59 protein-coding genes and 1 pseudogene (1 of these 60 running past the window's edge) are annotated in these 57,113 nt (G+C 53.6%); 45 read left to right on the top strand and 15 right to left on the bottom strand.

Annotated features, from left to right (window positions below):
- The 5 genes in view from ACZRN6_RS32430 to merT are tightly spaced (at most 32 nt apart) and all read right to left on the bottom strand, a layout consistent with a single transcriptional unit that may run on beyond the window.
- Positions 1–19 carry the 5' portion of a hypothetical protein gene (locus tag ACZRN6_RS32430; RefSeq protein WP_017849615.1) on the bottom strand. 401 nt of this gene lie to the left of the window's left edge, so 19 of the gene's 420 nt are visible here — the first part of the coding sequence; the start codon lies at positions 17–19; its stop codon lies beyond the left edge, outside the window.
- 20 nt (positions 20–39) lie between these two features.
- Positions 40–1,719 carry a mercury(II) reductase gene (merA, locus tag ACZRN6_RS32425; RefSeq protein WP_031633059.1) on the bottom strand — a complete coding sequence of 560 codons (1,680 nt, stop codon included), beginning with the start codon at positions 1,717–1,719 and terminating at the stop codon, positions 40–42.
- A 32-nt stretch (positions 1,720–1,751) separates the two neighbouring features.
- Complete coding sequence (gene merC, locus ACZRN6_RS32420; RefSeq protein ID WP_003131881.1) at positions 1,752–2,186, bottom strand: organomercurial transporter MerC; 435 nt, start codon at positions 2,184–2,186, stop codon at positions 1,752–1,754.
- 12 nt (positions 2,187–2,198) lie between these two features.
- Entirely contained in the window at positions 2,199–2,477 is a 279-nt protein-coding gene (gene merP / locus ACZRN6_RS32415; RefSeq protein WP_003131880.1) for a mercury resistance system periplasmic binding protein MerP, read from the bottom strand.
- 13 nt (positions 2,478–2,490) lie between these two features.
- On the bottom strand, positions 2,491–2,841 hold the full coding sequence (gene merT, locus ACZRN6_RS32410) for a mercuric ion transporter MerT (RefSeq protein ID WP_017849617.1): 351 nt from the start codon (positions 2,839–2,841) through the stop codon (positions 2,491–2,493).
- 71 nt (positions 2,842–2,912) lie between these two features.
- On the opposite strand from merT, the gene merR reads away from it, so the two are divergent.
- Complete coding sequence (gene merR, locus ACZRN6_RS32405; RefSeq protein ID WP_003131870.1) at positions 2,913–3,353, top strand: Hg(II)-responsive transcriptional regulator; 441 nt, start codon at positions 2,913–2,915, stop codon at positions 3,351–3,353.
- 162 nt (positions 3,354–3,515) lie between these two features.
- Here merR and ACZRN6_RS32400 read toward each other — a convergent pair whose 3' ends face one another.
- The 5 genes and pseudogenes from ACZRN6_RS32400 to ACZRN6_RS32380 form a co-directional block, all read right to left on the bottom strand.
- A complete protein-coding gene (locus tag ACZRN6_RS32400) occupies positions 3,516–3,731 on the bottom strand; it encodes a co-regulatory protein PtrA N-terminal domain-containing protein (RefSeq protein ID WP_017849619.1) in 216 nt (71 codons plus the stop codon).
- Between the two features lie 195 nt (positions 3,732–3,926).
- A pseudogene (locus ACZRN6_RS32395) lies at positions 3,927–4,043 on the bottom strand (type II toxin-antitoxin system RelE/ParE family toxin); the annotation flags it as partial.
- A gap of 215 nt (positions 4,044–4,258) precedes the next feature.
- Positions 4,259–4,864, bottom strand: a complete 606-nt coding sequence (locus ACZRN6_RS32390) for a hypothetical protein (RefSeq protein WP_464009724.1) — start codon at positions 4,862–4,864, stop codon at positions 4,259–4,261.
- 688 nt (positions 4,865–5,552) lie between these two features.
- Positions 5,553–6,041: a hypothetical protein gene (locus ACZRN6_RS32385; RefSeq protein ID WP_078466126.1), complete on the bottom strand. Its 489-nt coding sequence runs from the start codon at positions 6,039–6,041 to the stop codon at positions 5,553–5,555.
- A 177-nt stretch (positions 6,042–6,218) separates the two neighbouring features.
- Positions 6,219–6,635: a TraR/DksA family transcriptional regulator gene (locus tag ACZRN6_RS32380; RefSeq protein ID WP_078466125.1), complete on the bottom strand. Its 417-nt coding sequence runs from the start codon at positions 6,633–6,635 to the stop codon at positions 6,219–6,221.
- A gap of 148 nt (positions 6,636–6,783) precedes the next feature.
- Here ACZRN6_RS32380 and ACZRN6_RS32375 point away from each other — a divergent pair, with 148 nt between their 5' ends.
- From ACZRN6_RS32375 to ACZRN6_RS32250, 26 genes are all read left to right on the top strand, one after another.
- The gene (locus ACZRN6_RS32375) at positions 6,784–7,140 is read left to right on the top strand and encodes a hypothetical protein (RefSeq protein ID WP_078466124.1); all 357 of its coding nucleotides are present in this window, start codon (positions 6,784–6,786) and stop codon (positions 7,138–7,140) included.
- Between the two features lie 33 nt (positions 7,141–7,173).
- Complete coding sequence (locus ACZRN6_RS32370; protein ID WP_011922985.1) at positions 7,174–7,503, top strand: hypothetical protein; 330 nt, start codon at positions 7,174–7,176, stop codon at positions 7,501–7,503.
- A gap of 86 nt (positions 7,504–7,589) precedes the next feature.
- A complete protein-coding gene (locus ACZRN6_RS32365) occupies positions 7,590–7,862 on the top strand; it encodes an HU family DNA-binding protein (RefSeq protein ID WP_078466164.1) in 273 nt (90 codons plus the stop codon).
- Between the two features lie 1,003 nt (positions 7,863–8,865).
- Entirely contained in the window at positions 8,866–9,360 is a 495-nt protein-coding gene (locus ACZRN6_RS32360) for a hypothetical protein (protein WP_078466122.1), read from the top strand.
- 2 nt (positions 9,361–9,362) lie between these two features.
- Positions 9,363–11,579, top strand: coding sequence for a helix-hairpin-helix domain-containing protein (locus ACZRN6_RS32355; protein WP_228759038.1), 2,217 nt, complete (start codon positions 9,363–9,365; stop codon positions 11,577–11,579).
- 100 nt (positions 11,580–11,679) lie between these two features.
- Positions 11,680–13,482 (top strand): type IV secretory system conjugative DNA transfer family protein, encoded by a 1,803-nt coding sequence (locus ACZRN6_RS32350; RefSeq protein WP_078466120.1) that lies wholly within the window; start codon positions 11,680–11,682, stop codon positions 13,480–13,482.
- A gap of 39 nt (positions 13,483–13,521) precedes the next feature.
- Positions 13,522–13,863 (top strand): hypothetical protein, encoded by a 342-nt coding sequence (locus ACZRN6_RS32345; protein ID WP_011922991.1) that lies wholly within the window; start codon positions 13,522–13,524, stop codon positions 13,861–13,863.
- A 91-nt stretch (positions 13,864–13,954) separates the two neighbouring features.
- Positions 13,955–14,305, top strand: a complete 351-nt coding sequence (locus ACZRN6_RS32340; RefSeq protein ID WP_078466119.1) for a hypothetical protein — start codon at positions 13,955–13,957, stop codon at positions 14,303–14,305.
- A gap of 58 nt (positions 14,306–14,363) precedes the next feature.
- Complete coding sequence (locus ACZRN6_RS32335) at positions 14,364–14,693, top strand: hypothetical protein (protein ID WP_153045996.1); 330 nt, start codon at positions 14,364–14,366, stop codon at positions 14,691–14,693.
- 401 nt (positions 14,694–15,094) lie between these two features.
- The gene (locus ACZRN6_RS32330) at positions 15,095–15,727 is read left to right on the top strand and encodes a hypothetical protein (protein WP_011922994.1); all 633 of its coding nucleotides are present in this window, start codon (positions 15,095–15,097) and stop codon (positions 15,725–15,727) included.
- On the top strand, positions 15,724–16,518 hold the full coding sequence (locus ACZRN6_RS32325; RefSeq protein ID WP_078466116.1) for a hypothetical protein: 795 nt from the start codon (positions 15,724–15,726) through the stop codon (positions 16,516–16,518). Before ACZRN6_RS32330 ends, ACZRN6_RS32325 begins: the two co-directional genes overlap by 4 nt.
- Positions 16,515–18,095, top strand: a complete 1,581-nt coding sequence (locus ACZRN6_RS32320; protein WP_078466115.1) for a conjugal transfer protein TraB — start codon at positions 16,515–16,517, stop codon at positions 18,093–18,095. Before ACZRN6_RS32325 ends, ACZRN6_RS32320 begins: the two co-directional genes overlap by 4 nt.
- An 88-nt stretch (positions 18,096–18,183) precedes the next feature.
- Positions 18,184–18,507, top strand: a complete 324-nt coding sequence (locus tag ACZRN6_RS32315) for a TraV family lipoprotein (protein WP_078466163.1) — start codon at positions 18,184–18,186, stop codon at positions 18,505–18,507.
- Positions 18,495–18,971, top strand: a complete 477-nt coding sequence (locus ACZRN6_RS32310) for a hypothetical protein (RefSeq protein ID WP_078466114.1) — start codon at positions 18,495–18,497, stop codon at positions 18,969–18,971. Before ACZRN6_RS32315 ends, ACZRN6_RS32310 begins: the two co-directional genes overlap by 13 nt.
- The gene (locus tag ACZRN6_RS32305) at positions 18,964–21,846 is read left to right on the top strand and encodes a VirB4 family type IV secretion system protein (RefSeq protein WP_078466113.1); all 2,883 of its coding nucleotides are present in this window, start codon (positions 18,964–18,966) and stop codon (positions 21,844–21,846) included. Before ACZRN6_RS32310 ends, ACZRN6_RS32305 begins: the two co-directional genes overlap by 8 nt.
- The gene (locus tag ACZRN6_RS32300; protein WP_078466112.1) at positions 21,830–22,207 is read left to right on the top strand and encodes a hypothetical protein; all 378 of its coding nucleotides are present in this window, start codon (positions 21,830–21,832) and stop codon (positions 22,205–22,207) included. Before ACZRN6_RS32305 ends, ACZRN6_RS32300 begins: the two co-directional genes overlap by 17 nt.
- Complete coding sequence (locus ACZRN6_RS32295; protein WP_153045995.1) at positions 22,204–23,526, top strand: hypothetical protein; 1,323 nt, start codon at positions 22,204–22,206, stop codon at positions 23,524–23,526. The genes ACZRN6_RS32300 and ACZRN6_RS32295 overlap by 4 nt, the downstream gene beginning before the upstream one ends.
- A complete protein-coding gene (locus ACZRN6_RS32290) occupies positions 23,507–24,166 on the top strand; it encodes a hypothetical protein (RefSeq protein WP_011923001.1) in 660 nt (219 codons plus the stop codon). Before ACZRN6_RS32295 ends, ACZRN6_RS32290 begins: the two co-directional genes overlap by 20 nt.
- A complete protein-coding gene (locus ACZRN6_RS32285; RefSeq protein WP_078466110.1) occupies positions 24,163–24,852 on the top strand; it encodes a transglycosylase SLT domain-containing protein in 690 nt (229 codons plus the stop codon). Before ACZRN6_RS32290 ends, ACZRN6_RS32285 begins: the two co-directional genes overlap by 4 nt.
- The gene (locus ACZRN6_RS32280; protein WP_284184519.1) at positions 24,821–25,618 is read left to right on the top strand and encodes an SEL1-like repeat protein; all 798 of its coding nucleotides are present in this window, start codon (positions 24,821–24,823) and stop codon (positions 25,616–25,618) included. Before ACZRN6_RS32285 ends, ACZRN6_RS32280 begins: the two co-directional genes overlap by 32 nt.
- A gap of 7 nt (positions 25,619–25,625) precedes the next feature.
- The gene (gene traF, locus ACZRN6_RS32275) at positions 25,626–26,507 is read left to right on the top strand and encodes a conjugal transfer protein TraF (RefSeq protein WP_078466108.1); all 882 of its coding nucleotides are present in this window, start codon (positions 25,626–25,628) and stop codon (positions 26,505–26,507) included.
- A 2-nt stretch (positions 26,508–26,509) separates the two neighbouring features.
- Entirely contained in the window at positions 26,510–27,907 is a 1,398-nt protein-coding gene (locus tag ACZRN6_RS32270; RefSeq protein WP_078466107.1) for a hypothetical protein, read from the top strand.
- Complete coding sequence (locus ACZRN6_RS32265; RefSeq protein ID WP_078466106.1) at positions 27,907–29,937, top strand: hypothetical protein; 2,031 nt, start codon at positions 27,907–27,909, stop codon at positions 29,935–29,937. Before ACZRN6_RS32270 ends, ACZRN6_RS32265 begins: the two co-directional genes overlap by 1 nt.
- A 160-nt stretch (positions 29,938–30,097) precedes the next feature.
- Complete coding sequence (locus ACZRN6_RS32260) at positions 30,098–31,048, top strand: hypothetical protein (RefSeq protein ID WP_078466105.1); 951 nt, start codon at positions 30,098–30,100, stop codon at positions 31,046–31,048.
- A gap of 8 nt (positions 31,049–31,056) precedes the next feature.
- Positions 31,057–31,593: a hypothetical protein gene (locus ACZRN6_RS32255; protein ID WP_153045994.1), complete on the top strand. Its 537-nt coding sequence runs from the start codon at positions 31,057–31,059 to the stop codon at positions 31,591–31,593.
- Between the two features lie 42 nt (positions 31,594–31,635).
- A complete protein-coding gene (locus ACZRN6_RS32250; RefSeq protein ID WP_078466103.1) occupies positions 31,636–32,079 on the top strand; it encodes a hypothetical protein in 444 nt (147 codons plus the stop codon).
- A 256-nt stretch (positions 32,080–32,335) separates the two neighbouring features.
- On the opposite strand, the gene ACZRN6_RS32245 is transcribed toward ACZRN6_RS32250, so the two are convergent.
- Together ACZRN6_RS32245 and ACZRN6_RS32240 are read right to left on the bottom strand one after the other, a co-directional pair.
- Positions 32,336–32,944 (bottom strand): hypothetical protein, encoded by a 609-nt coding sequence (locus tag ACZRN6_RS32245; protein ID WP_078466101.1) that lies wholly within the window; start codon positions 32,942–32,944, stop codon positions 32,336–32,338.
- Positions 32,937–34,007, bottom strand: a complete 1,071-nt coding sequence (locus ACZRN6_RS32240) for a ParM/StbA family protein (protein WP_011923011.1) — start codon at positions 34,005–34,007, stop codon at positions 32,937–32,939. The genes ACZRN6_RS32245 and ACZRN6_RS32240 overlap by 8 nt, the downstream gene beginning before the upstream one ends.
- A 1,536-nt stretch (positions 34,008–35,543) precedes the next feature.
- On the opposite strand from ACZRN6_RS32240, the gene ACZRN6_RS32235 reads away from it, so the two are divergent.
- Positions 35,544–36,026, top strand: coding sequence for a helix-turn-helix domain-containing protein (locus ACZRN6_RS32235; protein ID WP_352231495.1), 483 nt, complete (start codon positions 35,544–35,546; stop codon positions 36,024–36,026).
- A gap of 1,022 nt (positions 36,027–37,048) precedes the next feature.
- On the opposite strand, the gene ACZRN6_RS32230 is transcribed toward ACZRN6_RS32235, so the two are convergent.
- Positions 37,049–37,381, bottom strand: a complete 333-nt coding sequence (locus ACZRN6_RS32230; RefSeq protein ID WP_078466099.1) for a hypothetical protein — start codon at positions 37,379–37,381, stop codon at positions 37,049–37,051.
- A gap of 465 nt (positions 37,382–37,846) precedes the next feature.
- On the opposite strand from ACZRN6_RS32230, the gene ACZRN6_RS32225 reads away from it, so the two are divergent.
- From ACZRN6_RS32225 to ACZRN6_RS32210, 4 genes are all read left to right on the top strand, one after another.
- Positions 37,847–38,578 carry a helix-turn-helix domain-containing protein gene (locus tag ACZRN6_RS32225; RefSeq protein ID WP_011923016.1) on the top strand — a complete coding sequence of 244 codons (732 nt, stop codon included), beginning with the start codon at positions 37,847–37,849 and terminating at the stop codon, positions 38,576–38,578.
- Positions 38,575–39,963, top strand: a complete 1,389-nt coding sequence (locus ACZRN6_RS32220; RefSeq protein ID WP_078466098.1) for a hypothetical protein — start codon at positions 38,575–38,577, stop codon at positions 39,961–39,963. Before ACZRN6_RS32225 ends, ACZRN6_RS32220 begins: the two co-directional genes overlap by 4 nt.
- 313 nt (positions 39,964–40,276) lie before the next feature.
- On the top strand, positions 40,277–40,876 hold the full coding sequence (locus tag ACZRN6_RS32215) for a hypothetical protein (RefSeq protein ID WP_078466097.1): 600 nt from the start codon (positions 40,277–40,279) through the stop codon (positions 40,874–40,876).
- 12 nt (positions 40,877–40,888) lie between these two features.
- Complete coding sequence (locus ACZRN6_RS32210) at positions 40,889–42,121, top strand: hypothetical protein (protein WP_078466096.1); 1,233 nt, start codon at positions 40,889–40,891, stop codon at positions 42,119–42,121.
- Between the two features lie 60 nt (positions 42,122–42,181).
- Here the strand turns inward: ACZRN6_RS32210 and ACZRN6_RS32205 are convergent, their stop codons facing one another.
- Positions 42,182–43,735: a GGDEF domain-containing response regulator gene (locus ACZRN6_RS32205; protein ID WP_078466095.1), complete on the bottom strand. Its 1,554-nt coding sequence runs from the start codon at positions 43,733–43,735 to the stop codon at positions 42,182–42,184.
- Positions 43,736–43,948: 213 nt separating this feature from the next.
- On the opposite strand from ACZRN6_RS32205, the gene ACZRN6_RS32200 reads away from it, so the two are divergent.
- From ACZRN6_RS32200 to ACZRN6_RS32160, 9 genes are all read left to right on the top strand, one after another.
- Positions 43,949–45,088 (top strand): hypothetical protein, encoded by a 1,140-nt coding sequence (locus ACZRN6_RS32200; RefSeq protein WP_078466094.1) that lies wholly within the window; start codon positions 43,949–43,951, stop codon positions 45,086–45,088.
- Between the two features lie 222 nt (positions 45,089–45,310).
- Positions 45,311–45,862 (top strand): hypothetical protein, encoded by a 552-nt coding sequence (locus ACZRN6_RS32195; protein ID WP_181087214.1) that lies wholly within the window; start codon positions 45,311–45,313, stop codon positions 45,860–45,862.
- 93 nt (positions 45,863–45,955) lie between these two features.
- A complete protein-coding gene (locus ACZRN6_RS32190) occupies positions 45,956–46,489 on the top strand; it encodes a hypothetical protein (protein WP_284184520.1) in 534 nt (177 codons plus the stop codon).
- A 102-nt stretch (positions 46,490–46,591) separates the two neighbouring features.
- Complete coding sequence (locus ACZRN6_RS32185; RefSeq protein ID WP_181087059.1) at positions 46,592–46,966, top strand: hypothetical protein; 375 nt, start codon at positions 46,592–46,594, stop codon at positions 46,964–46,966.
- Positions 46,967–47,057: 91 nt separating this feature from the next.
- Positions 47,058–47,615, top strand: a complete 558-nt coding sequence (locus tag ACZRN6_RS32180) for a hypothetical protein (protein WP_284184521.1) — start codon at positions 47,058–47,060, stop codon at positions 47,613–47,615.
- Positions 47,616–47,826: 211 nt separating this feature from the next.
- Positions 47,827–48,183, top strand: coding sequence for a hypothetical protein (locus ACZRN6_RS32175; protein ID WP_284184522.1), 357 nt, complete (start codon positions 47,827–47,829; stop codon positions 48,181–48,183).
- Between the two features lie 115 nt (positions 48,184–48,298).
- Complete coding sequence (locus ACZRN6_RS32170; RefSeq protein ID WP_284184523.1) at positions 48,299–49,009, top strand: hypothetical protein; 711 nt, start codon at positions 48,299–48,301, stop codon at positions 49,007–49,009.
- A 1,251-nt stretch (positions 49,010–50,260) separates the two neighbouring features.
- A complete protein-coding gene (locus ACZRN6_RS32165; RefSeq protein ID WP_284184524.1) occupies positions 50,261–51,817 on the top strand; it encodes a hypothetical protein in 1,557 nt (518 codons plus the stop codon).
- Positions 51,818–51,864: 47 nt separating this feature from the next.
- Complete coding sequence (locus ACZRN6_RS32160) at positions 51,865–52,365, top strand: hypothetical protein (protein WP_181087053.1); 501 nt, start codon at positions 51,865–51,867, stop codon at positions 52,363–52,365.
- A gap of 477 nt (positions 52,366–52,842) precedes the next feature.
- Here the strand turns inward: ACZRN6_RS32160 and ACZRN6_RS32155 are convergent, their stop codons facing one another.
- Positions 52,843–53,286, bottom strand: coding sequence for a hypothetical protein (locus ACZRN6_RS32155; RefSeq protein WP_181087052.1), 444 nt, complete (start codon positions 53,284–53,286; stop codon positions 52,843–52,845).
- Positions 53,287–53,515: 229 nt separating this feature from the next.
- On the opposite strand from ACZRN6_RS32155, the gene ACZRN6_RS32150 reads away from it, so the two are divergent.
- The 4 genes from ACZRN6_RS32150 (at position 53,516) to ACZRN6_RS32135 (ending at position 57,036) form a co-directional block, all read left to right on the top strand.
- Positions 53,516–54,013 carry a hypothetical protein gene (locus ACZRN6_RS32150; RefSeq protein WP_181087051.1) on the top strand — a complete coding sequence of 166 codons (498 nt, stop codon included), beginning with the start codon at positions 53,516–53,518 and terminating at the stop codon, positions 54,011–54,013.
- A gap of 406 nt (positions 54,014–54,419) precedes the next feature.
- On the top strand, positions 54,420–54,797 hold the full coding sequence (locus tag ACZRN6_RS32145; protein WP_284184525.1) for a hypothetical protein: 378 nt from the start codon (positions 54,420–54,422) through the stop codon (positions 54,795–54,797).
- 145 nt (positions 54,798–54,942) lie between these two features.
- Complete coding sequence (locus ACZRN6_RS32140) at positions 54,943–56,109, top strand: ATP-binding protein (RefSeq protein WP_181087061.1); 1,167 nt, start codon at positions 54,943–54,945, stop codon at positions 56,107–56,109.
- Between the two features lie 150 nt (positions 56,110–56,259).
- A complete protein-coding gene (locus ACZRN6_RS32135; protein WP_284184526.1) occupies positions 56,260–57,036 on the top strand; it encodes a hypothetical protein in 777 nt (258 codons plus the stop codon).
- The last annotated feature ends 77 nt before the right edge of the window (positions 57,037–57,113 follow it).

Genomic DNA, 57,113 nt, shown 5'->3' with positions numbered 1-57,113 from the left:
CGTCTGCCGTGTTGCTCATGTTTCAACCTCCCTCTCTCATTACCCTGCGCAGCAGGACAATTGTTTGACGTCTTTGTTAAAGGTCTGTGCGGCGAGTTTCAGTCCCTCGACCATCGTCAGGTAGGGGAACAACTGGTCAGCCAATTCCTGCACGGTCATACGGTTGCGGATGGCGAGTACCGCCGTCTGGATCAGTTCTCCTGCTTCCGGGGCCACAGCCTGCACTCCCAGCAGTCGGCCGGAGCCCGCTTCGGCAACCAACTTGATGAAACCCCGCGTGTCGAAGTTGGCCAACGCGCGCGGCACGTTGTCCAGGGTCAAGGTGCGGCTGTCGGTTTCGATCCCGGCGTGCTGCGCTTCGGCTTCGCTGTAGCCGACGGTGGCCACTTGCGGATCGGTGAACACCACGGCCGGCATGACGTCGAGATTGAGCTTGGCCTCGCCGCCGGTCATGTTGATTGCCGCGCGGGTGCCAGCCGCTGCCGCGACGTAGACGAACTGCGGTTGGTCGGTGCAGTCGCCGGCCGCATAGATATCCGCTGCGCTGGTGCGCATGCGCTCGTCGATCTGGATGCCGCCGCGCTCGTCCAGCTGCACGTCGGCCGCTTCCAGGTTCAGGCCCTGGGTATTGGGCGTGCGGCCGGTGGCGACGAGCAGTTGGTCGGCACGTAACTCACCATGGTTGGTGGCCAGTACGAACTCGCCGTTGGCGTGGGACACCTGGCTGGCTTGCGTTTGCTCCAGCACTTCGATGCCCTCCATACGGAAGGCCTCCGTCACCGCCGCGCCGATGGCCGGGTCTTCGTGGAAGAACATCGCACTGCGTGCCAGGATCGTGACCTCGCTACCCAGCCGGGCGAAGGCCTGCGCCAGTTCCACTGCCACTACGGAGGCGCCGATCACGGCGAGCCGCTTAGGGATTGTATCGCTCGCCAGTGCCTGGTCTGAGGTCCAGTACGGCGTGTCTTTCAGTCCTGGAATCGGTGGAACGGCCGCGCTTGCGCCGGTGGCGACCAGGCAGCGGTCGAAGGCTACGATGTGCTCGCCACCCTCGGCCAGTTTCACGCTGAGCGTGTGGCCGTCCTGGAAACGGGCGGTGCCGCGCAGCACGCTGATCGCCGGCGTGCTCTCCAGGATGCTTTCGTACTTGGCGTGGCGCAGTTCGGCGACACGGTCTTGTTGCTGCGCGAGCAGACGTTCGCGTAGGACGGTCGGCGTCATGGCGGAAAGCCCGGCGTCGAACGGGCTCTCGCGGCGCAGATGGGCCACATGCGCGGCACGAATCATGATCTTGGAGGGCACGCAGCCCACGTTGACGCAGGTGCCGCCGATGATGCCGCGCTCGATCAGGGTGACGCGGGCACCGCCTTCCACCGCCTTGAGCGCGGCCGCCATGGCGGCGCCACCACTGCCGATGACCGCGACGTGGAGCTTGTCGCCCTCTTTCCCGGCGTCAGTGCTGCTCAACCAACCCCGTGCCTTATCGAGCAGGCCAGGACGGGCTTGTACCATGGCGTCTTCGAACGCCGCTCGATACCCCAGGGCCTCGACAGCGGCCTGCATCTGCTCACGGCTTGCGCCCTCGTCGACCTTCAGTTCGGCCTTCCCGCTGGCGTAGGAAACATCCGCCCGATGCACGCCCGGAATCTTCTCCAAGGCCTCTTTCACATGCACGACACAGGAGGCGCAGGTCATACCAATGATTTTCAGTTCGGTCATTTCGTTACTCATTAGATCGTCTCTTGTCAGGTTCACTGGTTTGGCGGCGTCGGACAGGCATCCGGCCCACAACGGCGATGAGCGGGCGACACGAGATCCCATATCGACACCCCAAACATGAGGGCCAGGCCGATATAGAGCAGCCAACCGCTCCGCCAGCCATAAGCCCGCATAAAAAATACCGCTGCCAGTACCAGGGTAGGACCGATCAGGCCGAGCGCAGTCCGTCGCCACTGCCGATGATTGAGCCAGCCGAGGGCATTGACGAGCAGAGCCAGTCCAGCAAACAGAGGCAGCAGCGTGGTGATGAACAGGCCTTCCCACTGGCTCAAAAAGCCCAGACCGAACGCGGCCCCCAGACTAGCAAGGGCGGGAAAGCACATGGCGCAGCCTATGGCAGAAATCAGCACGCCGACGGAGCCGGCTTTGTCACCGATCCGCGTGAACAGATTGAGAGGATTTGCCATCGGAAGTCCCTCCTATTGCTTGACGCTGGACGGATAGCCAGCGTCCTCGGTCGCCTTAGTCAGCGCCAGGGCATTGGTCTTGGTATCGTCGAAGGTGACGATGGCCTCGCGGTTCTCGAAACTCACCTCAGCCTTGGTCACGCCATCGACCTTGGTCAACGCCGTCTTCACCGTAATCGGGCAGGCGGCGCAGGTCATGCCCGGCACCGCCAGGGTGACGGTCTGCGTGGCCGCCCAGACGGGTGTGGCGACCAGGCTGGCGAGGGCTAAGGATGCGAGCAGTTTTCTCATGGTGAACTCCTGATCAGTAGAACAAGGGAAGGATGTAGGGGAAGCCGAGCGCGACCAGCACCAAGGCCGCCACCAGCCAGTACAGCAGCTTGTAGGAGGTACGTACCTGAGGGATGGCGCAGACCTCGCCCGGTGCGCAGGCTTGAGCGGGGCGGAAAATGCGCCGGTAGGCGAAGAACAGCGCCACCAGTGCCGCGCCGATGAAGAGCGGGCGGTACGGTTCCAGCACGGTCAGGTTACCGATCCAGGCCCCGCTGAATCCCAGTGCGATCAGAATCAGCGGCCCGAGACAGCAAGCCGAGGCGAGAATCGCCGCAAGCCCCCCGGCGACAAGAGGGGCGCGCCCGTTTGATGGTTCAGACATGCATTTCTCCTTTCGAGCATTTGATCGATGGTTTAAGGTTAGTCCCGTAGTCATGTACGGAATCAAGCGGTATGAAAAACAATTTGGAAAGCCTGACCATTGGCGCTTTCGCCAAGGCGGCCGGGGTCAACGTGGAAACCATCCGGTTCTATCAACGCAAGGCGCTGTTACCCGAACCGGACAAGCCCTACGGCAGCATTCGCCGTTACGGTGAGGCGGATGTCGCCCGGGTGAAATTCGTTAAATCCGCGCAACGGCTGGGCTTTAGCCTCGATGAAGTGGCCGGGCTGTTGAGGCTGGATGACGGTGCTCACTGCGATGAAGCGCGTGTGCTCGCCGAGCAGAAGCTTGGGGATGTGCGTGGCAAGCTCGCGGATCTGCGACGGATCGAGTCAGTTTTGGAGCAACTGGTTCACGACTGTTGTGCGAGCCACGGGACTGTTTCCTGTCCGCTGATCGTTTCGCTGCATGGGGACAACTCGGGCGTTAACCGAGGATTTCCCGTTGCGTAAGGCGCCCCTGTTGGTCGGCTTGCGCTTAGAAAAAAGCGGCGCTCAATGAGCGCCGCTGAATGGCCAAAGGAGCACTTGCAAAGGGCACAGTTTGGTATTGCTATTTGCCCTCGCGCCTCAGCAGAGTGGGCTCACGTTGCATCTGGTCGAGTAGCACAGGCTCTACTTTGCAGGCGGACAGGCGGGCTGCGCTTCGCTACGGCCTGCCGCCGTGGGGCCCAGTTGCTTAATCTCCTTGACGGTTTCCGCCACCAGGGTCGCTTCAGCCCTCTCGCGTGCAGCAATTCGCTCAATCGCTCGGTCGCTCCCGCCCTCGGCCCATACGGTGGATGACAGCAGAGTCGCACCCACTACCAGCAGCAGTCTTAGGTGTTTCATAACGGCGATCTCCTCTCGGGTTTTCGATCCACGATTCAACTCTACCTCCGTAGTTAAGTACGGAATCAAGGAGAGAGGAGATGAAGGTCCTGGATTATGGCGCTGAGAGGAAATGGCAGGGCTCCGCCATGAAGACGGCGATTGCTTCAGGGCCGTCTAGGGCTGCTGCTGGGTCGTAGTCGTAAATTTTTTCGCTCATTCTGACCTCCACTCGCTGGCGAGTTTTTTAGCCGCTTCAATATCACGGCTTTGGCTGCTTTTGTCGCCGCCGCACAACAGCAAAACGAATTCATCACCTCGCTGCTGGAAATAGGGGTTGGGGGAGCAACGGAACAGAAAGTGCACTTAAGCTCAGTCGCTGCCCCGCAAACCCTTGCAACGTCTGGATAGTTTCGAAAAACGACCGTTTTATGAAACCGTTTCCGCTATCGCGAGGAAAGGTCACCAACACCCGAAAATCAGTGCAATAAACCTTTCTCACGAATCAAAGTTCGTTAATTCGCAGTCGCTGACGAGTAAAACGAACTCTAATTCGGCTTACGTTGGTTTTCAGTTCCATTGCTCCCCAACCCCCGCACTTCGAGCAAAGCGGATCTAGGGCCGGCACGGAATGGGCGGACCACTACATCGGCACTTAACAACCCCAAAAGAAGCTCTAGGTGTTCGGGCAGTAGGATGCGCTCCAAGAGACCTAGCTCGCTCTGCAGGCGCTCGCCCCCATCTGCACCAAAGCATCCAATTTCGGCAAGATTGGTGAACGCTCTTATGTATTCGCTCGCAATCCAGTGCGAAATTGATGGGTACTCAAGCTCTGAGGTCTCTTCATCGTGCTTTACTCGAGCGATGCCTTCGTCACCCTCTTCAAACAGGACGTAGCAATAAGCATCCACTCCGCATGACATCGCAAATGGGAGCAATGTGAATCCTGCACCACGCTGCTTGTCACGGCCAAGCCAGTCACCGAGCAGTCGCTCCACATCACCGCAGTCGATGAGTTCTATATCGTGAAGGCTGGCGAACAGCGTGGGTACTCCGCGCTTGAAAGGCTGGGCGCCTAGTTCGATCAGCTGTGCGAGCGCAGCGGGGATTGTCAGGCCAATCTCCTCTGCGATGTCCTCAAAATCCGCAAGCATTATTGCTTCCTGTATGTGTTCATCACTCAGACAGGTTACGGATTTATTGACCATCACCAAGTGAAAAGCAGGGTGGCAAATTCTGGCGTAGGATTCGCAAAATTCCGCATGCGAAAACAACCAGCCCCCACCCTAGGTTCCGAGAAGAAGGATTTAGCGACCCCGTTTCGGGGTGCGCGCGGATGAGATCTCAGTAAAATTATCGGCAACATAGGTGAAGAAATTCCTAACCGCCATAACGCCGGGCATGGCATCTCTTAGCTGTGATCATATTTAAGAAGGTACGAACATGAAGGTACTTCGTTGGGCAGCATTAACCGCTGCTGTGATGATTGCGTCAGGAACTGTGAGCGCCAGCGAGCCACAAGAACATCGCCCTCCTCCGAAGCTGCCGCCGGATGTGGCGTATCAGGCCTGTGACGGCCTTCAGCCTGGCGAAATCGTAGAGTTTTCCCAAGAAGGTGGAAAAGAGTTCGTCGGGGTTTGCCAGCTACTCGATGGGCGCTTAGTAGCAATCCCCGGCCACCCCCAGGGCCGGCCTGGCGGCGAGGGTGCGCCTCCGCCACGTCCAGATGCACCACGAAGCTAACCGAGCCTTTTGAATCGAAAATGCCGCCCTTCGAGGCCGCGGCATTTCTTTTCAGAAGTTGGAGTCGGTTTGGTTAAGCGCTGCGTTCAGCACGGTTAATTAGCCAGCCCGGAGAGCGGTGATCTGAGCTTCAGCAATCAATGCTTGAACTGCGTTCCGCTGCTGGTGGACATACTGATCCACAAGGTGAGTATCAGAGAGGCAAGAAGCTCCACTACGGCTAGTCCAGAGACCTTCTGGAACTTCTACCTCGACGGATGCCAATCGCCTGAGAGCCTGCCAAGCGGTATCACGCTCAATGGAAGATTTGGATTCTGCTACCGCTCGCATATCAGCTTCTGCGAAGTGGAACCAGGCGCCCTCCTCACTCTCGGCCTTTTGGAAGTAACTCCCAACAGGAAAGGCATCCAAGGGTGTTGGACAGGCGACAACTGGTATATTGAGGATCGACACAGCCACACGAACAATCAGGCTCGAATCAGCACTGACTTCGTAGACCTCGCACTCATGCTTTGCAGACTCGATGGCGCTGTAGAGGGATGAAAGGTAATCGCCACAATCTACGTAAGAAGCACCGGTCTCCAACACACGGCCACCGTGCTCAAAAACAACTTGAGCGGTAGCCTCGCGTAGCCAGACAACAGGCTGTTCAAAGCGTATCCATTGAGATGGGCCAACACCAGATAGACTTCCTAGCCTAGCTAGATCGAGGACCTGTCTACGCACAATCGGAAGAGAGCTGCAAAACGGCGCCGGCCTCATAGCTCACACTGCCTCTGCTCGGACATGCTTGCCCAGACGCTCGAAACGAGTCTGAGCTTCAGTGGTACGAGATGCGGTCGGGTTGTTGAGTAGGCGTTTAAGCCCGATAGGCTCTCCAGAGTCATCGCACCAACCGTAAGCATCTTCTTCGATGCGAACCAGCGCAGCCTTGATAGCCATAGCTTCGGCGCGCTCCCCCTTCAGGATGCGCATCAGAAGCCCGCGGTTCTCTTCGATAGTGCCCGCATCTGATGAGTCAGCGACTTTTTCAGTTACAGAAACCGCTTCCTCATGCCCTACGATCCGCGCGGTCAGCTCGCTTTGTTTCGAAAGCAAAAGCTGCTTGAAGAACTGAAGCTGGACAGCGTCCATGTAGTTGTCGGTGGGCTGGGCTAGCAATGCAGCTGCGTCTATAACCATAAGAGGACTCCAATTGTATCGAATTAAAGGAATATCTCAGGGTAACGCCGGGCAACCGGTTTGCAACCCGGAACGCTAGCAGGAAATTCCTCCCTTGTTAGAACCCTCATCAACGTTATGTTGGCATCCACTACCACAGGAGATCACCATGGCAATTGAATCCCGCAAATCCGGATCGGACCACTTCGATGCCACATACGGAGCTGCTTCACACAACCTCAAAGACAAGATGAGCTTCCTGCTCCAGAGCCGGAGTGGTGCTCAAGTCCAAGGCTGGGATACCACTGTTCACGTTGATGGCTTGGTAAGCCTGCTGCCGATAGCAGCGTCGTGCGATGAGCAAGCGATGCTGGACTTGGTTGATTCGATCAGTGCATTCGCCTCGGCCGCGGAACAGGCTTTTGAGGCATTCTCGGTAGATTGCGACCTGGAGGACGCTGGCGCCCTACCAGCACTCCTTCTCAAGTCAGCTGAGTCAGCCCGCCAGTTGGCAGGATCAATGTAATCTGCTTATCTATGCTGAATCTGGAGGTTTTCCATGGCAAACAACACCAAGAATCCAACCGGCGACATTCAGCTTGGACGATTCAGCTACACACACAATCGGTTCTTGCTCACGCTTGCCAGCCTGGCGCTTGCTGCCTTTATTTTTGCAGACATCATCGGCTCGAATGTAGCCCAGGGCTCCAACTGGCTTGAAAAAATGGCTTCCCCTCAGATGTTATGGGCGCTGTTGCTACTGCCGATTGCAACTTTCGGCAGCCTCATGCTTAAGCGCTCAGGCCACCCTGATACGGCCCTGAAGTGCCTGATAGTTGCTGCAGGATTTATCACTGGAGCAGTCGCCAAGATTATTTTCACCCCATGATTTTGGGATGGTGCTTTTGAATTCGTCATGTGCAAGCCCCTCGTTATACTCGTGCTTTCACTGACAACCCACGCTGGAGAATGAAATTGAATAAAAGTGAATTTGTAGACGCCGTCGCTGAGAAGTCGGGTCTTACCAAAGCTGACACTCAGCGCGCCGTTGACGCAGTCCTGGAAACCATCACTGACACGTTGCGCAAGGGTGACGCCGTATCGTTCGTGGGCTTTGGCAATTTCAGCGTCAAACAGACTGCTGAACGTCAAGGTCGTAACCCGTCGACTGGTGCTCCCATTACAATCGCGGCCGCAAAAAAACCTCACTTCGCTGCCGGCAAATCGCTGAAAGACGCGATTGCCTAAATCGAACCCGATGTGAGCAAACGCCCCGTACCCCACGGGGCGTTTTGCTTTCTCAGCCCCGAAATGTGAAGCGATGAAATGTACACAATAGACACCCTTCGAAATGGGTCTATCGATCCGAACTCGCATCTTGCTGACACCAGCCCTGAGGGCAAAGACTGGATGTTAGGGCAGGCAGCTCTTGCAGCGGAATACATGGAGCAGCAGGGTCTAAAAAGCATCGACTATATAGGGCCTTTCCTTCGGCACCCGGTACCCATACTGGAGAAAGAGGGCCCACTTAGCCTGCTTGTCCTACCTAAGGGATCAATCATCCATCGGGTTGACCTGCGCCCAGTTCGGGGATTTCCAGCGGTACCATTTGCAATGTTCATGGTCACATCAGTTGGTCAAACATTCGAGCTTCAAGCTGATCTCCTGGTCCAGTGCAATGACGTAAGGCCTGGGCGAATCTTTAAGGACGGTTCACCACGTCTGTCTTTGGTCGAGACACGAATTGCAATCGTGAACCCGTCACATGACTACGCCTTCTACGTGTCCCTGGACAGCTGGGCCGAACTCAACGGCGCAGAGCTCAGTGCGCGGCTCCAGGCTGCATGGCGCCGATCAGAAGGCAAGTCCTCATCGCGCAAGATGTCTGTAACAGATGTCATCCTCTCCGCCGGCGTAGACACTGCTGGCTTGGATTACGACGAGAAGGTAGAGGACGCATGTCGCCACCCATTTTTCGGGCCGCCTGATTCCTATAGTCGAGTGGTACACATCAGCGACAAAATCCTAAATGAGTTCCCTGACGAAACCGACCCGACACAGTTTCGAGCGTGCAGCTGTTCGATTACTCGACCTTGCGTGTGCGGGAAGCGAAGTGGGAATTAGCCATAGGAAGAGCTAGTTCAGGCCTCGGAATCGTATGCGTGGCGATTAGATTTAAGATTTTTTGCATTGAAAGGCCGAAAATGGAGCACTCCATTGCCACTATTGGTTTAAGACCTTGAGGCCTTCAATGCAACCAATTCATACCCAAGAAGCTAAATCCCTGATTTCCGAGACGTACCCGGTTGTATACGGCACTCTCAAGCGGGGAACGCTCCGCAAATTTCTCCACGACGGATCGAGCACTGTTTTCTCGTGCAAATCGATTCGACAACGTAAGTCGGCAGCCACACTGTTCACCAGTGGTGTCGATGCCGCCCTCAAGAAAGTACAGGCGATCGCTGATAAATACGCCGGCTTGCCCACTGACGGGCTTTTTGACGGGTATGAACCTGAGCCCGCTTACCCGGACGGGATGATCTACTGGGACGACTTATTGCGAGCAGTCGATCTTGTTGCCCTCTATGACCATCTGGTCGCCCTCACCTATAAATATCCAAGCCATCTCGACGAGTCGCCAAAAGCCATCCGAAAGGCAGCAATGATTGTGACCATGCGGCCCTTATGTCGTGTCCGTCGCGCCTCTCGCATCGCTAACAGCGGCCGGGCTTTCGAACAGGGATGAATATGGAACGTGTACCCGAAGCAGTCGAAGGGCTGGTGCGTGAGCAAGCAATTCTAAGTTCAATTCAATATCGTGACCCACACGGCCCTTGGGGGATCGGTACCTTCCGCAGAGAGGACGGGACGACCTTCCAGGCGACAGGAAGCTTCGGGCAACCCATCCTGTATGAGGAGTTCATCCTCTACGGGAAATGGAGCCCAGACATTCCGGGCGGGGATTTCGATACTGCATCGTTTTCGTCTATGCCACCGAAAGCTCTAGAAACCCTTCCGCGGTACTTGACGAGCCTGACTCAGAACAGGGTTGCTATTGCTGCAACTAACAAGGCTGTTCAGCACTTCGGCGAGAATCTCATCGACATTCTCGAGCGAGCACCCTCTCGGCTGACGGAAGCGGGCGTTTCAGAAAGCGATGCTGAGCTTCTCGGGACGACGTGGGCAACAGAGCGTTCCCATCAGTTAGCTTTGGCGCAGATAGACCTTGAAGGCATTCCTCCAGAGAAGCTGGCCACCCTGCAGCGCCGCCTGGGGTACATGACTGACTTGAACCTTGTGCTGCGTGAAGACCCATACCTCCTGTATGTCCACTTTGACGACATGCTGTTCTCGACAGCCCAATCTCTCGCTAAGCGCTTCCGAGTCACTAACGACACTGTGTCCGCAGTCAAGGGCGCAATCGTTGCCGTGCTTCGCAAGGAAGCTTGGTTGGGCCATAGCTACATCGAGGGCGTCCCCCTAGTCGACGCCGTGTCCAAATTACTCAAGCTCGACCGCGCAGTGCTCTATCCACTAATCAAAGAGGGTGTGACCGAATTGAGGCGGGCAAAGGTAGCTCGCGCAGAAGAACGCAGACTACAGCTGTACAACCTATATGAGATCGAAAAGTCTCTAGTTGAAAAGGCGATCGGCTGGACAAGGCTGACCGCGGCCGAGCTAGAGGATCTGGTTCCGAGCGAGGAAATGGGCATCAAACTGCTCCGCCCTCTGAAACTTGGTGCCCCCGCCACGAAGACTCTTTCAATGGGTCTATGCCACTTGATGGCTGAGCGCTTAGCTCTTGTCCAGTGCGAGACCCTTCACGATCAATTGACCATCGTCCAGGGCATACAGCTATTCCTGAATGCTTTCGGAACAGACGCACTCATCACTGCATCTTCCAAGGAAATGGTGACCGAGCTTCAACTGACTCTGGGGGATGAGGCCCCGGTAGTCAGCTATGCGGAGTTGATTGGGCTCGACCCGGTGACAGGTGTCCCACAACAGAACCGGGCCAGCCCTATACCAACCGACGTGGTCGTAGTGGTTGGCACTGATTCTATGGGGGTAGAAGAAATTCACTATCTGCTCGAAGCCATGCCTGAAGCTGGCCGAGTTTTCATGCTTGGGGCCCCCAAGGATCTCCCGTCGCAAACAATCGGCCAACCCTTTGATGAGATGGCCAAAGTGCCAGAAATTCGAACATTCATCGCCAGTTTCTGGCTGCCGGCCCGTACTGAACAGCGAAAAGCAGCAAAGGACGTGTGGTCGGGATCGATTAAGCCTGATGACAGTTTTGATCCTAGCAAGCCCATCAGTTGGCTCAATACGCCACGAGAGAGCATTCCTGATGTGGTGAATGTGCTGCTCCGTGAGCTGTCTGGCTCATGCCAAATATCCCCATTGCACGACATCAAACCTGTCGTGGCGCGCCAGCACGCAGAGGTCCCAGGTACTGATGCAGTTTCCTGGCTTACTCGTTCGATCGCCCATGAATTCGTTGGTAAGGATGACCCGGTCGACTTTCATGGACGAGCATTGTTTAAGGGCATGCCTGTGTTAGTGCACCAGGCTCTCTCTTTGGAACACCCTGCCTTCTCTATTTTCGAGGCCACTGAACTTTCTGGCGAAAGAATGCTTGCCACGCCCCGCTCGGGAAACTCAGCGGTGATCGACCTCAAGCGGAATCTCAACATCTTTCACGGCGGTGTACTGACACCAAAATTTGCGCGCGGTCGAGTTTACGAGTTTGTAATCCTGATCGTGCTCAAGGAGCACATGGGGCTGTTCAATGCCGAACTTCTCTCGACCCTCCTGAACAGTGCAAAAAGATCATTGATTTTGGTAGGCGAGCTAGACGGTATTGCAGATTCATTTCCTGGCGATGAGCCCACACGGGTGAGGTCATCACTCTCGAAATGGATGGCCACCGATGGCGATCAAATTGACCCGCCGCAGAAGTAATGCGACCTCCTACTGGCCGGGTCCCCTCATGCATGGGGTGAGTACAACTCAGCCTGAGCTCATTCCACAATTCACACTCCAGCACGCGGGATAACAGTACATGGCGATCAGATCTGCACGACTCGAGGCACAGGAACGGGCGAAGCTGAAAACACAGCAGGCCCGCAATGTTGCGTTGAGTCTCCCGCTTGTAGGAGCTGCAATCCCTTTTGTGCCTCTGCCACTCGCAATCGGCATTGCTGTGGGCTGTGCTGTATGGACTCTGTACCTTGATCGGAAGGACAAGGAGGCAGTGACTCCGTTGGTTTGGGACCGTAGCTACACACAGACTGACATACCCGATTGCGACTTCCAGCGCTCAACCTTCTTAGGCAAAACCATGCCATGGGTGGAATGGAAGGAACGTGTAGATGCGGTCTCAAACGCGAAGGGTATCGCAAGCGCCGACGATGTGCGTCAGTCGCTAATCGAGGCATACCCCGGAATGATCCCCTTCATGCTGTCAGACGACATCATGACAAGGCATATGGCGCTGCTCGCCGCGACCGGGACCGGGAAGACCGAACTCATCCTCGCAATCGCCCAACAACAAATCAAAAAAGGGGCAGGCCTACTGCTGGTCGAGGCCAAGGCTGATTCTGATTTGTCGGGTGCAATCTACGCAATGATGGAAGCCGCTGGCAGGCTGGACCAGTTCAAGCTCATATCCTTCGAGTTCCCAGAGATCAGCCACACTTACAACCCATTCTTCGCCGGCGGCGTTCGCGCCACCCTATCGACAGCGATGAAGATGCAAGCCGCGTCAAAAGAGGAGTTCTGGACTGACGTAAACCGCTACTCACTGTCTGCAGCAATCCTATGCATGAAGCTTCAACCTGGTGAGCCTGCATTCCACATTAAGGATCTAATCGCAGTCCTCTCTGATTTCAATATCCTCCTGCGATACGTGAAATCGATTCGAGAGTCTGACTCAGATGCTCACAAGGACGGGAAAGAGTTCCTATTTTCCTACCTCCGCTACTGGTACGACGAAGAAAAACAGGAGTGGAATCGTAAAAGCTTCAAGACCATGCTGCAGGGCGCTATCTCAAAACTTTCTGCCTTCGCGCATTCAGAATACTCACGCATTGTTAACACCTATAGCCCTGATGTTGACCTGAAAGACGCCATCCTCAATGGCGAGGTGGTTGTGCTGTCCATGTCGGCTCTCGCCGACAAAGACGGTGTTGAGCTGATGGGCAAGCTATTCATCTCCGACCTGGCCCGTGCTATCGGTGAGATCCAGCTTCTTAAGCTGAAACCTTTAATGATCTGCCCAGCGATCTTTGACGAATATGGTTCGTTCGCGGAGGAAGGTCAGATCACCCTTTTCCAGCTTGCTCGAAGTGCAAACGTACCAATCATCATTGCTTTCCAGGGTGTCGGCTTCCTTCAGCAAAAATCTGCACCATTCGTGGAGATGGTGCTGGGTAACTGTTGGACTCACGTCTACTGCGACATCAGGGATGCTGAAACAAGAGCCTTCGCTTGCAAACTTGCCGGCACAACCCTCAGGAAATTTGAGCAGGAGACTTCCGCCACTAGCTCCGGTGCCAGCCATAGCACAGAGCAGTCAGGCCTCATCTCAAATGAAAACACGGGAGCGAGTTCCAGTGTAGGTGCTAAGGCGACCCGTGAAGACCTACTTCAGCCTGATGACTTCCAAACCCTCGACCAGGGCGACGGAATTATCATCGCAAAATCTGGTACCTACAGGGTTCGAATGCCAATGGTCCGCAGCAGTTTCCCGAACGTACATTTCCGAGATATGAAACTGACGCGACGACATTCCCGCGGGCGGGCAGGCATCAATGCCTGGAAAGACTTTACCGATTTCAACCGCAGGCTTCTGGGCGACGTCTGACAAAACATTTCGCATGCAGAATCTTTTAAGGGGGTTTCTATGACATGGCTTGAACGGATCAAGAACTGGGACTACAGCCTGGAGGGGATTGTAGAGTGGGTCTTGAACCTTATGGAATTCCACATCCAGCGCGCAGGGATCTGGGGCTACATCGGAATTGTGCTGTTCATTATCGGGCTGGGTCTTGCCTTCCCGGCGACACGAGGAGTGACAAGCCTGGTTGTGAGTGGTGTTTTCCGCATGGTGTTCACCTTTGTACAGAACGTCCTGACGTTGCTCACAGCCGACCTCTTCAAATTCTTCGGCAGACTCCTGCTAGCGATGTTTCACCGTTCTCGCCGCTGGATCATTGCCCTTGCCGGCCGTACACGTCGCGACTGATTGAAAAAACCCGGGCAATCCGGGTTTTTTTTTGGAAAACATCCCGAAATGGGGCACTCCCTTTCCACTATTTAGTGAAAGGAGAACCCTCATGAAAGCCGTCTTTCTAGCCATCTGCATTTCAGTCTCTGCGTTTAACGCTGTGGCTTCTGAGTATGCGAGCGATTCATACGTCATCGACCAGCGCGATCCGAAGTATCAGATCGCAATTGAGCACCTCGCGAGCGCTGCTCAGGCACTGCGCCTTGCTCAAGATGAACTGAAAAAAGCCGAGGCCTCCCACCCCCTTCCTGGACTGGATCTGGTTCGAATGTTGAGCCAGGTCAGGCCCGTGGAAGAAACCATCAACGTTGTCCTGCGCCCGGAGAAGAAACGCCTTCGGTATCAGGAGCTAACACCTGATGGGCAGTTCTTTACTACCCCACCTCGACTCGGAGATTGAGACGATGACCGTCACTGGAATCACCCATAACGTACGCATGGAGGAAATGAGGCGGTTCATGGCCAGCTTGTTTCTGCTGCTCGCTGTTGCTGCTCTATTTCTGATACCTGAGATGGCTCATGCAGCCGACGGTACAGCCTGGAACGGTCAATTTGGCCCAGATGCGTCCCTGACAAAAAACACGAACACCAGCCTTCAAGGCTGGTGGAAATCCGCAGCAGGGTGGGGGCTGTGGCTCTCAATCGGCTGCCTATTGTTCTCCATCTTTTTCCTTGGTGGTAAGTGGTGGTGGATCCCTGTCTGCGTGTTCCTCATTTGCCTATTCGGCGAAAAAGCGATCACCCAAGTAGCTACATGGGCTGGTTTCACCAACTTCGCTACGACCTAGGTAACGAGATAAGCCATGCACCTTAGAACCACAACAGAAAGCGACACTTACGCGTACGCAACTTCCCCGCTGAATTTTGGCGGAGTAGAGAAAGAGGACCTCTTGTTTTGGATGATCCCGATGGCGATCGCGAACAACATCATGGACGACCCCTTTTATGCGTTTGCTGTGGGTTGCTTCTGTTTGTGGCTCTACAAACGGCTTACTGCAAATACACCTCCAGGTCACATGGTTTTGCGACTGAGCATTGTTATGGGTCAACTTGAAAGCGGCGACCTGGCGACGATGTACCCAGCTGTCAGAAAGGTTGCTCGGGCACTCAACAGATTCCTAACCAACCTTTGGTTAGAGGTTGGCCTGCTCCCCTCCCCTACCTATTGCAACCGATACGAGCCTTAAGAATGAGCGACAAATACGGCGTACCGCTTGGATACTTCAACCTGCTCGGTCGGGGTGAGTTGAGGGCAAGCAGAATCAACGTTGCATTCATTGCAGTCACTGTGATCCTGACAGGGGTCATTGTGTACCTTATTAACTGGAACAATCATCTTCAGGATGTGAACGTTGAACTACAGGGCCAGCGGGTCATGTACGGATACCCGAACGCAGAGGGTGTATTCGTAAGCGAAAATGAAGTTCCTGAGCGGCACATCATCGCTTTTACTTCTGTCTTTCTTGACAATTTTTATAACTTCACGCCGGACTCTTCGTTTAGCAATGCAAATGAAGCCTTGCGTCTAATGTCGCCTCGGTTCCGCGCTGTTCAGGAAGAGACTCTTAAGTTGGTTGCAAAGCAATCATCTGAGCAACAGATTACCCAGGTTTTTGTTCGAACTTCGCCGTATAAAATTGAAACTACACCCCAAGGTTATATTGTGACCTTCCAGGCGCTGCGCTACCGCGCGACGCTAAATACTGTCTTCGGCAAGGCCAAGTTCAACGTCCGAATTCTGATGAAACCTGTCAAACAGTCGAAATACTTCGAGTGGGCCATCGTCGCTGACGATCTGCAAACTCAGGAGATTGCTCAGTGAAAAAAACAATTCTGGCTGCGATGGTTGCCGTAGCCTTTGCTTCACCCGTTTTTGCTGATGAGGAATGCAACCGTTCCCCACGTTCAGTTATTTATGAAAATTCACCAATTGATGTTTATATTTCGAACGACAACCAACGGGCCGAGGTAGTTTTTCCCGAAACATATCTTTTGGGTGTGAACCGTGAACAACCTGTTGGCCTTGAGCTGTTCCCAACGCCGATAAAAAACAAATTAGCCTTCAATACTACAGACGGGCAATACGTTGGCCTAGTAACTGTAGATGGTCCTTCTGGTCAATCCTATCAAGTCAATTTGATAGCCCGCCCTGGCTGCGCAGATAGCTTGGTGACGATTTCGCATCAAGCACCAGTTGATCGCTCCCAGCTGGCAAAGGATGGTAAAGGTCGCGTCAAGGGACTAATGAACTACCTGTTCGATGGAACAGTTCCAAATGGGTACCGTAAAAATAACTTTTCAAAGCTCACTAAAGAGCAACGTGTTGTTTTCCGCCAGGGTTCTGTCGAGTTTTCACTCCAATCCCAAGTTATCGGACCAACATATGTCGGCACCACCTACGAGGTGGTTAATCGTGGCCGCACTGCATTCAAGCTTGCAATCGACCAGATCGACTACTCAAACAAGGCAGTGGTGGACTCAATCGGAACGGCTCGCCAGGTAGCGATGCTACCGACTTCTCACATTTTAGGTCCATCCCCCGAATATATATCTGAAGTCTACGGTGATTCACATCGTGGATTGCTCTTCATCGTATCGGAGAAGAGCAAATGAGTGATTCGAATCCGAGACCATCAGGACCTAACAAAAAGCTTCTTTGGATCTTCGCTGCCGTTGGTGGCGCCATGTTCCTCTTCGGCAAGTGGTCGGACAGTTCAAGCACTGCGCCTGTTACTGGTAAGTCGACGCCGGTAGCAATTGAGGCGGGCCCTGCAGGCGTCAATCAAATCACTGCCCAAGACAAAGATGCGGCACTCACACAGTTCCGCAAGCAACTTGAGGCCATGCAAGCCGACGCTAATCGCGGGGAAGCTGAGCGGATCAAAGCGGATAAAGTCCGCGATCAGCAATTGCGTGAGATGCAACAGCAAAACAATGCCCAAACGAGGGCGTTGAGCGAGAAGATCGCCGACCTTCAAAAGAAAGGCGTTGACGACCTGTACGCCGCTATTAATGCAAAGGACAAAACCACAAATACGATTCCTGACATGCCGGGTGTTCAGGGTCTAAAAGTTCCATCGGGTGGCTTATCGTTCGACGGAGACCTTGATTTGGGTCCTGCCGCACTGCCGTCGACAATGACAACACCGGTAACAAGCCAATACGGTCCTAACTACATTCTGCTTGCCCCGCCAGTTCAAACTCAGGCGCAGACTCAATCGAGCTTCCAGGGTAAGAGTGGTGGTGGCCCAGGCACGCAGTCAGAAACATCCCTTTTCAATGACATGTCTGCGCCGACCCCAAGCAACCAAACAGGACAGACCAACAACGAAAACCTGAACGCTCAGTTCAATGACGTATATGGCAAACCCAACACTGCCCAGCAGAACAACCAAGCGTTTCAAAGCTCAGGCCAACCTGCTGCTCAGCCAGCCGGGTTAACTGCGGAAGAGGCTGCCGCGAAGAAGAAAGCTCAAGATACCTACACCGTCGAGGCTTTTTCCTTTGTTGAGGTCACAACTTTGCACGGCGTCAGCTGCCCTATCGGCGCTAACGCCCCGGGCGCTTCAGACTCTTCAAAGATCCCAGCCCGCCCAGTTGTTCTTCCAGTTCACGGGATATTTCACGGACCGAATGGCGTAGAGCGCGACATTGGTACTGCCCACCTTATGGGTCTTTGCTCGGGCCGGAGAACCTCTTCGTCTTCTACTGGCCGAGCACTTATCCGCATTGAGCAATTGAGCTACTGGGATGCTTCGGGCGGAGCGCAGATGGTAGCGGCAACTGGGTACGTCGTAGACATGCGGGACAACGAACAAGACGTGTATGGACGGCTCGACAAAGCTTCAGGTCGAACCCTGGCTCTGCAAGCCGCATCCGCAGCCGCAGCCGCTTATGCAACAACTTTGAGTTCAGCGGAATTCACCAACACCAGCTCTACACAAAACGGCACTTCGAGTGCTACGAGCCAACTGACAGGCGACGCAACAAAAGCAGCAGTTGCCCAGGGTATTGGTTCGATGTTCCAGAAGATCAGCGAGCGATTTGAAGCTGAAGCAGATGCTGCTGTCGACACCATTCAAGTCGAGCCGGGCATCAGACTGCGCTTTGTGACTGACCAGCCAATCCGTGTTGTGAAACCCCTCGAACCATTCGACATCGACGCCTCGATGTACGACACCCTGATCTAAGGCGGCCAGCACTATGACTTCAATCCAAATCCGCCTTCCAGCTACACGGCGTGCAAATCTCGTACGTGACAAGAGTGAGCCAAAGACCATGCAGAAGCTGATTCTTCTTTCCTTCTTGGCAATGGCCCTCACCGGCTGCGCAACTGATGAAGAACCGTTCCGGAACAGTGCAACCATGGATCAGATCTACGACACGGTTAACTCCTCTGGTGGCGCTGACACTGTCCGGTTGCTGCGTGAAGGGTTGCGCGCCAGGCCTGAACTTGGTTCAAGCGATCCCTACTATCCAATCCGAAATCCAGATGTCGTTGCACCTGTATGGGTAGTGCCATATGCCGACAAGCGCACAGGCGTGAAGCATGGCGGTCGCTGGGACTACGTGATCATGGAGGAAGCGGGATGGGCAAACTAATCCTGAGCCTACTGTTTTTACTTGCCCCAATTGCTCAAGCCGAAGGGATCACGCAATACCACAAAGATGCCATTCGTGAGTATTACGAGAAGCAGATCCTAGGGAGAGGCCAGGACCTCACCGTTCGCCAACCCGACGTTGATCTTTATCGAAGAATCTTTACGAAACCCAACGAAGTTGACACCCGGCCGCTACCCCCACCGGATCAAATTCCTTGGCCTCAGATCTTCAAAAAACAAAATCTGACTCTAGGTGAAATTCTTAACTTGGCCTCGGCCGCAAGTGGTTATGAAACGGAATTTGACCCGGCGATAAACCAGAACGAAATCGTGCTGATCAACACATCACCGAATTCGCTTCGTGACATTGCTGAATACGTTTCCCGGGTCAGTTCAGCACGCATCACTGTTTACCCCGAATCGCGACTGATTACTGCAACACAGAAGGTATCAACGAATGGCTAAAAAGTCTGATCTGCACCTATACGACTCTGAGCTAGCTGGCCTGGGTCGTCGCAACTATCAAGGCGGCATGCCAATTCAACTGCTGTCCGATGCCTTCCTATACGAGCAGCAAGGTCGCTATTTCCATACGCTGGATGGTCGGTTCGCAAAGATTTGGAAGATTTCCGGTGTGGATGCGTCCATGTTCAACAACGACATGTTGTTTGATGTGACCGGCAGTTTCTCGGACGTTCTGAACAAGTATCCAGCGGGAAGCACCGGGCAGTTTCTGCGACATACACATCGCGACATCCGCCAGATCATGGGGCTCTATCAAGATCAGATTGACCCTGAAGCCGGTGAGTTCGCCGCCGCAATCGCCCACTCCATAATGGACCGGCAGTTTTCGGCTGCGACATCGGCCAATGGATTCTTCGGCGATGCCACTGCGGCCACTCTGAAAAAGATGCAGGACGATGCTCTTGCGGATCTTGAGCAGGACGAGACTGATGAAGATGTCCGGGCAACTGCGTCTGAAGCAATCAAGCGCGAGGTACGGGAAGGCCGCTTCCCCTTCGTAAACGATTTCTACATCGTGTTCATGTGGCAGCCTGAATACATTTTCGGGAAGTTTTTTGACACTACCGTCAAAGCAGCGCTAGCTTCGGTAGGGCTAGCAGACGCAAACAAAATGGCTGAGCGTGCCTATAACGGGCACGCTAAGATTTTTGGTCAGTATTGCACTGAGATCGAACAAGCACTGGCTACCTATGGCTTCCAACCTGAGGTTTTGACTGGTCAAGGCTACATCAACCTTCACTATGGGCTGATGAACCCTGTCCGGAGCTTTGAAATCGAGCCACCGAAGTACAGGGCTGACATACCAATACTTGATGCGCTGGATAATCCAGACATCGTTGAAACCCGGGATAACCTTGCTGCGACAGCTACCTTTGCGCATGTAGAAACGGAGCCTAACGGCTGGACAATTCACGACCGCGGCGTCCCGTACTACATCCGTCCTGTGTCCGTTATGGGCAAGCCGATTCGCAGCGCACCTGGCATGCTCCAGGTAGCCATGGCTGGGATTGAATCCGAAAGTCTAATCACAATGAACTGGAGCGTTCCACGCGCTGTTGTCGTGACCAGCCGGCTAGCTATCCGCGGTCGAATGATCGCGGCTAAGGAGTCGATGCGCGTAGGGGACAAAGAAACCCGTGAACGGCAGCGTAGCGACCTTGATGCTGTAAGGAGCAAGGTGTCCTCAGAGAACGCGAGCAACCGGGAGCAGTTTTTCGACCTGTCTGTTCACATCAATCTGATGGGATTCAACAAAGAGATCATTGACGACCAAGCCATGTCGCTTGAGCGTCGGCTGTGGCGTATCGGTCACAAAGAAGTATTGCGTGGGGATGCTGTGGTCCGTAACAGCATGCCATTTAATTTCCGCCAGACCAGCATGAAACTGCTGAAGCGAAGCATTCCTCACCTGACGGAGAGCGTTTCGCACATGGCCCCAATGTTTGTTGAGTACCAAGGAGTACCCGACCCTGCGATCCTGATGAACAATCGTGCTGGTCAGCCGATCTTCTTGGACCTTTGGGGTAACAGCGTCAACACAGCTCACTCGTTGATCTGCGGGACCACAGGCTCAGGTAAGTCATTTACTTTCAACAATTTGTTGATGGCCCTGAGGGTGAAATACAGACCGAAGGTCTGGATCATTGACAAAGGTGATTCGTACGAAAGCCTTTGTCTGGTGTTGAATGGTAATTACGTCCGCCTCACGACCGAGCGGTTTGTTGAGCCCGTCTCCGGCCGCACAATTGACCCAATCTGTATTAATCCATTTGCCCTCAAGCGTGATGAGAATAATCGCAATGTGAAGCCCGAGCTTGACGAGATTTTCTTCGTCGCACGGATGCTGATCATGATGATGGAGGCCGGGGACGGCTCAGGGTCCACCAAGTCCAATCTAACCAAGGTGACTTCATCTCTCCTATACCAAGCACTTGAGGAGTTTTATCGTGACTGGGTTGAGACGCGGCCTATGGATGAGCCGCGCTTCAGGGACTTCATCCCTCACCTGATCAAGACAAATTTCCATGAGCAGAAAGGTGAGGTTCTCGCACAGAACCTGACGCTGTACTACGGCACTGGTCCGTTCGCCGCCATTTTCGATGGCTACTTGGATGTTGATTGGGAAAACGATTTTACGGTACTTGAAACACAGCGCATGTCGAAGTCCCCTGCGCTTGGCATTGTGACATTGGCTCTATTCCGCCAAATCGACTTGTACTGCAAGTTCAAGCTCGATCGCAGCCGTAAAAAGGTGGTTGCTGTCGATGAGGCCTGGGCAACACTGTCCGATCCGAACGCCGCAAAAGCCTTGTCCAGTTTTTATCGTGAGTTGCGCCGTTATGGTGCTGGTTGCTTGCTGATAAGCCAGACGGTTAAAGACTTTGTGAACCTGATCAAAGCAGAGACGAGCGGTGGTGGCGACTCGCAAGACGGAATTCTCGAGAACACAAGTCATTACTTTTTCCTTGCCTGCTCGGAGTCTGACTACAGAGTTGCCAAAGAAGAACTCGCATTCACCGACGAAGAAATCGATCTGTGGCGCTCTCTAGCCTCGCTGCCTCCGATGTATTCAGAGGTGTTCTACAGGATGCGGACCAGCCAGAGCCTCTATTACTCAGGTGTATTTAGACTCTTTTCAGCCCCGATGACTTTGTGGATTGCAAGCTCGCACCCTGATGATTACCGGATGCGAGAGCTTAGGACTGAAGCAATCGTAAACGAGCAAAGAATTGAATCGTCGGTCGCCCGCCAGCAAGCAATCATCGACCTATCAAAAACTCACCCATACGGAGCACGTTATGGCCAAGTTGTTTAAGGCTGCCGCCCTTCTATGCATCGCCGTCACGGCTGGGTGCACTGATAAATACGAACCTCGCGAAACGATCGTTGACACCGAAACCAAGCCAGTCAAAGAAATGTACGCACCGAATACTGAACTCGAGCGCCGCGCTTACTCCGAAGGAGTGAGCCAGGTACTAACGGACATGAAAGGAAAGATGCGGGCTCGCGAGCGCTTCACTTGGGATGCCCCACTAGTTCAATGCGGAGTGAAAATCCCCGCACGTGTCGTCAATGGGATGTTGTCACCCGAACACGAAGAATGCGTACAAATTGCCCCAGGCCGCTTCTCCGAAGAGGCGCCTACTTACCTTCCCCTGCTCGGATCAGAAAAATGAGTGAACAAAACAAACCAGGCGGTCTCGGCGATCTGATCGGCAAGATCAAAAGCGGTGCAGCAACTATTGCGGCAAGCACGAAGAAGCCTCGACGAGACGCAGGCACCGACGCAGACGCTGATAACGTTGAGGTCATTGAATCTCAGGACGCCCCACGCCCGCACATCGACGATTACAACGATCCGCTCCTCATTGACCCACAGGACCAGGCTGTACCAGCAAAGCCAGATCCAAAGAAGATGTCGTTAAAGAAAAAGCTCGTGCTTGGGGCCGTGGTTGTCGCCCTTGGTGTTATGGCTAAAAACGGTATTTTCACACCGGTTGCGATTCATCAATCACCTCCAGAAACACATCCGTCCACGGCCGATGCGAGTGCGCATGAAGACAAGCCATCGCTGCCACAAATGCATGATGGTGGTTTGACTGCCGGGTTACCTACCGCACTTGGCGAGCAAGCAGTTGTTGATCCGGCGATTGGAAAAACACTGGACGAATTGCAGCTGGACGGACAATTGCAGAAGCCGTTGGTTGCTAGCGGCAAGACTGTTTCAGCGCAAGATTCAGGGTCAATACCTGCTGACGGTTTTGGCTTTCCTGCCCAGCTAGCCAATGAGCCACCACCTCTTGAAATTGGAGCAACAGCCTCACAGCCGAAGGAACAGCTTCCTTTGCCAAGCGGAGCAAACAGCCCATTCGCCGCTGCTCCAGAGGTAGCGCCGGAACCAATCACTGCTGGTTCGGGCTCACCATTTGGTGAGATGCCTGTGGGGGGAGAAACACCCCCTAAACTAGCCTCACTTTCAGCTGAAAAACATGACCCTGTTTTGGGTAGCACTTCACTCCAAAACCCGGATAGTAGTCAGAAACCGAGTCTGCAGAAAGACGCGGCTGATGTGACGAAGATGAAAGCTCAGCTTGCTCAGAAGGACAATGAAATCAAGTCCCTCAAAGATCAATTGGCAAAGAAACCAGGTAGCAACATCAAGCCTGCCCAAGCCAAACCTGCTGTAGCTCACAACCCTAAGCACTCGGCCCGCGTTGCACAACGATCGCCCACCAAGGCTGTACCGCCAGTGGCGAAGGTTGTCTCGAGACCAAAACTCTGCGTGAAAGCAGTAGCACCACCAGCGCGTAATTGCACCACGTGCGTAGCTCATGCGTTCGTAGTCGATGCCGGCGCGGAGAATATGGTGGGCCAAGGCGATTTCCTCGATGGATATCGCGTTGCAATCACCGGTGATCGTCTCGATTTGCAGAACTCGGATGGCCAAGTAGTCCATAAGTTCTGGAGTTCTCCAAATGGGTGCCCGTCGATTTAACATTCATGAGCAGATCAGCAGCGCTGACGAGCTGTTTTTGGCGCGACTAGCTGCTGAGGTCTCAGAGTGTCATTTCCGTGCACCTAACCATGTCCCCGTGCGCTGGGGAATTCCCAGCGCAAGCGAGGCAGACGAACCCAAGCTACATCCAGGCGATCTAACTCAGGCCCAGCTATGTGCCCTGGAGGCCGCAGTAGTTCTGTTCGTAAAGCAGGACTATGTAGCTGCCAAGAGCGCGCTTGAGCCGTTCGTTGCTATAAATCATGAAGAAGCATCCAAGCTCTACATCAAGGTCCTTCAAAAGCTACGTGTAGCTGACTGGGACAAAATTGCCCGACGCATCAACCGCGTTAGCACCGACACTCTGTTCGTACCAGCCGGAAGTACGGAAGTGATTGATGGCCAGAAGGTCATCCTGATTCATCAAGGCTTGAGTAAGTCCTTAGGTCATGATGCCCCCAGGTGCGTTGTCAAATATGTGACCCATCACGAAATGCTCCACGAGCAATTGGGTACAAGCCCTGAAGACCCCCATCCTCCCCTTTTCAGGCGTCTTGATCGAAGCTTTCCGGAGCGCGCCAGAACCATCGCTTGGTTGCAGAAACACAGTTTCCATACCATCGACGGAGTACGGGTGTGATTCGATCCATTGTCGCGCTTGCACTGGCACTTAACGCTGCTAATGCAATCTGCTCACCTTATGACTCGATGATTGATCGTGCAGCTCGAAACCACGGCGTTGATCCAATCGTGCTGCGTGCGATAGCAGCGCATGAGTCAAACAAAAACCCATGGACTTTCAACGCTGATGGAGAACCTTTCCGCTACCAAGATAAAGAAACCGCAGTAAGAGTGCTCTGGTCACTAACCAAAGCACCTTGGATGGTCAAAGCCATCTCCTTGAAAGGAGAGCGGTTCCGCCGGTTCTTCACCTCTCAGGCTAGTGCGAATTCTTATGCGAAAAGCATTCGAGATTCAGGTCGACTGATTTTGCGGGTAGATGACAGCAAAGTGGTCAACAAAGGAGAGGTGCGGGTTCGAGCACTAAGACTAATAAATACAGATATAGGGATTGCTCAAGTTAATTACCGTTGGAACGGTCAAGGAATTGCGACTGTTCAGACATGGTTTGATCCGCATTACAACCTTGAATTCGCAGCGACTCGTATTGCAGAACTTAAAAAGAAGCACAAGAACGAGATCGAGGCCGTTGGCTATTACCACTCAGCAACCCCGGTTTACCGCAAGAAATATCTCGAATATTTCATACCAAAGTACAACGAGGAGAAACGACTTGCGACCGTATCTATGGCTGCTGCTCGCTAGCTTCATTTCAACCAATGTAATGGCCAGCGTTATTGAGCCCACTACCGACCAAAGAGTCGGCGAAGGCATCATGGCTATTCTAAAAGGCGAAAAACAGAAAGCATGGGACATCCTTTTTCCTGAGGCCAAGAAAGGCAACATTATTGCCATGTATCACCTTGGTGATCTAATGCTGAGATCTCCCGAATATCCGAATAATCTGGAGCGAGCAGCTACTTTTTTTAAAGCTGCAGCTGATCGAGGACATAAGGGTAGTGCTGCAATGCTATCTCAGGTCCAGGGAATGCTTGGCCAGCGTGGTCAAACACCAACAATTGGCGGTGCAAGCGGTGTTCCAGTACCGAAAGATATTGAGGGCGCAAAACAAGCATACGCGCGCATGCAGTCACAAATCGGTCGGTTTGTTGGCGACCAACGATTGGTTGAACCGGTTGCAACCATAAAGATGTTCATCACCGAAAATGCAAGCAATGTTGCAGAGTTAGTGAAGATATCAAACGATGCTAAAGCCCGATTTGGGGAAAAGGTTGACTTTCAATATTATGTATTAATTGATCAAGCTAACTGGAATCCTCGACGTGTTTTTACTCCAGCATCGGGAAATCTTCCGTTGACCGGATTCCGACCTGATATGAACGGCTCTGAAGCACTGAAATATGGTGTCCGCTCAACTCCAGCTATCGTGCTAGTCCCTCAAAAGGGACAACCAAAAATATTGAGCAATGCTCAGTCTGTAATCACCGAACTGTCTGCTGTTCTTAGGTAAGGAAAGTATGAAAACTTCAATTAAGATCTCTCTCGCCTTTCTGGTTGGATGTTTTGTCTCCAATGCACCTTTCGTACTTTCCGACGCATCAAGTCCAAATGAAGCGTTGTCAAACGCTATCGCAGTAGCGATGGCAAAAGTTGACAAGTACAACGATGATCGTCAGAACGCTGAAATCGACAAGCTTCCAAATATTCTCGACTGCCAGAATATGGACTGGATGAAAAATTGCTCTGAGTTGAACCGGAACGCGAAGAAGAACCCACAAGCGCCTATGCGAATGATTGGCAAAAATGGTGTGGAGTTTAACTTTCAACCGGGAACGCCAAGCGCCGTAATCAACCTTCAGCTCAACCAAACCCCTGAGGCGGCATCAGAGCTTGTCTCTTATATGGATAAAACCTGGGGTGAGTACCACAAGTCCGCCGAACTCTACAAAATGGCAATGTGGCAAAACGGAGACCTGAAAAACATTAAAGGACTTGATGCTGCTACTGAGAAGGCTAAGGAAGTAAAATACATAGATACCGACAACGTGAGTATGTCTGTGTTCGTAGAGTCAACCTGCCCTGTCTGTGAAAAACAGCTACAAATCCTTTCCACTGTCCAACAAAAATATCCAAAGCTTAAAATAAAGATATTTCAACTTGACGGTGATCGTGATGCCTTCACAAAGCATGTAACTCAACGAGGATTGTCTGGACGCGTACTTTCTCGCGAAGAACGTATTAGTTTGCAAAAGCTGGGAGTGACGTCATGGCCAATTTCATGGATCGACAACACTAAGGTCAACAGACGCAAAAGTATTGTCGGTAACAGAACACTTCGCCAGCTTGAAGATCACTTTCAGGCTATGACATATATCCAGCCAGAGAAGAAAGGCGCATGAAAATGAAATCACGCTATATCAAATCGATCCTCGCGCTGACAGTCTCTGCTGTGATGTCAACAAATACTTTCGCAGCGTCAATTGATTTTGGGGCTGACGGGTCGGACTCTCCCTGGACACGCCGCATGGACGACGTTACAGGCCTGTTTGGTGAATCCGTGAAAGGGAGCGCGGTGAACGACGCGAACAAAGGAGGCAGCTTTTCCTTCGATACCTTCACCCCATTCCAAGACCAGCGGACTTCAGTAGTAAATGGCTACGGCGCTACTGAAGTTGGCGTGGGTTGTAATGGGCTCAATCTTAGCACTGTACTAGATGGTCAACTGGGCCAGTACCAGGAGATGGTTGAACAGTTCATCCAAAATGCTCCGGCGCTTGCCATCATGTATTTAGCCTACAGCCAGCCGACCATCAAGTCTGTGATCGACCAGCTTAATAGCGTTGGTCAGTTTGGCTTGGACCTCTCAAACATGACCTGCTCGGGCGTACGGTCTCTGGCCGACAAGGCATATGACGAGAAAAAGCAAACCCTAGCTGAAGCCGACTGTACTGTGGACGAGGGCTATAAAAGCTCAAAATGCATGGCAGGTGAGGGTTTAACCGGATCTCTTCTCAACCAAATGGGGGAGTTCAAGCAGAAAACCTCCGATCGCGCCAACGCAATGATGGGAAAGGTGTCGAGCGCTACTGGCGGGCTGGTTGGTTGGAATTCCTCTGTCTCGGGCGGAACAAATAAAGGCGCTGGCACTGGGTCTGGAACAGGAACCGGCGGCACTGGCTCAGTTAAAGCTTCTGTTAGCGGTAAATCATGCAGCAATGACCCACAAGATGGTAGCGCCGGCCTGGTGCTCGCGGCATCGGAACTTGGTTGTGATGACATCAAGAAATATGGTGGCCTCGTACCTTCGTATGGTTTCAACAATGATGCTGCCTCGGTAACCCCGCGCACTGAAAACATTGAGAACCTTTCGAAAACCCTGACCACTGAATACATGGACCTGTACAAAGCTGTTTACTCTGCAGATGCCGCATCCTTCAAAAATACACAGGCATATAAAGATCTGATCTCTCGAGCTGACATCGTTGTCAGCGAGAACGAACATCAATACATGCGAAACCTTGCCAGATCGAGCCCGGCCATGTTCATTTCAACAGAGCGCCAATTATCAACGCTCGGAATGATGAAAGAGCTGGACGACGTAATTTCCAAGATTGAAATTGGCGTTTCAAGCGGTATCGCCAATCAACCTGATAACGTAATCCTGAGTGATGAGGTTATCAGCCGCACTAAAACCTCTGTTGCGGGCCTTCGCCAACAATACATCGCCCTTCAGGCACGAATCAAACACGATCAAGAACGCAACAAAGTATTCGCGAGTGTCCAACAGGTAACGAACTAATGTCAGACTCGACTGATATTGAAAATTTTGACTACCTACAGATCGTCAATTCCAATTTTGGCGATCTTGTTAGTCATTACATCAACATGTGGCAGGCTTATAACCAGTCCTTCACTGTGGCGGCGATGAACCTCTGTCTGTGGGGAGGACTTGCCTGGGTAAGTATTTTGACCCTGAAAGCACCTGCAGATAAGCTCAAGACAGCTGCGAGCGCTATAGGTGTTGTACTTTTGGTTGCCATGCTCCTACAGCCAGGTAACTATAAAATTGGGCCCGCTGGTGGAAGCGTAGGACTATCGGCGGGTGCTGGCTGGTCAGTTTCAATTATTGGCAATATTTATCAGCTTTTCAAATCAGCTCTGGATAATGTAAATAAAGAAACGGCAATGAGCCTGGCATTTGAAAATGCTTATCATGTGACAAACGAGGGGACACTCAAGAAATTCGCCAATAGCCCTGTAAAGGATATGTACCAAGACTATATAGATAAATGTCAAGGTGCGCTGTCTGCTACGGCTGGTAGCACCCCAGATACCCGGCTCGTAGGACAATCAGTTGGTCTCTACGGTTCAACAATGATAAACCCTGTTGAAGTGAGTCAACTTAGCAAGGAGCAGTATGAAGAAATGGAGGCTGGCAACAAGGTTGGAAGTGCATCGCCGATGAACGTTCTTGGCCTTGGGTTATCAATCAATTCATGGAGAAGGTATTTCGCAGACAGCGAGGTAGCCGATAAGGTGGACGCCGGCAGAACCGCACTACTCAATATACCTGAAGATCAGAATCCGTTCCGAGGCAATAATGTCAAACCCGGGGGCTATCTTTTACCTTCAAAAGAGTATTGGGTAAGACAGTATTTCCCATCCAAAGCAAATGAAGGCGCCTCGGAGTTCGATAAAACTACTGACAATGCCGATAGCTCAATGTATAGCAACCCACAGCTAACTGAGGGCTCATCGGTCGCCGCGGGACAAGAAGTTAGGTTCTACCCTAAAAACTGCCTCCAAATGTATGGCATGGTGACAAAGGCCGTTCAGAATTGGACTGATGCAATCAGAGAAGAGGTTCCAATGGCTCAAAGATCCTCATATATGAGAGATCAGACTGAAGCCCAGACCCTCATGATCAAAAACATAAACAATATGATTGAGCAGCGAGATAAGTTTTCAGATAGTTCGCTTCCTATTATTGGCTCTGAACGCCGTAATGGTCAGGACATGAACTGGGGGATCAGCGATGCAGCTGACAGCATAATGACCAAGATCCAGGACGTCGGCAAAGCATTTAAAGAATGGATGCTTACCTTCAAGGTACCTGCAATGATCAATGGCTGCGCCATGCTCGCAGGGATGATGGTTGTGCTCTTCCCGGTGATATGTGTATTTGCGGTTTTTGTTAATCCGAGCATTCTGATTAGCTTTGTTAAAATTCTTAGCTTTGCTTTCATGATCCCATTCGTCAACAACCTTTGTTTAACAATGGCTGCTACATTGCTTGCAATGAATGGGGAGCTGATGACAGGGCTAACTTCGGGCAACATTTATGAGAACTATCCCCTGCTCATTTCAGCAGGCTCTGCACAATATATTATCTTCATGGCTTTGACTGCTGTAGAGATAGTTATTGCTAAAATGCTGATTTGGGATGATGTCAAAGGTCTTTCAGGATTTAACCCAGCCGGCGCAGCTTCTGGAATGGCCGCAACCGGTGGTGCTGTGATTGGTGCAGCAGTCAAACTCGGCAGTGCTGCATTGAGTCTCGTTGGTGGACCGGCCAAGCTTGCTGGCGCCCTCGGGCGAGTTGTCTCGGGAGCAGGTTCGGCAGCTAACGGTGCAGCAGGCGCAACAACTGGGGCTTACCGAGCTACAAATATTGTCCAATCGCTCCCGAAAGCTTCTGCTGGATCAGCCTCCCAAGCCAGCAAAAGGCTCGCTAAGCCAAGCTCACCGCCTCCAAAACCTAATCTCCCCGCGTTGCCGCCCCCGACCCCACCGGGTCCAGATACTCCAAAGGGGCCAAACAAGCCCTAATCAAAGCCCGCGCGAGCGGGCTTTTCTTTGCCCGAGCCGTTCACGTTTGGTACTGATCAAGGAAGCCCTTCATAATCCCATCCCATTAAACCTGCGCTGAGACTTGGAATCCTGGGCTGACCTGTTAAAACAGTTCGTGTCCAGATCACGGAGATGAATTATGAAAAAATTAATGGTTGTGGCACTGATTGCAGTGGCGATCGCAGGTTGCGGGGACTCATCGAATCCGACCTCCACGAAATGGATCGGCGGAAGCGTCGTCGACCAACCAGAATTCCGGTTGCCAGGCTCGACCTTCGGTTTGAAGAGCGTACAGGATTCCAACGCTCAATCCGGACAAGCTTGGTTTTTCGAGAAAGCCAATTGGAAACCGAAGGGTTGGTCACTGTGGGTCGCTTCCAACGTGTATTCGGACTACAAGGCGCCGAAAAATGATTTGAGCATGCTGCAACATGGGTTTGCTCGAGCAGATTCGGCAGCCGAGCGGTCTAAGAAGGAAAGCTTTTTTATCGGTGGGGTGAGCAAGTGGCTCAAGGAAAATCACGTAGACGTTGAGCTCAACTTCCTGGGCTACGATGGTCTCCCGCAATCCCTGATGCAGAGCAACGATGCATACAGAGGTTTTTGGTTGACCTGGAACAACGAGCCCTGTGAAAAAGCTTTTCGTATGTGCGTGGACAATTACTTTGTCTCGCCTGTATCCCGCCTGTCTGGAGGTGAGCGCTTGGGCTACAAGGACTGGATCAAGCCATACCTGAACCTTGGGGAAGGCGACACGGCTGTAGGCCGCAAGTTTGTGATCGATTCGTGGGGCGGGATGGAAGACGAAAAAAGTCCCTTTTATGACATCTGGCCTACTATGGTCTTCCTAGTGAATCCTGAAGGTGTTGTTACACGTGCCTGGCTTCCTCAAAAAAATGACGCGGCCACGGTTCAGCGCGTTCAGGCTGCCATTGTTGCTGATGTTGGTGGGCCTTACGCCAAGGTGGCCGTCAGTGAGAAAGCGGACTCAGCACGACCACCAACCCAAGGCTACTATGGACAGCACTACATCGAGACCGGCGTGGGCAAGGTCCTAGAAACCTTCCAAGAGATTATGAACTCGAAATGATAGGCGCAGTGATTTTCACGGTTAATGACAATGTGTATCCCTCTTACTGCCTAGACTCACTTGGGAATTTGATTCGCTGTGACGAATCTGGACCAGAGCTGGGTCTGGTCCCATTCGGCGTTCAACTAGTTTCCACCGCTGACGAGTTAGTGAATCCTTTTCCATGGACAATCACAATAGGTGCCGTGCTTGAACGTCTGACCTTTGTAGCGCGCATCCAGGGTGAAGTTAAACGCGCGTACCGAGATTTCGAATTGGTCTCGGCCACAGCCCCCTTCGTACCACACATACCTGTCTCAGAGGGCGAAGATGTTGTGATCCAGGCTATCGACTTGCTGCCAAGTCTTTCAGCTGCTGACGCAGTGGCGGTCCGTGAGCAACTAGCTGCAAACGGGATTTTCGAAATTCCGTTTATCTCGAATTTCGATGCTGGATTCCATGAGGCAGCAGGCGCTGGGCTGAGCGTTCCGCCTATTGAGTATGTGACAGCTGGTTGGATGTCGAGCATGAAGGTATACCGTAAAGCTCTAGTTCGATCTGCCTAATTTGCCCCGATCCAGACCGTGCCACCACCTAGAAATCAAAATATGTTGATCCAGATTCGGAGCAAGAAAGAGATGCAAACCTATAACGTTGATGTCGGCTATCTTCAGGAGGCGGACGCATTCGATGTCAACCATCTGCTGCCTAACTGGCTCCCAAGTGCGAATATCTTTCTCGCGCGCTCGGCTTCACAGGCGAAGGTCGGTGTATTCGGGTCGCTGTCGCAGCTGGACTTCAATCTCTGGCTTTCAGATCTCGCACTGAGCCTTCCCGAGCATACAGGCGTTTCTCTTGATCTCGTTCTGTCCGAATCTCAGGGTGTGGCTCACGTTAACTACAGCCTGGTTGACCGTATCCCCAACATAGACCCCCCTATCGAAGCTGATAATCCAGGCTTTCTCAACTATGCGCTGACCTGGTTCAGATCTCGGCGTCCGAATGTTCGAATCTATGCAACTGAAGGTCTATTTTGGGTGGAAGGGTTTTGATGATGTCTACTGCAGCAGCTCCAATTCACACTATGGTGACCACCCTGCTCAACAACTTTGTAGAGGGCGTGACCGTTTTATCGGTCACCCAGGAGGCGGTCAAGGTTCTCCCCCATACTCAAGCATTACCACCACTTCTCACATGCGACGGTACACCGCGACAGTTGGCCCGTGTTCTTGATTGTTTCGTTCGTTGGGATGGCGAGGTGAGAGTTGCAGCCCTCCTGGACGAAGGGCTGCTGGACGTATGGGTTATCTAGGAGAAATCCATAGGTGGCAAATCAGCCAATGGATCATCCACTTCCACCTGAATTACCAACGCTTCAACCGGTGGCTTCGTTCCAGTTGTGAAGTTGCCCGGAGCAGGTTCAATGCTGGCCTGATCTACGCTGGACACGACCATAGCAACTGGTCTCGCCACAACCTCCCTTTCGATTTCTGCACTTACACCCATCTTCGTGTTGGCCAGGTCGGTCGATGATCCGTCTGTGACCTTTCTACCGAGCAGCGCCTCATTCAGAGCATCGTTAACCTTACCCGGATCAGCTTGCCTAAATAGTTGATGACGGTTCAGTAAGTTGATGATCGCTTGCCCCTTGACCCCCCTCGGAAGTGCCCGATACAACGCATATAACTTCGGATACTTCTCTGCCGACAGTGTAAATTTTACGTTCTGAAATTCACCGCCGTCGGCTACGTTGTAGTCGGCCTCAGAAATGGGGCAAAAGCTCAAGCACGCTTCTGACATAGCCAGCACAACCTGATTACCAGCTTGTCGGGGGTATTTTGCTAGGACCTCGACAAGGGCTTCATGCATCTCTGGATAAAGCCTTTCCCGGATCACAACGCTCTGGGTCTCAGCCACGCTGAGCTACCTTCATCCGGGCCTGCTCCTTGAAGTTCTGCGTTACGTAAAAACGATGATAGCCACGCACGATCGAGTTCTCAGGATCCTTGGCCATGTAGATCACCGTGTTGATATACGTTTGGAGGAGTTTCCTCCCCAGAACAATTGCACCACCACCAGCCACCACCATACCGGCCATGAAGTCAGTCTTCCCCCAGACGGTGTTGATACACCGTACGACCACGTCATCTGCGAACTCTTGCCGTGCAGGTAGGCTGATGGGATCAATATCGATCCTGGATCCGCGCCACGGGATGAAGCCTTTCCTCAGCCAGGTATCCATCGTGTACTCAGTAGTCTGAGCGTCGAGAGAGAAATCCTTAGGCAGTCGGGACTTTGCCGGCAGGATAGTATTTAGTGCATCCACCTGCTTTAGCTGTGTAAACAGTTTCTTGTGGATGTCAGAAACCCCGCTAGATTCACCCCAACGTAGCTTATCGTCAGAACTCACCTTGCCGTCGACGAATTGTCCGGCATCTGTGGTGCCCTGGCCGATATCAATAATTCCAAGTTTCCCCTCCATCACAACACGGGGATCAATGACTTTCCCTTCCGGATCCAACAGTTCAGGGTCGAACCATGGGCCAACGTATTGTGGTAGCACATTGACGCTTGCTGGTTGGTAACCTTCTTCGATAGCCCATTTTTTGAGATCGGAGGCAAACTCGTTGCGGCGAAGCTTGAAAAACTCAGTCGGCAGCCCCGTCACGATGATCGGATTTTTCTGACCAACCTCTTTCAAGACCTTGAGGAACAGAACCTTAATGCTTTCTGAACTGTAATAGCTCGAGTCAGTGCTACGGGGGGCAGCACCATCTTCCCGGCAGTCATCGCCGATGTAGAAAGATCCGAACTTTGTCTTGAAAGACTCACGGGTGAAGCCACCACCCAGGCCTTGGTTCGATTGAGCAGGTGCAACAAGTGACGCAAAAGACCCTCGAATTTCGCCAGCACCTGCGATGTAACTGGTGGTGCCGTTACCAAGGTCGATCGCAATCAGCTGTTCGATAGAATGAGACATTATTTTTCCTTCTACTCAGAGTAGCGCTCGGATAAGGACTCTCAACGAGCCCCACTCTTCCAGAATCGCCACCATATTTTTTTGGTGTCTGTTGATGCTTCCCGAATGCTTGCCTAGATGACAGTGAGAAATCAGCTCGGCTGTCAGCCATGGCGTTGGCTTTCGGCTTGGTCTAGTTGATATGACAGCAGACAAATCGGCCTCAGTTGGAGGGCGACCCAGTGAGAGCGCAAGACGCTCTCGTACCTTCTGCTGGTTTAGCCTTTGCTTGTAGCTGCTGACATCTCGGCTACTTCGCTTACCTGTCCGGCGGTCGAAGTATTCAACCACCCTGTATCGCGGCTCCGCAGGGGACAGCGGATCGAGAGCAGGGCATTCACGCCTGCAAATGATCGACCTGAATCTTACCGGTTGTCGCGCTTCATTGAACTCAAAAGCTAGCTGATTTAATTCACTATCCAACTCAAGGTACTTCTCGATCAAACCGGCAGCCTTAGCGCTTCGGGTCTCGCAGGACACTGCCAATGCCGAGATCCACTCATCTAGCCCGGAAGCCTTTGATTTCGGAACAAGGATCCCGAGATCATTACCAGGAAATGCATTCACCCAACGTACCGCTCGCCTCGCTGCATTGAGGAACAATTCAAGGTCTCTGGAAAACGATTTAGTCCTTTTGGCACCGAGGATCGGAGTCATGTGAGCAAGACGTGCCTCCACTGTCCTCAATGAAACGCGGTGGAAATCGCCATCTTTCTTTGTTCCCTTCGACAGGTACACCTCTACACACGAAACCCGCCCAACCTTCTCGCTTGCTCGCCACATCCACATTAATGACCAGCCATCCTGAGAGCGTCTCTGTGCCCAGCCTCCTTCGTAGGACCTAACCTTGTCAGCAAGTTGCTGAAGTGTAGTTTGGACAAAAGCCATCTGGTCGACGATCCCCATCAAGAGGTGCTCTCGCCTCTCTGTCATCTCGGCGAGCTTTTGAAGGAACGGACCTGCCAGCTCAACATCACGAACATTTCTACGCACAGATCAACCTCAAAACTGTGGTTATTGCTGTTTACGACCAATACGGTGTCTTAGAGAGCACTGCAAAATCCCTTTAGGCACTCGTAGCGCACCTCCAAAGCCCGGCAGCACCTTCTGACACACCTAAGCAACACTACTGACTGCCCACTGATGCCCCAATCACATAGGTATAAGCATTCGAACGCAAACGTCATACGCCCTCGTAACGCCTGACTAAAACCCACTGGCACACGACAATTATCCCCTTATTGCCCAGCAACGCACCTCAAAAGCACCATACGAAATCCATTAGTCAATTTCGGTTGTTTTTGGACTCATTTAGTGTCGGAATGCACATTACGGATATGCCGATGGTGCTCCCGGCCGGCTGCATCCGACAACATAGAGTAGGCGGGAAATTAGTTAAATCCCCGTCTAATGTAATAATACGGGCCCTTCTGCGATTCTGATAAATCCGATTCTATTTCAACGGGTTATCACAAATGTTCGAAAATGAGTTCTTGAATGCCAAAACGCTCTAGCCAAAAGCACCACGCTCCACAACCAACTGATCAGCTGAGGGGGTCTGAGGTCAGCTCAATCCTCGGAATCCACCGCAACACACTCCAACGCATGGTTGCTCTAAAAACTCTTGAACATGACGGAGAGACAGGGGGTGGTCGGCGGTATTGGCTTAGGTCCTCTGTTGATGCTTACCGCCTCGGAACTCTGACGACTGCAACTGTGTGGTACATCCAAAGCAGTCTTCTACAGGAGCTCGTGGTTAAGGTTCAGGCAGGTCACCGAATCCTCGGTCAGACGGCAGCTAGCATTCCGCTTGCCGCGACGAGCCGAGCTGGATGCCTATCTCTGCTTCTTACGTTCATTGAGAAGAGCGAACCTCATGCCATTGCGCTTCCCGCAAATGCTGCCGGCCTACCAACTGCAGCAGTAATCACTGAGATATGTCGCACTCACGGCGTGCCCGTCATTTTGTTCCCTTGTTAGGCGGCAGCACTTCGATTGCAAGCAAGAGGTTTGGAGAACAACGATCCCATAAGAGGCGGGGGGCGCACTCAAGGGGTCTTAACTGATTGGGTCGATGGGGTGCACATCATTGCTACTGGTGGTTACAGCCCTGCTTTTCTCGCTGGAGAGCCCGTGATCATTGCTAAGGGCTGTAACGGTAAAGACATGAGCATCGTGCATTGCCTGAACTCCCTGAAGACAGGGGAGGCAAAACGCTTTCTTTGCCGCCAGGGTAGGGCCGGGCGTTGGAATACCCTTGAGCGCGTTTACGACCTTACGTACCAAGGTAGACCCAGCCGGCCTGCGGCACTCCTCCGTTCCCAGCAGACAAAAGATGTCAGTGATGCTCTACACGATGGAAAATCGCATCAGCCAAGAATGACCTTAGCTCGCCAACCGACACCTCATAGAGTCAGTACCAGACAGCCAGGTTTCATCATCACAACGCTCACACTAGGTGATGCATGGGTCTTTAGCTTTTAGCTCGCGCTCGGCGAAAGAAGGCCCATTTCACGAATGACCTAATAGGGCAACCTGTTCAGCGGCTGTGACCATCTACCGATCACTCAGTATCAGCCACCATAAGATTTGGCTCATGGCATAGGCTGCGCCGTAGGGCTCGAGCCCTCCCCCATAACTAGATCGGTCTGCGACCCCTCAAAGAAGGCAGGCTGCGGCGCGCACTCAGTTGGTGTTAGGAATATTCGGGATTCGTCAGATCCGATTAGTGACAACCGTGACCTGCAAGAAAGATCCAGCAGCCCGTGACAAGCTCCAAACCCTCAAGCTGAGATCCCTGGCTATCCAGGTAGGCTATTAAGTTCGGAAATCGGAACACACTAGAGAGGCAACTCAAGCACCTTGAGCCGATACGGCCACTCTCGGACTACTCGCACCCACCAAATGGCCAGAGACAGCCGAGCCGGTGTCGGTATAAGTCCCCGCAGCCCACGTCACTTGTTTGCGCTGTGGAATCAGGCCGCCGGCTGATATCGGAGCCGCTAGTGAAGAACGGCACCTTTGGGACATGGCTTCATCGGGAGGAGCGTATCGCTGTCACCACTTGCCCGATAAACATCAATCAACATTTGAACGAGTTCGCTCCCAGCACCAGCCTGGCCATTGAGGTGATGCGCTACCAGGTCCATCGAGTCGCGCGGATCGGGCCCACTCCAAACAATCTGAGCACTGACCTGGCCGCCTTCGATATAGAAGAAGCTAACGAGAACAGTATCAATGCCCTCTTTGATAGCTGCCCAGCCATGCAGTCGATTCTGCAAAGCAAATCCCGCTTGACGAGCCGAGCTAATGGCTTGGTGATACGCGTTGATCATGGTTACTCCTACAGGTGATGAGCGCACCTTAACGTCACGTTCGTGAATTCCAAGAGCAGCGACGAACGGTAGTACATTGCCACCATTGAGCATCTTGTGGCCATTGGTGTGCCATCAACGCCGGGTTTCAGGCGTCAACTTCCTTACGGGACAGGGTCTGTAGCGATTTACAAGCTGAACGTCATTGCACACAGTTGGGTACCTGATGTCTCACTTTGCCTCCAGCTCAACGCTTTTGACTGAAAAATCACGCCCTTTTTAGAGTTGCCTGTCCCATCCGCGCCCAATAGAATCGCGCTCAATTACTTCGGTACACACCTACGGGGCGTCCGAGGAGCCAAGCGGTTGAGCATTGCTCACCGTATGTAGAAGGGGGTCGGTGGCTGTCGTGGCTACCGGACAAAGCAAATTCCAGGGGACTGGATTTGCGCTTAGGAGCCGATCGTATGATCGGAGGAGGGAGGCATGCGCCTCGTTAGGAGCAACTGGCTCGCCGGGCTTACCAGCGACCAGTTCTTAAGTCTTGACCCGTGGGAGTTCGTCATTCATGTCGAATCCCAACAACAGTGGGTAGCTGAAATCCGCTCGAAGCTTTCTGTTCGTCTAACGGACGAGGAGCTTCTTCAGATTCTGTACCCGGGCATCTATGACGCCACAAAGAGCGCCATTAGAAACTACGCTGCCGGCTCCCCTGACGGACGCGGGTTGTGCTTGATCGGCTACGCCCTCTCTTACATACGTAAGTACGGTTATGCCCGCGTCATCGATGAGGTTCCAGGTTCTGGCGCATTCAACTTTGCGGATCTCGACGGCTTAGACTATGCGCCGCGCGCTCATGGTCTAGAACCTGATTACCTCAACACTGCGTCCAACTACACTGACAGCCTGTCGGCACTACCCCAGTTCCTGTCCGACGGCATCGTGCTCAGTGATGAAGGACTGCAGAAGCGCCATGCTCACGTTGAGACGCTGCGCAGGTTTCTGACACATCGTGAACACCAGATCCTCCGCCTGGCTGTTCTTGAGCAACATTGCTCCGTAGACATGAGCTCGATGCTTGGGCTTAGTGAAAAGCAGGTATGGAAGGTACGTCGCCAACTCAAGGTCAAACTCGGTGAAATAGCGATTGACCAGGGCATCTGCCCTCGCGTCGTCGCAAGCCTGAGAGGGAAAGAGACGGCGGCGGCCGGCGAATGAAGCAATCAATCACAGACTTCATCAAAGACGCCGTATACCCGAAGCTAGATGCAGTGGATCGTGGCCTTCTTAATCACCTGCACCCCAAAAAGCTATCAGCCAATGGCTCCTATGTCCTCGACTGTCCAGCCTGTGGTAAAGACCGCGCTTTCTACTACCCATTCAGGTCCGGGATTCAGTGCAATCGTAAGGACAACTGCCCAAGCCCATACACGCCTTTGTGGGACGCCCTCGCCCAGAACGGCATGAGCAACGGCGATATCGTCAAAACCCTTTGTGAGTCCGCAGGTGTTGAACCCCCTGACAACCGGGACAACGAAGCCAAGCAGCAGTCACGCGCAGCCAATGGTGGTCGCCCTCCCCTCACGACGGGCCAGGCAATCATTCTGGTGACTCAGCAACTGGCTCAACGCAACAAGGGGATTCTTGACGAATTCCAGCAATCCCGAGGGTATACAAACGAGGTCATGGCTACGCTGCGCCTCGGCGTATTCACTAACAATGATGAAGTGCTTTCGCTTCTTCAGGCTCACGGTGTTACCCGGGAGCAAGCCCGTTCTATTGGGATCGTCAGCTTTGAGGATGAAACCCCTTCATCTGTCTGGTCGGGGATGGAAGGTCGAGTTATCGGTTACTGGCCTCACCCAGACGGCGAGGCCCGTATCTGGGGCAGGATCCCATCAGGACAAGGTGAAGCCAGGTCTAATCCGAAATACCGTTTTTCACCAAAATCGTCCAAAGATATCCCTTACCTTTTCAAGCAGCGGCAGAAGTCCATCCTGGTTTGCGTGGAAGGGACGTTGGATGCTTGGGCTCTGCAGCTCATCAAGGTTTGGGGATGCGCCATTGGGCAAGCATCAATTAACTCAGCCCAGGCCGCATACCTAGCCAGCCAAGGAATTACAGAGGCCGCTCATATGGTCGATGGCGATCATGCCGGCTATGAAGGTGCACTATCGTCGATCCGTGAGGCTGAAGCCGTTGGCATAACCTTGAGCATCATAGCGCTTGGCCGTGGCATGGATGATGCCGATGCCATGCGAACAGCTGGTCGTGAAGACGCACTCAAAGCCCTGATCAACTCAAGGATGAATGCAGGTGAGTATATGGCCAGATATTGTGCCTCTTTACTCGACCAGCCCCTTCCTGACCTACGGCGCGTAGCCAAGATACGAGCCATTGCCAATGGGCTTACCACTGCCTCCAAGCGTAAATGGCTGGATTTCAGCCAGAGCCTAGGCATCGCCGCCGATGAAGAATCTGATGCCCTACGGGCACTGAGCCATCTGGTCTCGGGTGGTCTCACTTTTGAAGAAGCCTCTGGTGTTATTCGCCGCAGGACCGGATACCAAATCACCATCACCAAGGATGCCGCTCATGGCTGAGTCGAGCTCACAGGGGTCGTCATCCGGCCCGATAGTGAAATCTCTCAAGATCGTGCTCTTTGTCTTTCTCGTTATCTTCGTTGCGAAGATATACCTGAGAGCTCCTGAGTATCGATACGTCGAGGTTTGTTACTTCCCGCAAAAAATATTCCAACTCGCTTGGATTGATGCTTGGGGTTTGTTCGTCCCTGACGACAGCGCCAGCTACCTGAGTCACGCAAGTGACGTCAGCGACTTTTTTCGCTCATGCACCCAACAAGCTGCTGGTTGGGAATGGCTGAGATCAATTGGCACTCACCAGTAAGGTAACCCCATGGCTAACGAAACTACCCAAGTCCGCAACACCGCGCCTCAACTTCCAGAGCGCACCCTACGCATTGACGGCGAGCGTACCGCGGCGATGTACACCCTGGCGATCCGTGTTGCACGGCTCGACTCGCGTTTTCGTGAGCTTGCAGGCAACCCCTCCGTGGAAGGTCGCAAGCAATATCGTTCGGGCAACGAAGGCTTTGCTCGGGCGCTCGGTGAGTTCGAAGACGCTCTCATGCAGATCGAGAAGGACGTGGATATGAATTCACGCCGCAGCGGTCGCCAGAGTAAAGGGCAGCCACAACGACGCGAGCCTCAGGCGCGCCCACAGACTGCTCCACAAAAGAATTCAGCTGCGCCGGCGGCCACTACTACGCCCACAGCCGAATCTAAGCCTGCGCAAGGTCCCAAGCCTGAGGCTAATGGTTCGACTGCCCCTGCCGGCGAAGCACCCAAAACCCAGGCCAAACAACCGCAGAAGCCAACTCAAAAACCTGCTCAGCAGAATGGTCAGCCACCTAAAGGCCAGCAAGCAAAACCGCAGGCCAAAAACCCGCAGCAGCAGGCTAAGCAAAAGCCTGATGTAGCAACCGTCACCTTATAAGGGAGCTGGACAATGAGCAGCTGGAACAATATTAAAGACGCGAGCCGGATGCTTCCGGCCTGGTTCACCCCATTTGTTCTTGCGGGGGCAACAATTGGTTTGTACGTGATTGCCCGCTACATGACTGCGGAAAAGCCTGACGAACTGGTTGGTTTCGCAACAATGTCTGCCATTGTCCTGTCGCTTCTTGTCGGGTTTGTATTCATGGTAAGTGCCATCGCAAAAGCGAAAGCTGGCAATGTCGTGTCAGCGATCGGCGAAGGCTTTCAACGTGGCCTAACATTCGTATGGGTCACTTCGGCCGTTTGCCTCTGCGTTTACGTCTGTGCCACCCCGGCATACCGCTTGGTCACACAGAACATTTTCTATACCGTCACTACCATCGGAGTTGCTTGCCTTCTTGGTGTCGGTTACTGGGCATCAGGACTTCGGCCAAAGGCCCAGGCTCATCAAGATCAACTTGGTGGCGCAATGAGCAGCGCAGTCGCTCTACCACTTTCATTTGCCCCAACACCAGAGCAACGGCCGGCATTTCAGGTGACAATGGCAGACCAAACCCGGCTCATGATTCATCAAGCGGCTCGGATCATTGCCTACAAAGGCAGTAACTGCTTGATTGCAGACTCATTCAGCGCTCACCTTGACATCAACACTCGGACTGCAAAGATCTTCACAGATCTTAACCTCCTCTCTACTTCAGACATGGTTTTCTGGCGAATGCACATGCTGATGATCGGCAGTGCCGCAGAACAGCGCATCATGAATACGTCTTCTGACGCAGCGCTTGATGATCTTCAGAATTTCGACGAGCTTTGTCTGCGCTACCTGCAAATGACAAACAAGGGGAATTTCTTCAAACCAGTGTCGGACCACGAAGTAGTGATGAAGGCTAACCGTTTGAATCTGTTGCGGGGGAACGTATCGCAACGTTGCCACGCAGCAGTGGTACAGAACGAGCGCCTCATCCTTGAGCTGGTCAAACTGATGCGTGGCCGCCCTACCCTGATGTACATGGACCTCAAGCACATTCTTGATCGCGTTGAAATGCCTGCAGACTTCCCTTCTGCTGAGTTCGACTCGAACGAAGCAATGGAGCGCGTGCTGATGCAGCTTACCTTCGACGAGCCAGATGACATCCAGGGCATAACAGAGCACAGCGACATTTCAGAGGGTAATTTCTCTGAACCTGTGAAGGACAATGTCCATCACTTCGCCCCCCCGGCCGAGAAAACCTTTCGAGCCTGATCTCAGTAAATTAAAAGCCCCAGATGCTGGGGCTTTTTTATATCCGCAGATCGGAACTGGTTAGTCAGCAGCCTCTACACGGTTTCGACCGCCATGCTTTGCCTTGTACAACGCGTGGTCTGCAGCCTTCATTGAAACCGCTGCGGACCCATCCAGCAGAGCCACGCCGGCGCTGAAGGTGCAGGCAAACCATTTCCCACTTTCACCCTGATCCTGCAGGCCGGTTTCAAACTGAAGATTGCTGAAGAGTTCGCGAATTCTGTCGATTACATTCCTGGCATCTGACATCGGTGCGCCAACCATCAGCACGGCGAACTCCTCGCCCCCCATCCTGCCTATGAAATCGGTGGAGCGAAGGTTGTCTGATAGCACCTCAGCAAGCCCAACAAGCACCTTGTCACCTACAGGATGACCAAACGTATCGTTTACCTGCTTGAAGTGATCAATGTCGATCATCACCATGGTGTTGGGCACGCTGCCTGAAGCACTGACACGTGATGCTGATGCCATCAACTGCCCGTGGTTCAGAAGCCCTGTGAGAGGGTCGCGCCGCATTCGCGAGTCAAACGCCTTAGACCTCGATATGAGCGCCTTGAGGGCTTTGATGAAGGCTCCCCGCTTCAATGGTTTCTGGACAAAAGCGTCTGCCCCCTTCGAAAGCGCGATCAGCTGGGTTTCTGTGTTCCGCTCACTGCTCAGAAAAATGATAGGCATCACTGCATCGCTATCTTGGCGAATAACACTGGCAACTTGGGCGCCATTGGCTCCCGGCATATGGAAGTCAGTTACGACCACGTCAGGCCTGAAGTCCTCAATAGCCTTCAAAACCCCAGCTGGAGAAAGGATATGGAGTACCTCAATCCCTTCCTCACGCATGAATTTAATTGCCGGGTATGCATCCGTTTTGGAGTCATCGAGCAGCAAAACCTTGTACCCATTGATCTGCGAGTCTCTGGCTCTGCTACGGATCAGCGATCGAAGCGTTTTGACGTCGGCCTCAACCCCTAGTAACCGCACTACACCAAAGGTCGCGGCAACCAAGCGCTGCTCGAATGTCATTGGTGTATCTTCTGCAATGACCACCAGCAAATCACTGTCATGATGAGCAGCCAGAGCTTCGAGCGCACGACATGCTTCTGGGTGGTCCACAACAGCGCTACCCACGAGCACCAAACCTGAGGTCGGCATTCGTTCCCTCAGGTCGGCTACAAGATCCGAGCTGGAATCCAGACTGAGTGACAGGATCTTAAGCCCCATAGAGCTTAAGCCTGAGGCAAAGAATGCTCCACGGTTTCCGAACCCGGGGATGTAGATGGCTGATGGTCCTTGATCACTGGCTCGTGCGTCGCTTTCCCGCCGGCTTGCCGCCTGTAGCGTGTCCATCTGCAGATCAATTCCTTCTAATAATCTTGCTGTCAGTGATTGGTTGCTGCTGATGAGGGATGAAAGCGAACCGAGCTCCGTCGCGAATTCCCCGGATAGGGAACTGATGGTGCTTGATCGAACCTTGGCAACTACGGCTTTGAAGGCTTCAAGGGTGTACTCGCTTGGCCTTGGCAAGACCTGTGAGCGCCAAGCTGACTGCAGGACCCGGTTGATGGTTTCGTGATTCATAAGCAGAGGCCTCCACTAGTAATAGTGGCCATCTAGTGCCCCATATTTGCAGGTTCCAACTAAAATATTTGCCTTCCGGCCTGAGGCAGCGAGCCATTCAGACCTGCGCCCGTGGACGAATGTCGGGAAGGCTAAAACCTGAAGGTTCGCAATGTGGTGGTGGTGGCACAGTCCGGCACTAGCGAGGATGGGTCACCGACAGATGGAGTAACCATGGACACGACATTAATAGCCGCGCTCACCAACCGTGGCGCTATGCCATTTGCGAGAAAAGTCGCCCGCGATATGCGACAGGGTGCAAGCTTAGACGACGCCATTGCGTCCCGAAGCGTCCCAGCAGGGGTATTGGTGGATGTCCGATTGATCATGTTTGCCGTCCAGGCTGGATGGTTTGAGGTTCCCGCGGGCCCAGACCTGACTTTCAGCAAGGCCCAACACAGCAGGCTCACAGCCCTCAGCAGCAGAGCCCCGTGGCTTGGTGAGCTAGTCGATGAGGCGGCAGCATTCGAGGCAATGCGTGCAGACCGAGCTCATGGTCGGGCGCGCGCATTCGGTGCCAAGGCATTACCGAACTTCCATTCATCCGCCACAGCGGCGATGACCCGCCTCTCGAGACTCCCACGAGATCATGTAGCAGGTGAAATCACACTCGAGCTCTGGGTCCAAATCCTTTTAGATACCCAGTCCGTGGCTAAATACATCAGGGCACAGATGGATTGCTTCCGTCCAGCCTGGATGTGGGAGTCGGCTTATTCCCTAACAGAGCAAATCGAACGGCTTCGTGAGCACGACTGCATGCATCTCTTGCTCGACTACGTGTCTGCAACGAGGAATCGGTACATCGACAGCTTTGAGCGCAAGCTGCTTGAGGACGTTCAGTATCGTGGTATGAACCCTTCGGAGTACGAGCAGTGCTGGGCGGCTGAGGAGATGCGAAGGGTCAATGAGCAGCAAGCCCACTGGAAGGAGGTGTTTGGTCTCGTTAGGCGTCTCGCAGCTGTCCTTGATGGTGTGAAGACCTACCACCAGGGCACGCTAACAAAAAGGCTCAGGAAGGAATCGAATGGCGCATTCCGGCTCCAACGTTCAGATCTGGATAGAGAGGCCCTCGTCGTAGAGGTCAAGCTCAACTACTGTGTCGGGCAAAGCGCAAACCTTCAGACCGGCTTTGAATTAGTGAATTACTGCCTAGCGCTGGCGGACGAGATAGAGGTGGAACCCCCGACCTTCTCTGGCTACCTGTCTGCATGCGATAGGGCCAAGGCCCGCGTGGCAAACCTGGTAACGCCACCACTCGACACAGCGTGCTCCACCCGTCGGCCACCAGACGACTTTGACGAAGCTGCTGCCTAACTACCCGAGCCGCTCTAAGAAGCGGCTTTATCATGTCAAGGCTCGCATTCATTCCCTCAGTCTGGGTAGGTGTCTTGCCTTGAGTTTGGACGGGGTGCAGATCCTGAGCTCGGGTCTAGCCTGCCTTTGAGGCTCCCCATCCACACTGAGACACTAGGGTTTCTTGAGGATGATGAATTTCCAGTCACCAGGTGCTTCTGGCACTGGGATACAGGGTTGACCATGGAAATCATCAACCTCTCAAGGTCAATTCAGATGTCTCTACACGACACCATCCACACCACCCTCCGCTCAACCGGCTACGTCACCAATGGCCAGGCCAGCGACCTCGCAGAATCGGTTGAGAACCTCATCTACTTGCGCGAGGCTCAACTCAACAGGCAGATCGAAGCCTTGAAGGCTCAGCTTGATAGCCTGCACGCCCTGATTTCAACTGCACAGGAAGGCACGGACAAGATGAACGCCGAGGCGTACAACGCCCGAGCGGTAGCGATATTCAAAGCCATCTCAGCGCCCGGCCTGCTTCTGCCCGTAGACGTGGAATCCTTGGCAGCTGCGGGGCCTAAGACAGGTCGTGTGGTTATCGACTGTACCGGCCCAATCACCATCAGCGATGCCTACTCCGATCACCCCTTGGATATCGTAGTGATCGTTCGGCCCCTCAGCCAGGAAAGCGATGCTAAGAAGCATGATTACCTCGAGCGCTACTGCCACGGCGTGGGCAAAGAGGATGCTATTGCGGATGCGTTTGAGGAGGCAGAGTCCGCCATCTAGGTTGTAGAGAATTTCCCATCAGGGGTGGTTCTGGCACACCAGCATCGCCCCCAACATGGTTCCCATCAACTGATCGCCAACTAGGTTACGAACATGCCCGAAGCCAATTCCCCTCAAGCCATCAAGTTCACCAGCTTTTCCGTAGCCCCATGCATTCGGGTTAACTACGACAATGATGTGGTCTACCGCACCATCCACCCGCAGCAGGAGCCGTCCGCGCTTGCATCTGTGGCCTCGCTCAACTGCTTTGATGACCACGAGATGGGGCTGACCCTCGTGAGCGTTGAGGCTGATGGTGTGGATGGGCTAGTGGTCGCCCCGGAGGGCTCTGAGATCTACGACATCGCTCATGGAGCAGACCGCACCGAGATCAGCTTGTGCAGCGGGGAGTACGGGGGTCTGTACTGGCGCATCCTGGCATTTGTAAATGGCAGCACCAATCCCGAGGACGCATACCAGATGATGGTAGGTGACTGCGAGTCGACGGTGCGCTCGGCCTGTGCTGGCCTTCAAGGACTGGTATCCCTCCCCCAGGCTATCCGCATGCACAACGACAAGCTGGACGCTGATGAAAAATGCCCTGATGGTGATGACTACAACGATCTTCTGAAACTCGCCGGCGTTTAATGCCGCTACTTCCCCCCGGCCCGGCACACACCGGGCCTTTTTGTTGGTCAGCGCTATCCCAGTGATAATGTGCCTAACGCTTACCAAACTGAGGCTTCTTACGTGCCCGATATCGACCCTGATGTTGCTTCGCTGAATGCGCGCCTACGTCTCTCCACCCTCGCCCCTCACCGGCTGACGCTCGCCCAGTTTCTTGAGCACGGAGACGCTTTGCCTGTTGTGGGCAATCCCCGCAGCTGGGAGGTCAGTCACGGTCGTTTTCTGACCTGGGCAGAGGCAGACAGTGCTGAAGCCGCGCTGAGGCAGATACACCGGCGTGAAGTGGAAAGCTCGCTGAACTGGAACAGCGCAGGAAGCAGTGAGAGAGGCTATCTACCGTCGATGCCAACACAAGACGTACTGGACGACTACCCGGATCTGAAGGTGACCTTCGCAGAAATCCTGACTGGGGCGGTGAATCTGCCCGAGGGCCGATAACCGTCACTGGCAAAGTTTGACTCACCCGCTTCTGGCACACCCTTTAGGGGATGACACTGGCTCTATCAACACAGAGCCGGGAGGCCATACCATGCAGAACGTCGAAACCAACACTCATGCTAATACCCAAGCAGCGGCCATCGCCCCTCACCTGCTTACTCAAGCTCAGTTCATCGCCACCGCCCAGGCAGTACCCCTGATCAATCATGGACGCAAGTGGGATGTGCGCATGGGGAACTACAACTCCTTCTCGGATGCTGACACAGCTCAGGCTGCGCTGATCGATGCCCACCACGGCGCCGTTAACAACGCCCTGTTCCTTAACGAGGCGGACGCACCAGAGATCCCAAACAAGCCGTCGGTACCCTCGGCCGAGGTTCTGGCCAGCTATCCGGACCTCATCGAGCAATACGCTGACGTGATTGCGTATTCTCAAGGCGAACGGAGCATCGCGCTGCCGGCGGTGAACAAAGCTGAATTCGATGCCGTACTGGCTGCCCTACGGCTGCTTGGTGCATCCATGATGGGTGGCCTTGTTCGCCCAGGTGATGGCGACATCGGAGAAATCCTCACGGACAGCGGCCCCCACGAAGGCCTTACTGCCGAGGGTGTTGATGCACTCTGCGAACGTATCCAGTTTGAGTCCTAACTGAGGGTATTTACCCTCCTTCAGTACTAACCCTTTTTGCCCAGCCCTGCTGGGCATTTACACGGGTGACTGCATAATCAAGTTCTCTAGGGAGGGGTGGTTCCCCATCAGAGGATCCGGCTGATTTTCAAAGTGAGAGGTTCTGGCACGCCCAAACAGCCCTGACAATTACTCCCATCAAAAACGAACCCGCCCTCTACTGGAGCCACCCATGCCAACCCCCCACGAAAACCAGCAGGCCCTGACTGGCACAGGCTTCGCCCTTTCAGACTTCAAATCGATTGCTGGTGCTGATGGGTCTCTCAAATGCGCGGGACTGGATGGGTTTAAGGTCGTTGAGACTGGCGGGGGCTGCTTGGCTATGCGTCGCGACGCAGGCGAGTTCTACATGCTTCTTACGTCGGAGTGTGGCTCAGATGTGCCCGATGAACAGGACTGGGAGGAAAATCTGATCGGCATTTACCGTGAGGACGATGATTCCGAGGTCATGTGCATGTCAGCCCGCGATTTACTGGGCTTGATCAACAAAGATACAAAGCCCATCGACATCGAATCTCTGGATTCATAAGCCCGATTGACGGCCTGTAGGCTGAGTACACGCCGCCTGCCCCATTCGCTATCTCGCTGGTTCTGGCACGCAGGAGCTCGAGGCATCCTGGTACCAACTTCAAAGGGAGCTCCCCATGCAACTCACCGTCAAATACACCTACGTCGAAAACATCATCCCGGCACGCTGTCGCAATCCCCGCCGCGCTCGGTTCGACGATGGACTTGAGGTTGTAAACCTCCGCGAGATCCTGCGCGAGGCCGCGCCGGTTGCAATCATCAGCGCCAGCAATAGCAGCGAGCCCCCAATCGAGTACCGCTGGTTTGACGGTCAACTCTGGACCTCCTGCAGCGTGTACGGTTGTTCGCGCCAGGCGCGCACATCGGGCGGTACTGACTACGACTACGCTGCTCCGGGGACAGAACTCTCGCTAGTGACCGACAGCGTCAGCATGAGCCGCCACGATTTAGGCATCTTCGTTTCTGTCAGTGAGGGGAAGGTGGCCATCGCTGAATACCTTCACGGCTGGGCTAAAACCCTCATCCTCATCGATGGTCAGGTCTACCGCCCCGCAGGAGAGCCGCGCTACGTGGTGATGACCTTTGGCCTAAGCAACAACCACGGCGGTACCGCAGTGCTGTGTACTGACATCTCGAACACCAACATCAAAGCGCAATCCTATTTCTCAGTCCTGCAATTCGAACAGGCAAAGGACTATGCACTCCGAATCGCAACAGCGCGCGGAGACACCACCAAATTCAGTGCAGATCCAGGTTATACGTTTGAGGTGCTGATCCCTGAGGCGGTTCGGATCAGAAATGACTACAAACAAGAGGCGGCGGCGTGATCGAGGGTGCGGGTACGCTCAAACGCGTAGAAAAGCCTATTACCGATCACGTCTACATCAATCATCCGGCTGGGCTTGCTTGCCCGTGGTGTGCATCATCTAACGTGACCTTGTCCGGTACCGACTTCACATTCGGCGGGGACTTCATCGGTCAACAGACTTCGTGCGATGACTGCGCTGAGAAATGGGAGACCATCTACACACTGTCTGGCTACGGTTCCTAAACACGAGCCTTGCCGACTATCCACCGGTGGGAACCGATAGGGTGGGGATCTCGAATCCCCATCTCTGGCATGGGACCTGTGTCTGGCTTCGACGCAAGATGGGAAACCCCCCATTCACGTTCACTATGAAAATCAGAGCCCTGACCATGGAACCGGCCCGCTGTAACGGCTAGGCATATCGGCCTCAACTAGCTCCTCCGGCGAGCCGGGGATTTTCATAGACCCGGTTTGGCTAGCCCCCTGCAAAATCGGCGTTAAACTTTGCCTATCCACTTAGACTTGGATCCAAGATGGCAAACGACAATGACGCAAGGAACGCGGTTTCCATTTGGACGCCAGCAGCCATAGCCCTGCTTGGCAAACTAACCGACAAGGAAGTGGCGGCCCAACTTCGGATCACAAAATCGGCAGTATTTCAGGCGCGCAAAGCCCGAGGCATCAAGACGAGGTCGGGTAATAAAGTGTGGACGGAAGAGCACTTAGCCTTACTGGGTAAGATGTGCGACCAATCACTCGCCTACAAACTCGGCATCCCCAAATCCACAGTTACCTCAAGAAGAACTCGAAGCTCGATCCCACCCCTCAATGCGCCTACCGAAGCTTTCGAGCTCCCTGCAGAATATCTGACGCGACTTGGAAAGGTCTCTGACGCAAAGATCGCTAAGGCTGTGGGTGTATCAGCCCCGACTATCAGTGCATACAGGCGAAGGCTCGGGATCGGCGCAACCGTTGAGTTTGGTCACCCCAGTGAGGAGCTCAATGATCTGCTGGGTAAGGACACAGATTCTAATCTGGCCAGGCGCTTTGGGGTCACTACCGCCTGCGTTTGGCTCAGACGCAAAAAGGCAGGCATCCCACCTTACACAGAAAGCATTAACGCTACGCGCCCAGGGAAAGACCAAAACGTACCTCACCTCACAGAGCACCGCCGGTAAAACATTGGGTTCTGGCACTCCAGCTATGACAGCAGACTGGACTCATTGTAGAAGCCCTTGAGGGCACCCCCAACGATCCAGCGAGGCCATGCATGAGTCAAGACACCCTGCCCCAGCGACCAGGCGAAACAGCACTTGTGCTGTGGGAACGCCTGACCGGTAAGCCAGTTGAGAGCCTCAGTTTTGGTTCGGACTTAGATGGCTTTAGCCTCTACTACGCCAACAAAGAAATCAACGCGGCGATCAAGACAGGGGACGAAGCCATCGTCACCCTGCTCATACGCTCACAGATGCCCCTCTATGCCAGAGCGGCGACGTTTCCCCTCAGTGAGTACCGGAGTGGCTCAGAACGCATATCAACCATGCTGGAGGCTATGAGCGAACTGGATTCACTGTTCGCAGATTCAGCCATCGGCAGACTACATGATGAGTACCTTGACTATGCTCAAGGCTCACTGGCCTTCTACCGAAATCTGGACAGATCCGCACTCTCCGCTGAGACACTGGAGTTCGTGGCCACACAGGCGGGTGGTGTTGGCCTCGACGCTCTTCACAGCATCGACCGGCTGACCCGCCTAATGATCAAGGACGGTGTTCCGGCCCCAGCAGGGGAAGCGAAGCTTGGACGAAACATCTACGACATCGGACGTATCGAAGACCTGCTGGTTCATGCCCACCAAATACCCACGGGGTTCTCCCTGTGTGTCATCCGAGGCAAAAGCATCGCTAGTAGTTACTTCGTCATGGTGGTGCGCACCGGCTCACGCATCCTGGCGCTGACCGACAAAGGCAAGTTCGAGCACCCTCTCCAAGAAGAACGCATGCAGGCACGCAACGATCGGTTCAACGCCCAGCGTATCGATGGCAGTCACTTTCCCTATTCCCTGCTCAAGATTCAGTGGATGGACCGGGGCCGGACAGCCCTGGAGAGTGAGCCGCGCGCAACCAACCTACCCGCCGCGGCCGGACTGCCGGTCCTGGCGGACATCAGCGAGCTGGATGACCGCGAGTTGCTCTGGCTTCAGCTGTTTATCGACCAATGCCGCGCACGCTACTTCGACCAAGGCATGTCCGAGCCATTGCTCGCAACAGGTTCAATGTTGAGCCTCGGGCACAAACTTGCAGAGAGTGGTGATCAGCTCCCAGCGCTTGCTGGCCGAAAGCTGGATCTGGTTACACGCGCCAGCAAGGATCTGACGGCCGCATGGTTCTATCAAACTGAGCCACAGTGGGAAACGTGCGCCAATCCGAACCTCTGGATGGAAGATCGATTCGCCGCCGCAGTGCCCGCGGAATGCCTGTACATCCCTGAGACAGTGATACAGGCCGGCCAGCTGCAGATTGGCATGGATGGGCAAGGCGAACTGACCATGAACCACGGCGAGCCGGGCAAGGGGCTGTTCGTGGCTGAATTGAAGTCGATTGCGATGAACACTCTGGACACCCCGGAGCGCATCATCGCTGACGCCCACTACACGGCACGTCACAACCAGGTCGAAATTATCCGGGGCCTTGCAGCTGCAGACTACGCTCACCGGCAGACTCAAGTGCAGGAATGGTTCTACAAGGCCGTGGCCAAGAATCTGCCCGCGATCCTGGATGACCTACTGCTAGCCAACCATGCGCGATCCTGGATGACCTACTGCTAGCCAACCATGCACGATTCCGTCTGCCTCGTACGGAGAGTGGCCGCCCAATGATGGGCGTGAACGGCACCAACATGCGACACATTGGGTATATCTACGAGCCACCCAGCAAGCAGCACGCCCCCGACCGCCGCGACAAGGTGCGCCTGGAGCACTTCATTGGTGTCACTAACAGAGCGGCATTTCAGTGGGATTGCTACCTTCAGCCTGGGGAGCACGTGCAGGCCAATCTGTTCATCACCGTGAGTACCGACACCATCCACGACATCAAGGTCCTTACCGGCCTTTCTCTTGCAGACATCCCGGCTGAACTTCATTCCCGAGGATTGGATATCTACACGGGGAACCACATCCTCACCCGACTGGATCCTCTAAGTAGGATTCGGAACCCATGGGCAGGTCTGACACTGAGGTTCCGCTTGCCCGTCAGCTTTAAGGCATTCAAGGCCTACCGCGCGGCGCACGGGCTTACCACGCCCACTCCCGGGGCACTTGTACAATGGGGATTGGAGGGCGGCCTAGCTGCGCACACCGAAGGACTGTCGTGCTGAGTGGTCCTGCGCAGCAGCTTCACAATCAAGCGGAAAGGAGAGGCACCCCTAACCGTTTCCGCTTCAAATAAACGGTGCTTACGCTACACCCGAGGCGCTCAGCTAGAAGCCGATCGGAACAAGTGCCGAGCTGATTGATAGCGTCCTCAGTCCAGTCAAAGAACTTTTGATGCCTTAAAAGCGGTATTTTCTTCTGCTCACGCATCCGAGCTACCGCATTTTTAGTCAACCCAAATCGGACAGCGATTACTGAGTCAGACTCCTTCCCTAGTAGAGCAATTCGTTCCGGTGTCCAGAAAACGCCGGCGCTATACCTCCAGGCAGGAATGCCAAGAGCAATTCGTTTGCACCTGACAGTGTCACGCGATACACCAAGCTGTTCAGCTAAAGATTTATCGGAAGCCTCACCCAACAGTGCGATTGCCTCTGACGTCCATTCAAATCTTTTATCAGGCACTCGACCCCCGTGTGAGCTATTTAGTGGCGAATATGGGCAGCTGTGATGATAACGAAGAATCCCTTCTCGCCAACCTCACCTTTCTTTAATCCCTGAAACCCATCTTTGTCCCAGATGAGGCCTGGCAGCTCTGTCACTATCAGGGAACCGTCAGCCTGGGGACAGGCGAGGTTTGCAACCCCCTCCTGGGCTTCTAACCGCCCACTTGTTCCTCTGGAGACCCGAATATTAAGCGCACAACTACTCTCCTGTAGCTGATCCGCGACGTGGCTCGCAAGCTTAGTCATCGGGCCTTTCTCATCGCCCAAGGAACCCCAGTTCTTCACGTAGCCGTAGAGGAGATCTCCGGGAGTGCTGACGATGAAAGGGATAGGAGTGAGTGCCGGAATCTCGATCTCATTTGTTGACGCAAATGCCGGCGCTGCGAGAACCAGCAGTGCCATTCCCAAAAGTGCTTTCTTCATTTGTGAACCCTGAAACATAGGATGTGGGAGGGTGTAACTCAGTGCGCCAGTTTAACTCCCGGGCCAGCCTCATCAAGGCAAACCCTACCCTTGAAATTCTCTTTGAGGGATCGATGAATGATGTGGCTGGAGTGAAGCGGACTTTGTGTGCAGGCGGATGTGCAAATGACTCACCCTCACCGTTTATGAACTCAGTTGCCCCCCGCGCACGGAGTACCTATGGCGGCTGATGGGATGGCGTGAAAGCCGGTTCGGTAAATGGCAGCCCGCATTTGGGTTGCAAGGCATACCGCCCGACTGCAACATCCCAAAATTACTTTTTAACTGGATTGGTCAAATGAGTGTGCAGGGCAATGCAAATCCACCTCAAAGCAAGAAGGCATTGCGTCAGGTTCTCAATGCCGTCGGTTATGCCCGCGCCAGCTGGGCTGCCTACGTAGGGACTAGTTTGGTGGGTTGCGTAGGTTACGCGGTGCTGGAGCCTGTCACTAATCATATGCCGCTGATTACGTTAGCCATTACGTACATTGCTGTTCTGGGAGCATTTACGTTGGCTGATCACCTTTACTTGCAACCCTGGCACGGCTCACGAATTCTGAGATCTATCGCGGTTAAGCATGGCCCGAAAACGAGCGCCCACGTGTACGGAATGTTTGTGGACGAAGAGCCAAATAGACCCCGCATCAATATCCCCGAAATTGCTAGGCAGTACGGCGAGCGTCCATAGGCCATCGTAGCCTGGGATGGTGAAGTGAGTGGAGCCTGCTAAACGCGCGCTTGCGCCTTGAAAGGACTGATTGGACATGGAATGCACCTGCTGCAGCCACAAGACATCGATCGTCAAATACTTCCCCGATACTGGAATCGTGGCCTGCAGGGTCTGTCAGGATCTTGGCATCGACACCCCCAAACCCACCCTCCGCGGGCTGGGATTCTTGCTGCGGTCAAAATGCGAGACCTGGCCAGAGGGGCGCCTCAAGTCGAAAGCTGCTGCACTGATCGAGCACGACCGTGCCCTGCGAAACGGTTAAAAGCCATAGTTAAGGCTTCATCAGCAAAGCACCTATGACCATCTTGCGAGCAGTGCACTGTTCAGAACGGGCACATCCCGCACCACGGAGTTAAACCCACCAATGCGCCCCCCTTCACAAGACTTCATCGTATGGATGAACGCTGAGTTTTACTCGCTTTATCGCGTCGACCAGAATCAAGCCATTTCAGCGGCTAAAAATATGGTTAACCAGGTGCGGCCTGAAGATCAAGCGCAATTGAGATCGACCCTTGAAGCAATGGCTCGAAAGAACAAAGGTTTTGCCAACATTTTCAACAGGCGTGAGGCATATTTCGTTATAGGGCTGGTGTTGGCTGCAATTGGCACCTACGTCGCTGGAGGGTGGGCGGCCTGCTGCGCCGTTGTGGTCGCCACCGTGACACCTGTTGCAATGTCGTGTATCCACAGCTCCCGTAAAGCAACTGCGACAATTCAACTGATCGCAGCGCTAAAGCTTTGATCGAGCGCGGCCTATCCGCCATACCGAGGCTTGACCAGAGTCTTATCCGGAGCTTGGTGATGTTGGACGCCGACTCTGAATATCTCGAAATATCCGCTACACTATAGATTATAGTCTTTCGGATATTTGAGGATATAGCATGAGCATCAGTCAGAAACGCCCTATCTTCCAACGCCCTGCGCTTGCAGAATCTCTGGCGCGAGATGTCGCCGGTGAGTCGTTTGTCGATTATAGCTCAGGCCTGTTCCTGGCCGCGCCTCGGCGCACTGGCAAGAGCACTTTCCTCAGAAACGATTTCATCCCCGAATGTGAAAAGCGTGGCTGGCTGGCAGTGTATGTCGACCTTTGGGCCAACCGCGAAACTGACCCGGCCGAACTGATAGCTGGAGTGATCGGGTCTGCCTTGGGGGAATTCGACAGCCCTGTTAGTAAGGCTGCCAAGAAGATCGGCATCGAGAAAGTCAACCTGTTACGGACCCTCAGCTGGGATTTCACAAAGCCTCACCTGCCTGCCGGCACTACCCTTGCGAAGGCGCTGGACGTACTTCACAAGGTCTCTGGCCAATTGATCGTACTCATTATTGATGAAGCTCAGCATGCCCTAAACAGCGAGAGTGGATTGAACACCATGTTCGCCCTCAAGGCAGCACGTGATCACCTCAACAGCGGCGTGGGGGACGACGGGCTGCGCCTAGTCTTCACCGGCTCGAGTAGAGACAAGTTGGCCAACCTGGTGCTCAAGAGCAAGCAGCCCTTCTACGGTGCCAACATCACTCCATTCCCATTGCTGGGAAAAGACTTTGTCGCGTTCGCAACGGAAATCTGGAATGCCCGCCTCGCATCCAGCAATCAGTTTAGCGTTGAGGATTTAGCTGACGCATTCGACCTTGTTGGACACCGGCCTGAGATGTTGAATCAGCTCCTCACTGAGGTAAGCGTCGGTCTAGGTGAGGCCAGCAACCTTGGCGAGCTACTGCGCACAGGCGCGCTGAACCACCAAGCAGGAGTGTGGAGTGACTACGAGAGCGCCTTTAACGGGCTTTCCCCTATCCAACAAGCGGTTCTTGAGGTCATGGCTGAGCGTGCTATCAGCAAGCAGCCATTCGTGCCCTTTTCAGATCAAACATTTCAGGCCGTGAACCGTAAACTCGAATTCGCACAAGTCGACGCCAACGCCTCAACCCCGAACGTTCAGAAGGCCTTAGACGTGCTGCGGGACAAAGAGCTGGTCTGGAAGGCAAACCGCGGAGAATACGCCCTTGAGGATATCTCTATGGCTACCTGGCTTACCCGCAGTTCAATTCAGTCGTAGATGGCTGCAGGGTGACTCAGCATCGGATAGTGCGCTTAACGGCCTGCTGAAGGCCAGCTAGTGGATTGTCCTAGCCTCACTACAACCTGCTAAATTTAGGGGCTCGGACATTCAAAAAGAATGGCAATCCCCGCAGGGACTATGACTTCGATGCTCACTCATCACTTCACTATTGTTCAACTCAAGTCCCTGTACGTAAATGACGCGTGCAAGGCATTCTGGTTTTATGAAGGGCTGCACCCGTCGGATGGAATCAGGATGGGCTTGATTCCAGTTCTTGCGCTGACGTTGAATGTCGAGGGCTTGGGGCTATACCACCAAAGATATTACCGTCACGATGAGGAGATATCCCTCGCGAATTTCTTTCATGACGCCTGGATGCACAGCCGTGTGATCAATGGTATTCCAGAACGTTTATGCGTTGATAAGGATCTTATCGAATGTGCGCCGGTACTTCAGGCCCTTCGGCAAGTAGATGCTACCGGTCAGATCAAGCAAGTCGTTACCAATGCGGGTAAAACTTTCGGTCCAAGCAAGGCCCAAGCTCAGAAGCGAGCTGAAAATGCTCTTTGGTGGCACGATCTAAGTCAGAAGCCTCAGCCTGAATCAGTAGATTCACTTCTTAGAGTTATGAGTAAGAATCATGAAGACTATGAAGACTTTTGCCTAGAGGTTCACCCTTACATATCATCGAGCAAGTGGGAGGATTTCCTTCAATTCAAAGAGAAGACTCCTGTGCGTCCAATCATGCCTGTACATCCAGCCCCGTGTCGGTTGGACTTTGGCTGGGTATCGAAAAGTGCTCAGAAGGTGCCGCGTCTTTCCGAAAGACGTCAGTACAATTTAAATTTTTCTGAAAGAGACTGGATTCACTGGCTTTCGCTTCGCCACCAAGACGAGCAAGATGAATCGCCCCGGGTTTCCTAGACACTCTCCAGGCTCGCTGCGTAACGCTTTTCAAACTCTACCGGTGACAGCTGATTGTTGAAACTGTGGCGTCGTTT

Source organism: Pseudomonas sp. A125, assembly GCF_055409485.1.
Note: the sequence above shows the minus strand (reverse complement) of the source record. Positions and strands in the feature narration are given on the sequence as shown.

Coding starts and splice junctions, on each gene's coding strand:
- ACZRN6_RS32250 (WP_078466103.1), top strand. CDS start 31,636: ATGTTGATCCAGATTCGGAGCAAGAAAGAGATGCAAACCTATAACGTT.
- ACZRN6_RS32360 (WP_078466122.1), top strand. CDS start 8,866: ATGCAACCAATTCATACCCAAGAAGCTAAATCCCTGATTTCCGAGACG.
- ACZRN6_RS32240 (WP_011923011.1), bottom strand. CDS start 34,007: ATGTCTCATTCTATCGAACAGCTGATTGCGATCGACCTTGGTAACGGC.
- ACZRN6_RS32270 (WP_078466107.1), top strand. CDS start 26,510: ATGAAATCACGCTATATCAAATCGATCCTCGCGCTGACAGTCTCTGCT.
- ACZRN6_RS32145 (WP_284184525.1), top strand. CDS start 54,420: ATGCGCCCCCCTTCACAAGACTTCATCGTATGGATGAACGCTGAGTTT.
- ACZRN6_RS32335 (WP_153045996.1), top strand. CDS start 14,364: ATGGCCAGCTTGTTTCTGCTGCTCGCTGTTGCTGCTCTATTTCTGATA.
- ACZRN6_RS32345 (WP_011922991.1), top strand. CDS start 13,522: ATGACATGGCTTGAACGGATCAAGAACTGGGACTACAGCCTGGAGGGG.
- ACZRN6_RS32300 (WP_078466112.1), top strand. CDS start 21,830: ATGGCCAAGTTGTTTAAGGCTGCCGCCCTTCTATGCATCGCCGTCACG.
- ACZRN6_RS32315 (WP_078466163.1), top strand. CDS start 18,184: ATGCAGAAGCTGATTCTTCTTTCCTTCTTGGCAATGGCCCTCACCGGC.
- ACZRN6_RS32370 (WP_011922985.1), top strand. CDS start 7,174: ATGGCAAACAACACCAAGAATCCAACCGGCGACATTCAGCTTGGACGA.
- ACZRN6_RS32265 (WP_078466106.1), top strand. CDS start 27,907: ATGTCAGACTCGACTGATATTGAAAATTTTGACTACCTACAGATCGTC.
- ACZRN6_RS32290 (WP_011923001.1), top strand. CDS start 23,507: ATGGGTGCCCGTCGATTTAACATTCATGAGCAGATCAGCAGCGCTGAC.
- ACZRN6_RS32375 (WP_078466124.1), top strand. CDS start 6,784: ATGGCAATTGAATCCCGCAAATCCGGATCGGACCACTTCGATGCCACA.
- ACZRN6_RS32235 (WP_352231495.1), top strand. CDS start 35,544: ATGCCAAAACGCTCTAGCCAAAAGCACCACGCTCCACAACCAACTGAT.
- ACZRN6_RS32150 (WP_181087051.1), top strand. CDS start 53,516: ATGGGATGGCGTGAAAGCCGGTTCGGTAAATGGCAGCCCGCATTTGGG.
- ACZRN6_RS32320 (WP_078466115.1), top strand. CDS start 16,515: ATGAGTGATTCGAATCCGAGACCATCAGGACCTAACAAAAAGCTTCTT.
- ACZRN6_RS32135 (WP_284184526.1), top strand. CDS start 56,260: ATGCTCACTCATCACTTCACTATTGTTCAACTCAAGTCCCTGTACGTA.
- ACZRN6_RS32195 (WP_181087214.1), top strand. CDS start 45,311: ATGGAAATCATCAACCTCTCAAGGTCAATTCAGATGTCTCTACACGAC.
- ACZRN6_RS32400 (WP_017849619.1), bottom strand. CDS start 3,731: ATGAAACACCTAAGACTGCTGCTGGTAGTGGGTGCGACTCTGCTGTCA.
- ACZRN6_RS32220 (WP_078466098.1), top strand. CDS start 38,575: ATGAAGCAATCAATCACAGACTTCATCAAAGACGCCGTATACCCGAAG.
- ACZRN6_RS32260 (WP_078466105.1), top strand. CDS start 30,098: ATGAAAAAATTAATGGTTGTGGCACTGATTGCAGTGGCGATCGCAGGT.
- ACZRN6_RS32230 (WP_078466099.1), bottom strand. CDS start 37,381: ATGATCAACGCGTATCACCAAGCCATTAGCTCGGCTCGTCAAGCGGGA.
- merP (WP_003131880.1), bottom strand. CDS start 2,477: ATGAGAAAACTGCTCGCATCCTTAGCCCTCGCCAGCCTGGTCGCCACA.
- ACZRN6_RS32190 (WP_284184520.1), top strand. CDS start 45,956: ATGCCCGAAGCCAATTCCCCTCAAGCCATCAAGTTCACCAGCTTTTCC.
- traF (WP_078466108.1), top strand. CDS start 25,626: ATGAAAACTTCAATTAAGATCTCTCTCGCCTTTCTGGTTGGATGTTTT.
- ACZRN6_RS32180 (WP_284184521.1), top strand. CDS start 47,058: ATGCAGAACGTCGAAACCAACACTCATGCTAATACCCAAGCAGCGGCC.
- ACZRN6_RS32330 (WP_011922994.1), top strand. CDS start 15,095: ATGAGCGACAAATACGGCGTACCGCTTGGATACTTCAACCTGCTCGGT.
- ACZRN6_RS32350 (WP_078466120.1), top strand. CDS start 11,680: ATGGCGATCAGATCTGCACGACTCGAGGCACAGGAACGGGCGAAGCTG.
- ACZRN6_RS32295 (WP_153045995.1), top strand. CDS start 22,204: ATGAGTGAACAAAACAAACCAGGCGGTCTCGGCGATCTGATCGGCAAG.
- ACZRN6_RS32175 (WP_284184522.1), top strand. CDS start 47,827: ATGCCAACCCCCCACGAAAACCAGCAGGCCCTGACTGGCACAGGCTTC.
- merA (WP_031633059.1), bottom strand. CDS start 1,719: ATGACCGAACTGAAAATCATTGGTATGACCTGCGCCTCCTGTGTCGTG.
- ACZRN6_RS32225 (WP_011923016.1), top strand. CDS start 37,847: ATGCGCCTCGTTAGGAGCAACTGGCTCGCCGGGCTTACCAGCGACCAG.
- ACZRN6_RS32165 (WP_284184524.1), top strand. CDS start 50,261: ATGAGTCAAGACACCCTGCCCCAGCGACCAGGCGAAACAGCACTTGTG.
- merT (WP_017849617.1), bottom strand. CDS start 2,841: ATGTCTGAACCATCAAACGGGCGCGCCCCTCTTGTCGCCGGGGGGCTT.
- ACZRN6_RS32170 (WP_284184523.1), top strand. CDS start 48,299: ATGCAACTCACCGTCAAATACACCTACGTCGAAAACATCATCCCGGCA.
- ACZRN6_RS32205 (WP_078466095.1), bottom strand. CDS start 43,735: ATGAATCACGAAACCATCAACCGGGTCCTGCAGTCAGCTTGGCGCTCA.
- ACZRN6_RS32340 (WP_078466119.1), top strand. CDS start 13,955: ATGAAAGCCGTCTTTCTAGCCATCTGCATTTCAGTCTCTGCGTTTAAC.
- ACZRN6_RS32380 (WP_078466125.1), bottom strand. CDS start 6,635: ATGGTTATAGACGCAGCTGCATTGCTAGCCCAGCCCACCGACAACTAC.
- merC (WP_003131881.1), bottom strand. CDS start 2,186: ATGGCAAATCCTCTCAATCTGTTCACGCGGATCGGTGACAAAGCCGGC.
- ACZRN6_RS32160 (WP_181087053.1), top strand. CDS start 51,865: ATGATGGGCGTGAACGGCACCAACATGCGACACATTGGGTATATCTAC.
- ACZRN6_RS32305 (WP_078466113.1), top strand. CDS start 18,964: ATGGCTAAAAAGTCTGATCTGCACCTATACGACTCTGAGCTAGCTGGC.
- ACZRN6_RS32215 (WP_078466097.1), top strand. CDS start 40,277: ATGGCTAACGAAACTACCCAAGTCCGCAACACCGCGCCTCAACTTCCA.
- ACZRN6_RS32310 (WP_078466114.1), top strand. CDS start 18,495: ATGGGCAAACTAATCCTGAGCCTACTGTTTTTACTTGCCCCAATTGCT.
- ACZRN6_RS32390 (WP_464009724.1), bottom strand. CDS start 4,864: ATGCTTGCGGATTTTGAGGACATCGCAGAGGAGATTGGCCTGACAATC.
- ACZRN6_RS32210 (WP_078466096.1), top strand. CDS start 40,889: ATGAGCAGCTGGAACAATATTAAAGACGCGAGCCGGATGCTTCCGGCC.
- merR (WP_003131870.1), top strand. CDS start 2,913: ATGAAAAACAATTTGGAAAGCCTGACCATTGGCGCTTTCGCCAAGGCG.
- ACZRN6_RS32155 (WP_181087052.1), bottom strand. CDS start 53,286: ATGAAGAAAGCACTTTTGGGAATGGCACTGCTGGTTCTCGCAGCGCCG.
- ACZRN6_RS32200 (WP_078466094.1), top strand. CDS start 43,949: ATGGACACGACATTAATAGCCGCGCTCACCAACCGTGGCGCTATGCCA.
- ACZRN6_RS32355 (WP_228759038.1), top strand. CDS start 9,363: ATGGAACGTGTACCCGAAGCAGTCGAAGGGCTGGTGCGTGAGCAAGCA.